Consider the following 56747-nt stretch of genomic DNA (forward strand, 5'->3'; position numbering starts at 1 on the left):
CCGCCCTCCCCCTCGTCCCCCTTCTCCTCCGGCCCGGACGTCGCCGCCGCGGTCGACGAGGTCAAAAGCCTGCTCGACCAGGGCCGGATCACCCGCGCCGTGGACATCCTCGGCGGCATCCTCCCGGCCGCAGCCGCCCGCCACGGCCAGAACTCCCCCGTCGTCCGCACCCTGCGCAAGCAGTACGCCGCCACCCTCATGGACGACGGCCAGTACCGCCGTGCCCTGCCCGAACTCCGCCTGCTCGCCGAGGAGTTCGGCAAGGAAACGGGCCCGGCGGCCACCCGCCAGGCCCTCCAGTTCCACTACGAGGCCGCCCAGTGTCTGGAACAGCTCGGCGAGGTCACCCAGGCGCTCGACGAGTACCGCGCCCTCCTCCCGTACTTCGAGCGCTACCCCGACGACCCCGCCCGCCCCCTCGAAATCCGCCGCTCCATAGGCCACTTGCTGTTGGCCCAGGGCGACCGCGCCGCCGCCCAGGAATCCCTCTCCCGCCTCCTGTACGACGCCGAGCGCCTGCACGGCCCGCACCACGCCTTCCCGGCGGAGGTCCGGCGGATGCTGCACTGGCTGGGGCAGGTGCAGGGCTGAGCCGCCGGGCGAACGCCCGGAAGGGACCGGTCAGGGGGACAGGTTCCGGCCGAAGAGATCCAGCAGCCGGTCCCAGTGCCGTTCGCTTGCGGACGGGCTGAAGGCCGCGGTGTCGGACATCGTGAAGCCGTGCACCGTGTCCGGGTAGACCTCGTCGGTGTAGCGGATGCCGGCGGCGTCCAGGGACCGGTCCAGCTCGCCGAGGATCTCGGGGCGTGCGGAGTCGTCGTGCGCGGCGTGGCCGACGTGGAGCTCGGCGGTGATCCGGGGAGCGAGCCGGTGCGGGCTGTCGGGTCCGTCGGTGACCAGCGGGCCGGGGTGGAAGGCGGCGGCCGCCGCGACCTGTCCCGGGCGGGCCGCCGCCGTCCGTACGGCCAGCACGCCGCCCATGCAGTAGCCGGTGACCCCGACCGGGCCGGGCCGGACCTCGGGCCGAGCGGTGAGAAAGTCCAGGTAGGCAGCGGCATCGCGGACGGCGCGCTCCGGGGTGTGCGCGTTCACCAGCGGCATGACGCGGCCGACGAATGCCTCCCGGGCCTCGGCCGAGCTCAGATCGGGCACCTCCAGGACGGGCGCCGGGCCGTGGCGGTAGAAGACGTTGGGGACGAGGACGTAGTAGCCGTGTCCGGCCAGCCGCTCGGCCATCTCGTGGAGCACGGGCCGCAGCCCGATGGCATCCATATAGAAGAGGACGCCCGGGTGGCTGCCGCCCCCCTCGGGACAGGCGACGAAGGCGTCGGCCGTGCCGTCGGGCGTGGGTACCTCAACTGTCTTGCCGGTCATGGGGGTCGTACCTTCCTCGGTGCCGTGCCGTGGGGGCTTGCTACGGAGCCTGCTGCGAGCCCTTGCGGCGGGGAGGGGTGCACGGAAAAGCTATAGGTGATCAGGCAGGCACGAAGCCGAATAACGAGGGGACGGGCCTTCTGACCGAGCGCGCAGAAACCGACCCCGGCGTAGATCGTTGCCCGAAGGAGTGGCCTGCGTCACGGCGACTCCTTAGCATCGATCACCGAAGGTCGAGACTCCGTCGCACGATCTGCCGGGAGGCCAAGTGTTCCGCCGTAGGACAGCGCTCTCCGTATCCGCCACCGCGGCCCTGCTCGCCGCGGCCCCGCTACTGGCCGCCTGCGGCAGCGATGCGCACCCCGGCGCCGCGGCCGTGGTCGACGGGAAGCGGATCACCGTCGCGCAGCTGCAGGCCAGGGTGAAGGACGTGCGCGAGGCGCAGGGCAAGTCCCCGCAGGGCGCCCAGCTGATCATGAACACCGGCCGGCTGAGTCTGGCCACCCTCAACGGCATGATCTTCGACGAGGTGCTGGCACGCGCCGCCGAGGACGCCGGGGTGACGGTCACCCGGAACGACATCCAGAAGTGGCGGGAGACGGCCGAGGAGCGGGCGGGCAGCGCCGAGCGGCTGAAGGCGATGTGGCTCCAGCAGGGCATTGCGCCGGACGAGATCGATGCCATGGTCCGTAATCAGCTGTTGCTGGACGGGCTCGCCAAGCACCTGGGCGCCGACCGGGGCCGGCCGCAGGGTCAGCAGCAGCTTGCGCAGGCCCTGGCCAAGACGTCGCGGTCCATGGGCATCGACGTCAATCCGCGCTTCGGGAAGTGGGACGACCAGCAGGTCATCCTGGGGGAGACCAAGGAGCCGTGGATCACCACCGAGCGCGCGGCCGGGCGGCAGCGGGTCTGACCGGGCCCGCAGGGCTTCCGGCGACCGGCGCCGGTCGTTGTCGGTGGCGTGGGTTACGTTCGATGCGTGAACGCTGACGCCTCTGACGCCTCCGCCGCCGACACCGGCGCCGACGCCCGCCCCGAGGGCCCCGGCACCGGCCGCCTGGTCCTGCTCACCACCAGCCACCGGGTCGCCCCCGGCCTGCTGTCCTGGCCCGCGTGGCAGGTCCTGCGCGCGGCGGACCGGGTGCTGTGCGCCGCTCCGGACCACCCGCAGCTGCCGTATCTGAGCGAGGCCGGCATCCGGGTGGAGGTGGCGTCCCCCACCGCCCGCGAGCTGGTCGACTACTGCGTCCCCGAGGCCCGTACCGCCGTCGTCCTCACCTCCGCCGACGGCGAGAGCGCGCTGACCGACGGCCTGGCCCGGCTGGCCGGCTCCGGCCGGGAGACCATGCCGGACTTGGAGCTGCTGCCCGGTTCGTACGACCTCCCCGGCGCCCGGCTGCTCGATCTCGTCCAGGTGATGGACCAGATCCGCGCCGAGTGCCCCTGGAGCAGCATCCGTACGCATGAGGACCTCGCCAAGTACGGCCTGGAGGAGGCGTACGAGCTGGTCGAGGCGATCGAGGCGGGCGACCGGGAGGAGCTCCGGGAGGAACTGGGCGACGTGCTGCTCCAGGTCGTCTTCCACGCCCGGATCGCGCAGGACGCTCCGGAGGACCCGTTCTCGATCGACGATGTGGCGGGGACGATCGTCGAGAAGCTCGTCCATCGCCATCCGCATGTTTTCGGGGAGGAGGACGCCGAGACCCCCGAGGACGTCAAGGCGCACTGGCTGCGGACCAAGGCGGAGGAGAAGCAGCGGGAGTCGGTGACGGAGGGCGTGCCGCTGGGCCAGCCCGGTCTGGCCCTGGCGGCGAAGCTGGCGTCGCGGGTGCGGACGGCGGGGCTGGAGGTGGCGCTGCCGGCGGGGGAGGGCGTCGGTTACGAGCTGCTGGCGATGGCCGTACGGGCGGAGCGGGACGGCGTCGACCCGGAGGCGGCGTTGCGGGCTGCGGCGCGGGCCTATCGGGATGCGGTGATAGCGGCGGAGGGCGGGGCGGCCGGTTAGCTCCTTTTCGGCAGATCGGCTGACCTCAACTGCGCTTGAGGACTCAAGATCACCGGCATGGACAGCCAGACACTGCACACCGAAATCCGGGCCCTGACCGACCGCGCCGAGATCACCGACCTGTTCGACCGCTACCTACGCTCCCTCGACGACCGGAAGTTCGACCGGTCGTGGGCCGCGTCGTTCTTCACCGAGGAAGCGAGCACCGCGACACCTGCGGGGCACGTGCAGGGACGTCACGCCATTCTCGGGAACGTGCGCACCGCGATGCGTCTCTTCGACCGCACCGTGCACTTCGGGTCCAACTACGTCATCGAGGTGGACGGTGACCGCGCGACCCTGCACGGCAACCAGCTCAGCACCCATGTGCTCGCCGGTGAGGGAGACCTGTTCCTCTCCGGCGGCCGCACGGAGAACGAACTGGTGCGGACCGCGGACGGCTGGCGGCTGCACCGCACGGACCTGCGTATCACCTGGACGCAGGGCGATCCGCCGGTGCTGCCGCCCGAGCTCACCGGTGCCTGAGAACGTGGGTGGCGGCCCCGCCCGGCGGAGCAGAGTGGTGCGCCGGGCGGGACCTGTTTCCCTCACCGCGCCGAGGCGGCGCGGCATCCTTGAAGGGAGCGCCTAGGACGCTCCCCGCGGGACGGACCGGGGCGAGAGTGAGCCCGTCGGCTCGGCCGGGACACGTCCTGTCCCTCTCTTGGCCTGTCCGGTCGGGGGAGTTGAGGGGTGGGCGCCCCGGCTCATCCGAACGCCGCCGCCGGAAGCCGGGGCCCACCATCGGCATCGTCGTCGTCGATGTCGGGACGGTCGTGGTCGGGTGCGGGCAGGCGAGCGCCCCGGCTCTCCGCCACCCTGTGCACATCGGTGAGGCATTCCGTCAACTCGACGGCCAGCAGGTGGATTTCGCCGGACGTCCAGCTCCGTCCGTCGAGGATGTGGCGGGCTTCCTTGATAAGAACGGCGGCCAAGTCGAGCTGTGCCGCCTCCACGGTGTCGGCCCTACGGGAGACGTATCCGGTCCCGTCGCCCGCCAGGTAGCACGGCTTCCCGTCCGGACTGCACCAGGGCAGCAGCCGCGCGGTGTCCATGGCGCTCATCGCGTAGCTACCTCCACGCCGTGAATCCAGCGCGGCCCTGCGTCGATTCCGTGCACGGCCAGCCACAGCGTCCGGCGCCGCCCGCACTGTGCGCGGTGTCGCCCCGACGCGGGAAGCAGCCATCGCAACAGCAGTTCGATGAGCCTTTGGATAGGCTCGGTCATGTCGTCAACCTCCAGGGGGTTGGTGGCCACGCCCTCGGGCCGGTGCACGCCGGTCGCGAGGGTCTTGCGTTTCTTCACGCTGTGTGGCTGTTCCCTCACAGAGTGGGGGTTGTTCTGGCTACGCTTCCAGTAGGGCGAGCCTGACAACGCACCCATCAGCACAGGGAGTTAGCCCATGGAGATCGACCGAAGGCCACGCACCCCCAGGGAGAAGTACGGGGAGGAGCTGAAGCTCCGCCGCCTGGCCGCTGAGATGACGCAGGAAGCGTTGAGTGAGCGTGTGGTGTGCTCGCCGACGTTGATCAGCCATTGGGAGGCGGGGCGGCGGTTGCCCAAGCCGGATGATGCGCAGCGGATCGACAGGGCACTGGGTACGGATGGGTTCTTCGCGCGGTGGCTGGAGGATCTGGAGTCGAAGTACAACCACTACTTCGCGGCAGTGGCGGAACTGGAACAACAGGCAACACTGATCCAGCAGTTCGCACTGTCGCTGATTCCAGGGATGCTCCAGACTGCCGACTACGCGAGCGCCCTCTTCCGCGCCTACCGGCCGAACTACACGGCTGAGGAACTTGACGAGTTCGTCGTCTTCCGAACAAAACGCCGCCGCATCCTCGACGGACCGATGTACCCCGTCGTCTGGACGCTGCTCGACGAGGCTGCCATCCGACGCCGCGTCGGCGGCCCGCAGGTCATGGCGGAGCAGTTGCGCAGGGTCGCGGACATGGCTGAGGCGGGGCGGCTGCGCTTGCACGTCATTCCGTACGGCGCGGGGGCACATGCGCTCATGCAGAGCCTGCTCACGCTCATGAGCTTCGAGGACTCCGCCCCAGTTGCCTATGCCGAAGGTTTCCGGACCGGGAACCTGATGGATGATCCGGCTCTGGTGAGTGCCAGCCAGACGGCCTACGCTCTCGCCCTGAGCGGCGCGTTGTCGCAGGAGGAGTCACTGGCCCTGGTCAGGACGGCAGCAGAGGAACACGCACATGGTCAGCAATGAGCACACCGTCTCCGACGCGTCCACCCTCACCGGGTGGTACAAGTCCAGCTACAGCAGCGGCACCCAGGATGAATGCCTTGAAGTCGCCCGTGGCCACATCAGTGTGCCCGTGCGCGACAGCAAGCGCCCGACCGGCCCGGCGCTGGTCTTTCCTTACGAGAGCTGGTCCGCGTTCATCTCGACCGTGAAGCGCGGGGAGTTCGGCGCCTGAGACGCGCGATGCCGGTGGCACAGCTGCTCGGCGACCCATACACCTACGACCATCGCCGCCAGCCCCGCCCCGACTCCGCACACGCCGCCCCACCCCGCCGCGCCCCACACGGCCGAGGTGAGGGCCGAGCCGACCGCGCCGCCCGCGAAGTAGCTGGTCATATAGGCGGAGTTGAGGCGGTTGCGGGCCTCGGGGCGGACCGCGTAGACCACGTTCTGGTTGCTGACGTGGATGGCCTGGGAGGCCAGGTCCAGCACGATCACCCCGGCCAGCAGTGCCGCCAGTGACCACACCCCACCGGCCCCGCCCAGGGCCAGCAGCCCCCACGAACCCAGCAGCAGGAACGCCGCGACGCCGGTGACCCGGTGCACCAGCCCGCGGTCCGCCAGCCGTCCGCCCACCGACGCGGACAGCGCACCGGCCGCGCCCACGAGCCCCAGCAGCCCGATCGCCGATTCCTGCCAGCCGTACGCCGGGCCGGACATCAAGAACGCCACCGAGGTCCACAGCACGCTGAACCCTGCGAAGGCCAGGGCGCCCAGCGCGGCCCGCCACCGCAGCACCGGTTCCGACACGAAGAGCCCAAGGGTCGAGCGCAGCAGCGCGGGGTAGCCCAGCCCCGCCGTCGTACGGAGAACGGGCAGGCGGAACCGGAGCAGGACGGCCATCAGGAGCATCAGCCCGGCGTTGGCCCAGTAGACCGTGCGCCAGCCGCCCAGCTCCGCGAGCAGTCCGGCGGCCGTGCGGGCCAGCAGGATGCCCAGGAGGATGCCGGTCATGACGGTGCCGACCGTGCGGCCGCGTGCGGCGGGGGCGGCCAGGGTCGCGGCGAACGGGGCGATCACCTGGGCGGCGACCGAGGTCAGGCCGGTCAGCGCGGTGCCGAGCAGCAGCAGGGCGCCGTTCGGGGCGCCCGCCGTGAGGGTGAGGAAGACGGCGGTCAGGGCGCACAGGGTGACCGCCAGCCGGCGGCGTTCCACGAGGTCGCCCAGCGGCACGAGCAGGAGCAGGCCGAGTCCGTAGCCGGTCTGGGCGACGGTGACCACCAGGGCGGTGGTGGACGCGGACAGCTGGAGATCGCGGCCGATGAGGTCCAGCAGCGGCTGGGCGAAGTAGTTGCCGGCGACGGACAGGCCGGCGGCGATGGACATGAGGAGGAGGGTGCCGCGGCCCAACTGCCCGGAGGCGGGCTTTTCGGGTGTCATGGCCCCAGCCTGGGTGCGCCCCCATCGATGAGTCCAACGCATAGTTTTCATTGCATCGATCGTGGATTGCGATGAATGGGGCCTACCATCGTTCGGCATGGAGCTTCAGCAGATGCGGTACGTGGTCGCGGTCGCCGAGACCGGCGGCTTCACCCGGGCCGCCGAGCGCTGCCATGTCGTGCAGTCCGCGCTCAGCCATCAGATCGCCCGCCTGGAGAAGGAGCTCGGTGCGCGGCTCTTCGACCGGACGAGCCGGAGCGTGCGGCTGACCGCCGCGGGCGAGGCGTTCGTGCCGGTCGCCCGGCAGGCGCTGCAGGCGGCCGAGCGGGCCCGCGCGGAGGTGGAGGCGGCGACCGGCCAGGTGCGCGGGCGGCTCGCGGTGGGGGCGATCTCGACCGTGGCGGCCGTCGATCTCGCCCATGAGCTGGGCGCCTTCCGCGCGCGCTACCCCCAGGTGCGGATCAGCCTGCAGACGGAGATGAGCGATCAGCTCCTGGAGAAGGTGCGGGAGGGGGCGCTGGATGTGGCCTTCGTGGGGCTGGTGCCCAGTGCCCGTACCGTCGGCGTACGGGAGAAGGAGCTGGCGCGCGGGGAGCTGGTCGCCGTGGTGCCGCCGGGGCATCCGCTGGCGGGGCGGGAGTGGACCACCCTGTCGCGGCTGGCGCGCGAGCCGTTCGTCGACTTCACGGCGGGATCGGCGGCCCGCCGCCAGCGCGACGAGGCGTTCCGGGCGGCGGGGCTGGCCTCGGAGGCGGAGTTCGAGGTGACCACCGTCGAATTTCTGGCGAAGCTGGTGCGGGCGGGGCTGGGGGTCGGCATGGTTCCGGAGGCGTTCGCCTCGGAGCTGGTGGGGCTGGCCATGGTGCGCGTACGGCCGGCGCCGGAGCGTACCGAGCGGGTGGTGTGGAGCGGACTGGGCCCGTCACCGGCGGCCGCGGCATTTCTGGAGGGGCTGGGCGTGGACCTGGGGCGCTTGGGGTGAGTGCAGGGCATCGGGTGGGCCGTGGGGCAGGCGTTACGGTCGGGACGTGCACGACAAGCCAGACGCCACCCCCGACGCCACCGCCCCCGTCACCCCGGCCGCGGGCTGCCCCGCCGGCCGGCCCGAGCTGTTCACCTGGGAGTTCGCCGCCGACCCCTACCCCGCGTACGCCTGGTTGCGCGAGCATGCGCCGGTGCACCGGACCGCGCTCCCCAGCGGTGTGGAGGCCTGGCTGGTGACCCGCTACGGCGACGCGCGCCAGGCGCTCGCCGACGCCCGGCTCTCCAAGAACCCGGTGCACCACAGCGAGTCGGCACACGGCAAGGGCAAGGTCGGCATTCCGGGCGAGCGCAGCGCCAACCTGATGACGCATCTGCTCAATATCGACCCCCCGGACCACACCCGGCTCCGTCGCCTCGTCTCGAAGGCGTTCACGCCGCGCCGGGTCGCGGCCTTCGCCCCGCGCGTACAGGAGCTGACCGACCGCCTCATCGACTCCTTCTCGGCCCGGGGCGAGGCCGATCTCATCCATGAGTTCGCCTTCCCCCTCCCCATCTACGCGATCTGCGACCTGCTGGGCGTACCGCGCGAGGACCAGGACGACTTCCGCGACTGGGCGGGCATGATGATCCGGCACGGCGGCGGGCCGCGGGGCGGAGTCGCCCGTTCCGTGAAGAAGATGCGGGGGTATCTGGCCGAGCTGATCCACCGTAAACGCGAAACCCTGGGGGCCGCGCCCGGCCCGGACGAGGACCTGATCTCCGGGCTGATCCGGGCCTCCGACCACGGCGAGCACCTCACCGAGAACGAGGTCGCGGCGATGGCGTTCATCCTGCTCTTCGCCGGTTTCGAGACCACCGTCAATCTCATCGGCAACGGCATCTACCAGCTGCTCCGGCACCCCGCCCAGCGCGAGCTGCTGCAGAAGTCGATCGCGGCGGGCGACACGGACCTGCTCGCCACCGGCATCGAGGAACTGCTGCGGTACGACGGCCCCGTGGAGCTGGCCACCTGGCGGTTCGCGACCCAGGAGCTGACGCTGGGCGGGCAGCGGATCGCCGAGGGCGACCCCGTCCTGGTGGTGCTGGCCGCCGCCGACCGCGACCCCGCGCGCTTCCCCGACCCGGATGTCCTCGACCTCACCCGGCGTGACAATCAGCATCTCGGTTACGGGCACGGCATCCACTACTGCCTGGGGGCACCGCTCGCCCGGCTGGAGGGGCAGTCCGCCCTCGCGACCCTGCTGACCCGGCTTCCGGACATCCGGCTTGCCGTGGAACCTGGCGATTTGCGCTGGCGAGGCGGGCTCATCATGCGCGGACTGCGGTCGCTGCCGGTGGAGTTCACGCCGGAGCGCCTCTGACCAGCAACGACCCGCATGGTGACGGAGTGTCAGGTACGTGATCTCCGCGTGATCTCCGCTACACCGACTTGTGACTACCCGTGACCCCGGCTACCTTTCGACCCACCGAATCGGCCACAGGTTCGACGACCCGTACGGGTTCGCCGCCACCGCGCCGATCCGGCAGACAACTCCAGCACGTCTCCGCCGCTCGAAAGGCAACCGCATGCGCTCCGGGAACGGCCGACACCGTCGACCCCGTCAGGCCCCGGCCATCTTCGTCACGGTGGGAGTCACCGGCGCCGGTATGGCGCTTCCGCTGTTCGCCGCGAGCGGCGCACAGGCCGCCGACACCGGGACCTGGGACAAGGTCGCGCAGTGCGAGAGCGGCGGGATGTGGAGCGCGGCCACCGGCAACGGCTTCTACGGCGGACTCCAGCTGACCCAGGACATGTGGGAGCAGTACGGCGGCACTGCCTACGCCTCGCGCCCGGACCTCGCCAGCCGCTCCCAGCAGATAGCCGTCGCCGAGTCCATCCTCGACGACCGCGGCCCGGACGCCTGGCCCAGCTGTGCGGTGAACGCCGGGCTGACCCGGGACGGCCGCGCCCCGGAGGTCGACCCGGGCGGCACGAGCACGCCGCGGCCCGATCCGAAGGGGGACCCGGGGCACCGCGACGACTGGGGTGACGAGACGGACTCGGGTGTCTCGACGGACCCGGCCGATCCGTCCGCCGATCCGTCCGCCGACCCCTCCGGGCCGTCGTCGGACCCGTCCGATGACTCCTCCGACGACTCCTCCGGCGACCCGTCCGACCATTCGTCCGGTGACCCGTCGGCCGACCCCTCCGGCGACGCGTCCGGTGACCCGTCGGGCGACCCGTCCGGCGACGCCACGCCCACGCCGTCCCCGTCGGCCCCCGACGCGTCGGACTCCACGGATCCGTCCGACCCGGCGTCCACGCCCGCCCCCGGCACGGGCAAGCACCGCGGCGACGCCGACGAGGACAAGGACGGCAGTCACCGCGAGAGCGGCGAGGACGGCGAGGACGGCGAGGACGGGAAGGGCGACGGCGCCGACGGCCGCCCCTCCGGCCGCCACGCCTCCCGGGGCGGCGACGCACACCGCACGGAGCCCGGTACGGACCCGGGCGGCGACTACACCGTCCGCTCCGGTGACACCCTGTCAGGCATCGCCGAGGCCCACGATCTGCCCGGCGGCTGGACCGCGCTCTACGACCGCAACGAGAAGGTCATCGGGTCCGACGCGGACCTGATCCACCCAGGTCAGCGGCTCGATCTCGGGCACACGGAAGGGTAGTTACCAGCAGTTCGCCCCTTTTGGCGAAAGTGAGACAAGGGTCTCGTTCCGGGTGCGGTGTCCGGCTCGTCCGCCGGATGCCGCATCCCTTTCGCACCGCCGCCGACCTGCGGAAACAAGGGACCTCGATGATCAAAAACGGTCAACTTGGTTCAGATAGTGGGGTTTGAACATTAAGGGGCTTACTGCATACGGTCTGGACCGCTCGCCAAAGCGAGCCCTTCGATCACTCGCCGAGTCCTGCCGGTGGTCGGAGGCACTCGACGCGCAAGCGCCGAAGGCAGGAGCGGGGGACCCAAGGTAAGTGCCGGCCCCACCCGTGAAAGCGGGTCAACCGGCTTGGGGTGAAGCCGGGTGCGCCATGCGCCCCCCGGCCGGGCCACTCACAGCCCGAACCCGACAGCTCACCTCGTAGGCGTCGGTGAGGAAACGAACCATGCTGAACAAGGGCAAGCACCGCCGTCCGTCCAAGGCCGTCCGCATCGCCACCCTCGCCGGTGTCGCAGGTGCCGCCGTCGCCGTCCCGATGATGGGCGCCACCTCCGCCTCCGCCGCCTCCGTCGCCACCTGGGACAAGGTCGCCCAGTGCGAGTCCGGCGGCAACTGGTCGATCAACACCGGCAACGGCTACTACGGCGGCCTGCAGTTCTCGAACTCCAGCTGGGCCGCCGCCGGCGGCACCCAGTACGCGGCCCGCGCCGACCTGGCCACCAAGGCCCAGCAGATCGCCGCCGCCGAGAAGCTCCTCGCCATCCAGGGCCCGGGCGCCTGGTCCTGCGCCGGCGCCGGCAACCTGACCGCCGGTGGCCCGTCCCCCGACCTCGACACCTCCACCAAGGCCGAGGTCAAGAAGGCCCCCGCCCCGAAGAAGACCCAGCCCGCCGCCCCGAAGCAGGAGAAGGCCCAGCCGGCTCCGAAGAAGGCGCACGGCTCGGGCAACTACACCGTCAAGTCCGGTGACACCCTCGCCAAGATCGCCAAGGCGCACGGCACCAACTGGAAGACGGTCTACGCGAACAACAAGTCCGTCATCGGCGGCAACCCGAACCTGATCTTCCCGGGCCAGCAGCTCAGCATCTGAGCCGTCCCCCCACCGGGACTCCCGCGGGCCCCGGCGACGGGCCCGCATCCCCCGGGACAGCCCCGCCCGGCGCGCACTCCCCCCCAGCGCGCCGCGGCGGGGCTTCTCGTATGCGTGGGGAGCGCCAGGCCGTGTGCCACGGCGCCCACCGGTCGCCAACCAGCGGCTTCCCGCGGTTTTCCCGTATGGCGAACAAGCTCCCAAACGTCCCGTGAACTGCGCCTTTGGGAAGCTTTCCGGGTCTTTCCGTCCCACAGAGCGGGCCAAGGGCAAGCGGAGGTGCCTGGGGCCGTTAGGCTCGTGCTGCAGAACTCCAGACACCCATGAAGGAGACAACGTGCCGTCCATCGACGTCGTCGTAGCCCGCGAAATTCTCGACTCGCGAGGTAATCCCACGGTCGAGGTCGAGGTCGGCCTCGACGACGGCAGCACGGGCCGTGCCGCCGTGCCGTCCGGCGCCTCGACCGGCGCCTTCGAGGCCATCGAGCTCCGCGACGGTGACCCCGACCGCTACCTGGGCAAGGGCGTGGAGAAGGCCGTCCTGGCCGTCATCGAGCAGATCGGCCCGGAGCTCGTCGGCTACGACGCGACCGAGCAGCGGCTGATCGACCAGGCGATGTTCGACCTGGACGCCACCGACAACAAGGGCTCGCTCGGCGCCAACGCCATCCTCGGCGTCTCCCTCGCCGTCGCGCACGCCGCCTCCGAGGCCAGCGACCTGCCGCTGTTCCGCTACCTCGGCGGCCCGAACGCGCACGTCCTGCCCGTCCCGATGATGAACATCCTCAACGGTGGGTCGCACGCCGACTCCAACGTGGACATCCAGGAGTTCATGATCGCCCCGATCGGCGCGGAGTCCTTCTCCGAGGCGCTGCGCTGGGGCGCCGAGGTCTACCACACCCTCAAGAAGGTCCTGAAGGCCAAGGGCCTGGCCACCGGCCTCGGCGACGAGGGCGGCTTCGCCCCGAACCTGGGCTCCAACCGCGAGGCCCTCGACCTCATCCTCGAGGCCATCAAGGAGGCCGGTTACGCCCCCGGCCAGGACATCGCGCTGGCGCTGGACGTCGCCGCCTCCGAGTTCTACAAGGACGGCACCTACCAGTTCGAGGGCAAGAGCCGCTCGGCCGCCGAGATGACCGAGTACTACGCGGAGCTGGTCGAGGCCTACCCGCTGGTCTCCATCGAGGACCCGCTGTTCGAGGACGACTGGGCCGGCTGGAACGTCATCACCGAGAAGCTCGGCACCAAGGTGCAGCTCGTCGGCGACGACCTCTTCGTCACCAACCCCGAGCGCCTCGCCCGCGGCATCGAGGAGAACTCCGCCAACGCCCTGCTGGTCAAGGTCAACCAGATCGGCTCGCTGACCGAGACCCTGGACGCCGTCGAGCTCGCCCAGCGCAACGGCTTCAAGTGCATGATGTCGCACCGCTCCGGTGAGACCGAGGACGTCACCATCGCCGACCTCGCCGTCGCCACCAACTGCGGCCAGATCAAGACCGGCGCCCCGGCCCGCTCCGAGCGCGTCGCCAAGTACAACCAGCTGCTGCGCATCGAGGAGATCCTCGACGACGCGGCGGTGTACGCAGGCCGCTCGGCCTTCCCCCGTTTCAAGGGCTGAGCCCGGCCGCTGCCGCATTCCTGCGTCCCCGGCAACGGTCCCGTACCGTTGCCGGGGACGTACGTGGTTTCAGACGCCGGAGCCGGAGGGTTCCGGACGTCAGAACGGAAGGGGAGGCGACGTGCCCGCGGACCGGTTCTCGACCGCGACCCGGCTCAAGGCGCTCGGCACCGCGCTTGTCGAGTCCGGGGCAGCCGCCCGCGTCTACCGCGCCCGCCCGCCCCGACGCAACCGCCTCACCGGCCGCGCCGCGCTGCTGGCCCTGGTGATGTGCTCGCTGGTCGTCGCGCTCGCGTACCCGATAAGGCAGTACATCTCCCAGCGCTCGGACATCGCCGAACAGCGCCGCAAGGCCGACAACGCCGCCAGGACGCTGGACGGCCTGCGCGACCAGAAGGCCCGCTGGCAGGACCCGGCCTACGTCGAGCAGCAGGCCCGCCGCCATCTGCACTTCGTCAAACCGGGCGAGACCGGCTACATCGTCCAGGACGGCTCCGGCACCGCCACGGCAAAGCGGCCGCCCAAGCCGGCCCAGCGCCCCTGGTACGACAACCTGTGGGCCGGCGTCGACGCGGCGGACAAGCCGTAGGCGATACGGTCACCACGCCGTATCCGGTACGGCCCGGGGGCCGCAGCCCGTACTGTCATAAGAGGGGCAGCCGGGCCCCGTGACCCGCGCCGCCCACCCACCGACCCACCCGCCCGCTTCCCCGTCTCCCATCGAAAGCGCACATGGACACCGCCCCGCCCCAGACCGAGCCCACCGAGCCCACCGCCGCGGACATCGCCGCCTTCAAGGAGCAGCTGGGCCGCCCGCCGCGCGGTCTGCGCACCATCGCGCACCGCTGCCCCTGCGGCCAGCCGGACGTCGTCGAGACGGCACCGCGCCTGGAGGACGGCACGCCCTTCCCCACGCTCTACTACCTCACCTGCCCGCGCGCGGCCTCCGCGATCGGCACGCTGGAGGCCAACGGCGTGATGAAGGAGATGTCCGGGCGGCTGAAGACCGACCCGGAGCTGGCCGCCGCCTACCGCGCGGCCCATGAGGACTACATCCGGCGCCGGGACGCCATCGAGGTGCTGCAGGGCTTCCCCAGCGCGGGCGGTATGCCCGACCGGGTCAAGTGCCTGCATGTCCTCGTCGGCCACTCGCTCGCGGCCGGCCCCGGCGTCAACCCGCTGGGCGACGAGGCCATCGCCATGCTCCCGGAGTGGTGGAAGAAGGGCCCGTGCGTGAGCCCCTGCCAGGATCAGGATGCCTGCGAAGCCCCCGACGGACCTGAAGGAGACGCCAAGTGAAGCGGGTCGCCGCCATCGACTGCGGTACGAACTCCATCCGGCTGCTGGTAGCGGACCTGGACCCGGCGACGGGTGAGCTGAAGGACCTGGACCGCCGGATGCAGATCGTCCGGCTCGGCCAGGGCGTGGACCGGACCGGCCGCCTGGCCCCCGAGGCCCTGGAACGCACCTTCGCCGCCTGCCGCGAGTACGCCGCGGTGATCAAGGAGCTGGGCGCCGGCCCCCTCCGTTTCGTGGCCACCTCTGCCTCCCGCGACGCCGAGAACCGCGACGACTTCGTCCGCGGCGTGGTCGACATCCTGGGCGTCGAGCCCGAGGTCATCACCGGTGACCAGGAGGCCGAGTTCTCCTTCAACGGCGCCACGAAGGAACTGGCCGGCCGCGCCGACGTCCAGCCGCCCTATCTGGTCGTGGACATCGGCGGCGGCTCCACCGAGTTCGTCCTGGGCGACGGCTCCGTACGGGCCGCCCGCTCGGTCGACATCGGCTGCGTGCGGATGACCGAACGCCATCTCCTCCACGACGGCGAGATCACCGACCCGCCCACCCCGGCCCAGATCACCGCGATCAAGGCCGATATCGCCGCCGCCCTGGACCACGCCGAGGAGACCGTCCCCCTCACCCAGGCGCACACCCTCGTCGGCCTGGCCGGCTCCGTCACCACCGTTGCCGCCATCGCCCTCGGTCTGGACCACTACGACTGGGAGGCGATCCACCACGCCCGGATCCCCCTCGCCAAGGTCCGCGAGATCACCGACCACCTGCTCACCTCCACCCATGCCGAGCGTGCGGCGATCCCCGTCATGCACCCGGGCCGGGTCGATGTGATCGCCGCGGGCGCGCTCGTCCTGCTGTCGATCATGGAACGGGTGGGCGCCGAGGAGGTCGTGGTCAGCGAGCACGACATCCTGGACGGCATCGCCTGGCACGCGGCACTCGACGACGAGTGACGCTCCAGGCGTGAAGCGCCGGGGCCTTCGGGCTCCGGCGGCGTGGTCGCCGCGCGCGGTCAGCGCGGCCGGGACCCGCAGGGCGGCAGGCCGCTCGACCACGTCACGGTCGGGCCGCCCTCAGCCAGGACCGCCTCCGCCTCCCGGGCAAGCACCACATCGGCAGCCTCTTCCAGCGCGTCGAAAGTCCGCGATCGGCACCACGGCCGCCACCGGCACGCCATTGCGGGTGATCACCGGCGGCCCGGGAGCGCAACCCCCTCTCACTCCGCGGCTTTTGAGCGGGCTGAACGCCGCCTGAGCGTCTTTCAGGGCCTTTGGGCGGGGGTGCCGGGCGGGTCCGAAAAAAAGGTTCGTGAAATCCTTCACATGAAAAAGCCGCCTGATGGCTGAAGATTCTGGCCCCGAAGCCCTCATTCGAAGGTCCTAGGACCCCTCGACCCGGGGGATGCGCGGTTTCGGTCGTGTTGCGGGCGCGCTTCTGCGGGGTGCGGTTCGCCCGGCCCGGGGCCCGCAATCCCTGATCAGCGGGGTGCTCAACGCTTCGCCGTACACGGTGGTTCCCCCTCGGCGCTATGGCGTCGGTCACGAAGCCGGCGGAGTGTAGCAGATGCCCCCCGAGTGCTTGTGAAGGGGCTCACGAGCGACCCCCCATGTGGGGGTGGATACTCGATTGCATGAGCACCACGGAGCGTCCCAGGATCCTCGTAGTAGGCGGTGGGTACGTAGGCCTGTACGCAGCTCGGCGCATCCTCAAGAAGATGCGCTACGGCGAGGCGACCGTCACGGTCGTCGACCCGCGGTCGTACATGACCTATCAGCCCTTCCTGCCCGAAGCCGCCGCCGGCAGCATCTCCCCCCGGCATGTCGTCGTCCCGCTGCGACGCGTGCTCCCGAAGGCGGAGGTCCTCACCGGCCGGGTCACCACCATCGATCAGGACCGCAAGGTCGCCACGATCGCCCCGCTGGTCGGCGAGGCGTACGAGCTGCCCTTCGACTACCTGGTCATCGCGATGGGTGCGGTCTCCCGTACCTTCCCGATTCCCGGTCTGGCCGAGAACGGCATCGGCATGAAGGGCGTGGAAGAGGCCATCGGCCTGCGCAACCACGTCCTGGAGCAGCTGGACAAGGCCGACTCGACGACCGATGAGGAGGTCCGCCGCAAGGCGCTGACCTTCGTCTTCATCGGCGGTGGCTTCGCGGGTGCGGAGTCCATCGGCGAGGTCGAGGACATGGCCCGCGATGCCGCCAAGTACTACAAGAACGTCAAGCGCGAAGACATGCGCTTCCTGCTGGTCGACGTCGCCGACAAGATCCTCCCCGAGGTGGGCCCCAAGCTCGGTGCCTACGGCAAGGAGCACCTCGAGGGCCGCGGTGTCGAGGTCTACCTCAAGACCGGCATGGACTCCTGCGTCGACGGCCACGTCGTGCTGAACAACGGGCTCGAGGTCGACTCCAACACCATCGTGTGGACCGCGGGCGTCAAGCCCAACCCGGCGCTGGCCCGCTTCGGTCTGCCGCTGGGCCCGCGCGGCCACGTCGACACCCAGGCGACCCTCCAGGTGCAGGGCACCGACTACATCTGGGCCGCGGGCGACAACGCCCAGGTTCCGGACATGGTCGGCCGCCGGGCCGGCAACGAGAACGCCTGGTGCCCGCCGAACGCGCAGCACGCGCTGCGGCAGGCCAAGGTCCTCGGCGACAACGTGGTCTCCGGTATGCGGGGCTTCCCGCAGAAGGAGTACAGCCACGCCAACAAGGGTGCGGTCGCCGGTCTGGGCCTGCACAAGGGCGTCGCGATGATCGTCATGGGCAAGATGAAGATCAAGCTCAAGGGCCGTCTCGCCTGGTACATGCACCGCGCGTACCACGGCATGGCGATGCCGACGTTCAACCGCAAGATCCGGGTCTTCGCCGACTGGACGCTGGCGATGTTCCTCAAGCGTGAGGTCGTGTCGCTCGGCGCCATGGAGAACCCCCGCGAGGAGTTCTACGAGGCGGCCAAGCCGGCCCCCGCCCCGGCGGCGGCCGGATCCGGCGACAAGCCGAAGGCCAAGGCCTCCTAGCACCTCGGTCGGTACTCCGACCAGCCCGAAGGGCGTCCGCCATCCGTGGGGCGGGCGCCCTTTGGCGTGTCCGCAGGCGTGTCCGCACTGGCGGAAAGCAGGCGGTTTGCGGTTCTCTTACGTGCGAACGGGACTAACTGGGCGCCCACTTGGCGTTTACGTGGCGGGTGAAACTTCTTCGCCCGGCCGGCCGAACGGCCGACCGCCCGACTCGTCGACACGGAGGTGCGACATGGCCGACGCCGCTGCACGGCTCACCAAGCTCGCCGAGGAGGTGCTGGGGGCCGGTCTCCCGGTCCGTATCCGCGCCTGGGACCGCAGCGAGTCCGGCCCGCCGGGGGCACCCACGCTCGTCATCCGCAACCGCCGTGCGCTGCGCCGTCTGCTGTTCAAACCGGGGGAGCTGGGTCTGGCCCGCGCCTGGGTGGCGGGGGACATCGACATCGACGGCGATCTCTACGAGGCGCTGGACCTGCTGGCCGGCCTGATCTGGGAGCGGCCCGCCGCCCCCGGCAGACCGCAGCCGGCCGCTGTCCTGCGTTCCCTGGCCCGCCCGGAGATCCGGGCCGCGGCCAAGGAGCTGCTGTTCCTGGCCGGCGCTCCCGTCCCGCCCGCGCCGCCCGCCGAGGAGGCCAGGAAGCGGCGCGGTCCGCTGCACACCCTGCTGCGCGACAAGGACGCCATCAGCCACCACTACGACGTGGGCAACGACTTCTACGAGCTGGTGCTGGGCCCCTCGATGGTCTACTCGTGCGCGTACTGGGGGACCGACGAGGGCGGGGCCGCCACCCTGGAGGACGCCCAGCGCGACAAGCTCGACCTGATCTGCCGCAAGCTCGGCCTGGAGGAGGGCCGGCGGCTGCTGGACGTGGGCTGCGGCTGGGGCTCGATGGTGCTGCACGCCGCCCGCGAGTACGGCGTGCGGGCGGTCGGCATCACCCTCTCCGAGGAGCAGGCCGCCTACGCCCGTAAGCGGATCGCCGACGCCGGACTGGCCGACCGGGTCGAGATCCGGGTGCAGGACTACCGCGAGATCAAGGACGAGCCGTTCGACGCGATCTCGTCGATCGGCATGGCGGAGCATGTCGGCCAGGCCCAGTACGCGGAGTACGCGAGCGCCCTGTACGCCCTGCTGCGGCCCGGCGGGCGGCTGCTGAACCACCAGATCGCGCGGCGGCCGCTGCCCGACGAGGAGGCCTACCGCGTCGATGAGTTCATCGACCGGTACGTCTTCCCGGACGGTGAGCTGGCGCCCGTCGGGCGGACCACCGGCGCCCTGGAGGACGCGGGTTTCGAGGTGCGGGACGTGGAGGTGATCCGCGAGCACTATGCGCTGACGCTGCGCCGGTGGGTCGCCAATCTGGAGAAGCACTGGGACCGGGCGGTGCGGCTCACCTCACCGGGGCGGGCGCGGGTCTGGCGGCTGTACATGGCCGCGTCGGCGCTGTCGTTCGAACGGAACCGCATAGGGGTCAACCAGGTGCTGGCCGTACGGACACCGGATTCCGGTGCTTCCGGAATGCCGCTGCGGGCGCGGGCCTGGCAGGGCTGAGGCGCGCCGTACGCATACGGGCCCGGGGACCATGAGCGGTCCCCGGGCCCTGGACGGGTGCGGCCGTGGCGCCGGCTACTCCGACTTGATCGCCGCCAGCATGTTCAGCTTCGCCGCCCGCCGCGCCGGCCACAGCGCGGCCAGGACGCCGACCACCGCGGCCAGGCCGAGGAAGAGGCCCAACCGGCCCCAGGGCAGGACCAGTTCGTACGTCGGCAGGGAGCCGCCGATCAGCTCGCCGGCCGCCCAGCCGAAGAACACGCCCAGGCCGACACCGAGCACCCCGCCGAACAGGGAGATCACCAGCGACTCCAGGCGCACCATGCGCTTGATGCCGCGGCGGTCCAGCCCGATGGCGCGCAGCATGCCGATCTCCTGCTGCCGCTCGAAGACCGACATCGCCAGGGTGTTGATCACGCCGAGCACGGCGACGATCACGGCCATGGCCAGCAGGCCGTAGAGCATGTTCAGCATCAGGCTGAACATCTGGGCTATGCCGTCGGAGACGTCCTTCTTGTCGGAGACCGAGATCGCCGGGTTCTTGCCGAGCGCCTTGACCAGCGAGTCCTTGGCGGCGTCGGTGGCGCCGCCCTTCGTCTTGACCATCACCTGCATATCGGTGATCTGGCGCTGGTGCGGGGCGAGAGTGCCGTTGTCCAGGATGATGCCGTGGATCATCTCGTTGCCCTGGTAGACGCCCGAGACGGTCAGCGTGCCCTTCTTGCCGTCCGCGTACGTCACCGGGACGTGTGCGCCGGCGCTCCAGCCGTGCCGCTTGGCGGTGGCGTCGTCCACCACCGCACGGCCGCCGCGCAGATCGCCGAGCGAGCCCTGGGTGAAGTCGAGCCGGGTGAGCTTGCCGAAGTCCTTGCCGTTGACGCCGGTCAGGTACTCGGGGGTGGCGTCCGGGCCGGTGCCGATCCGGGACGGGGAGTTGCGCAGCGGGCTGACGGCGGTGACCTCGTCCAGGCCGCTCAGCTTCTTCGCCACGTCGGGGGAGAGGGGCGACCGGCTGGCCATGGAGACGACATAGTCGGCCTTGAGCGCGTCGGTGGCCATCTTGTCGATGCCCTTCTGCACGCTGCCCGCGATCACCGTCATGCCCGTGATCAGGGTGAGCCCGACCATCAGGGCGGAGGCGGTGGCGGCCGTACGGCGGGGATTGCGGACGGCGTTCTGCCGGGCGAGCTTGCCGGAGATGCCGAACGCGCGCAGTACGGGCGCGGCCAGTGCGATCAGCGGGCGGGACAGCAGCGGCGTCAGGATGAACACGCCGATCAGCAGCACCGCGGCGCCGCCGGACATCAGGGCCTCGGCGTCGTTCATGCCGGTGGCGACCACCACGGCGGCCGTACCGGCGCCCGCGACCAGCGCACCGATGGTGTTGCGGACCACCAGCGACTTGGTGGTGGCGGTGGCATGCACGCTGTTCATCGCGGCGACCGGCGGGATCTTCGCGGCGCGGCGGCCGGGCAGCCAGGCGGCCAGCACGGTGACGACGATGCCGACGGCCAGTGAGACCGCGATCGTGGACGGGGCGATCACCAGGGGGCCGTCGGGGACGGTCGCGCCGATGGTGCCCATCAGCGCCCGCAGTCCGGCGCCGATGCCGATACCGGCCGCCAGGCCCGTGACCGCGGCGACCGCGCCCACCAGGAACGCCTCGCTCAGCACCGACCGGGTCACCTGACGGCGGCTCGCGCCGACCGCGCGCAGCAGCGCCAGCTCCTTGGTGCGCTGGGCGACCAGCATGGTGAAGGTGTTGGTGATGATGAAGATGCCGACGAAGAGCGCGATCCCGGCGAACGCCAGCAGGCCGGTCTTCATCCCGTCCATGCTCTCGGCGATGGCCTTTGCCTGCTCGTCGGCGAGCTCCTTGCCGGTGGTGGCCGCTGCGCCGTCCTTGGGCAGCACCTTGTCGACGGCGGCCTTCAGGGCGCTCTGGGACGCGCCCGGCGCGGCCTTGACGTCGATCTCGCTGAATGCGCCGGGGGTGGCGAACAGCTTCTGCGCGGTCGCGGTGTCGAACAGCGCGAGGCTGCCGCCGGCCGCGACCGTACCGTCGTCGGTCGTGAAGACGCCGGTCAGCTTCTGCTCGCGCACCGGTCCGTCGACCGATATCCGTACGGTGTCGCCGGCCTTGTAGCCGGCCTTGTCGGCGGTGTGCGCATCCAGCGCGAACTCCTGCGGGCCCTTGGGGGCAACACCGTCGCGCAGCGGATAGCGGGCGTCCTTGCCGTCGCTGCCGGGGAAGTAGTTGGCGCCGCGGGTCGAGAAGCCGTTGCCGATCAGCTTGCCGTTCTTGTCGGCGATGGCGGTGAAGCCGGAGACGGTGCCGGTGGCGGAGGCGGCTCCGGGGACGCGGGCGGCCGCGTCCAGCAGCTTCTGGTCGAGCATGGTGGCCGCGCCCGGCGCGCCGCTGTCCGAGGACTTCGGCTGGATGGCGACGTCGACGTTGTCGAAGCCCTTTTGGGAGCTGCGCTGGAAGGCGTCGGAGATGGTCGAGGTGAAGACCAGGGTGCCGGAGACGAAGGCCACGCCGAGCATCACGGCGAGGACGGTCATCAGCAGCCGGGCCTTGTGCGCGAGCACATTGCGCAAGGCGGTGCGGAACATGGGTGGGTCAGTCCTGGAGGTCGGTGGGGGGGGAGTACGGGCGGCGGCTGCCGGGGCAGGCCGGTCAGCTCGTACGGCCCTTGGCGTCGAAACCGGGGGTCCGGGGGGCACCCCCGGAAAAACGCAGCATCCGTTCCAGCACCATGTCGGCGGTCGGGTCGGGCATGTCGTCGACGATCCGGCCGTCGGCGAGGAATATGACCCGGTCCGCATACGACGCCGCGACCGGATCGTGGGTCACCATCACCACGGTCTGGCCCAGCTCCCGCACGGAGTTGCGCAGAAAGCCCAGGACCTCGGCGCCGGAGCGCGAGTCGAGGTTTCCGGTCGGCTCGTCCGCGAAGATGATCTCGGGCCGGGAGGCCAGCGCACGGGCGACGGCCACCCGCTGCTGCTGGCCGCCGGAGAGCTGGCTGGGCCGGTGCTTGAGCCGGCCGCCCAGGCCGACGGTCTCCACGACGCGGTCCAGCCAGGCGCGGTCCGGCTTGCGGCCCGCGATGTCCATCGGAAGGGTGATGTTCTCCAGGGCGGTCAGCGTGGGCAGCAGGTTGAACGCCTGGAACACGAAGCCGATCTTGTCGCGCCGCAGCTGGGTGAGCTTCTTGTCCTTCAGCCCGGTCAGCTCGATGTCGCCGATCCGGGCCGAGCCGCCGCTGATCGAGTCCAGTCCGGCCATGCAGTGCATCAGCGTCGACTTGCCGGACCCGGAGGGGCCCATGATCGCGGTGAACCGGGCCTGCCGGAAGTCGACGGAGACGGCGTCCAGGGCGACCACCTGGGTCTCGCCCTGTCCGTAGACCTTGGTGAGATCCGTGGCGCGGGCGGCCACCGCGGTGGCGCGGGTGGCGGTGGAGACGCCGGAGTGGGTGGTGGTCACGGGGTGGAGCTCCTGTCGGGACGAGGGACCATCTGCTCCGCGGCGGCCGGGTGGCCGGGTGGCGCGGACCTTTCCATCGTGGGACAGGGAAGGCGGTGCGGACGTCAACCCCTGTGACCGTCCTGGGGGAGTCCGTAGACGTACAGGCCCACCCCTTCGGTCATCCCTGGGGAGGAGACGGCCCCTGATGCCGCCGCCTGACCAGGACCGCATCAAGACCGCGTCAAGGGCGTGCGGCGGCCGGCGGCGCGGGCGCGGCGGGGGCCGCGGGCAGACGTCGAGTTTCCGTCAATTCGGGCGCGAATTCCGTTGCGCCGGTACACCGGCAAAGCTGGGCTTCAGACATGTGCCGGAGGCTCGTACCGGGCACTGATGCACCCTCAGTTGCCAATAAAATAAGACAACCTCGGGGTGAGTGGCCGAACTGCGTGGTGCGCTGCGGGCTACGCTCGTGCTGCCCTCTTTGAGGCGGCATGGGGGACCCCAGGCCCGGGTGGTGGAATGCAGACACGGCGAGCTTAAACCTCGCTGGCCTACGGGCCGTGCCGGTTCAAGTCCGGCTCCGGGCACAAGACATTTTCAATTTTGCCTGAAATTTCAACGTAAGCGCAAATTCCGCCGGGATCCGCTGCCTTCGGACGGGCGATCCACCCCTCGCCCGACGTGCTCACCCGGCAGCCGACCCTCATGCGCGCGCCCCAGCGTACCGTGCAACCTTCAACCAATGGCCAGGACTTCGGCCTGGTCCCGCCCAGGTTGTGGGTGCCGGCCGCCGACGAGCTGATGGAGTGTCCGGTCGCGTCGAGCGGGTGCCCCCCTCCGCATCATCCGCGGGTGCTCCTCGGAGAGGTGACGAGGGGAGCCGGAAATACACATGACGTCCCGAGCGCATCCTGGACGAGATGACGCAAGGGCCGAGGGGAATGCGAATCCGGTGTTCCTGGTTTCGCTTGGCGTAATTCTGCGAGGGTATTCGTCAGGCCGGCGGGCCGCCGGGCGAAACCCGGCGGCCCTCTCCCTGTCCACGCCGCCCGTTCACCGCTCCACGAGCGCGAACAGACTCTCCCAGCGGCCGACGATCTCCTCGGTGGAGAAGCGCTGGATGTTCTCGCGGGCCGCCTCTCCCATCGTGTCCCGGAGCTCCTTGTCGGAGATGAGGGTGTCGAGATGGCGGGCGAATTCGGTGATATTGCCGGGCGGTGCGAGGAGCCCGTCCTCGCCGTCGGTGATGATCTCGTGGACGCCCGGGGCCACATCGAATGCCACGCAGGGGACGGCGGTGGCCATTGCTTCCATGGGGGCCAGTGGGAAGCCCTCGCCGCGTGAGCTCAGTGCGAATACCGCGCTTTCGCGCAGCGCGCCGGGGACGTCGCCGGTCCGGCCCATCCACCTGACGGACGTGGCCACGCCCAATTCCGCGGCCAGTTTGCGGAGTTCTTCCTCCTCCTCGCCGGAGCCGTAAATGCGCAGCGTCCAGTCGGGGTGCTGGGGGGCGACCCGGGCCCAGGCCTCCAGCAGCAGGTCGACGCCCTTTTCCTCGTGCAGCCGGCCGATGCTGACGACGCACTTGGCGGAGCGGTCGGAGGGGACGTCGGGGAAGAAGGGAAGAGGGTTGGGCATGAAGCCGACGTTGTCCATGCGCTGGCGGATCCAGCGGTCGGCGTCCTCACGCGTGAGGGTCAGCATCCGGTCGACGTCCTTGTAGAACCGCTTCACCCGGCCGAAGCGGGACGACTTGCGGCAGGTGTCGAACGATTCATGGCTCATACCGATCATGGTCAGACCGGCGGTGTCGGCCAGTGCCACCCACTCCATCGCCCACACCTGGGTGACGATCACCACGCCGCCCGGCCGCGCCTGCCGGAACAGTGCGCTCATCTTGGCCGCCTGCTCGTGCATCCCGGCCTCCCGGGCGGCCCGGCGGCGCCGTTCGGCGACGTTGAGCTTGTCCTTGAGGCCGCGCACGGGGCGGACGGAAGGCGGGTGCTCGCTGTAAAGAGTGGTGGTGGCGAAGGGGAGATCGGCCGCGAGTTCGTGGACCCTCCCCTCGGGAGGCGGCACGATGCCGATGATGTGCACCCGGTGGCCCTGCTCGCTGAACAGACGCGCCATCTGGTGCGACCAGCTCGTGATGCCGCCCATCTCGTTGACGCTGTTGGAGACGAAGAAGATGTCCCGCGGTCCGGCCGGCCCGGCCGGCTGCGGCCTGTTCGCGTACGGCTTGTTCATCGACGCCTCCATCAACGCCTCCACTGCGCGAAGAACTGATCGACGATGCTCTGCGCCGCGTCACCGCGGTCGTATTCGCCGAACTTGGCGACGAATTCCTTACGGGCCGTCGCGTATTCCAGGGACTGGGTCTCGAACGACTTGAGGGTCTCGTAGAAGTCGTCCTCGGTACGGACCACGGGACCCGGTGCATGCTCCAGCAGATCGAAGTAGGTGCCGCGGCCCTCGTGCACATATTCGTCGTAGTCGTAGGTGAAGAACACCAACGGCCGGTCCAGCAGCGCATAGTCGAACATCACCGAGGAATAGTCGGTGATCAGCCCGTCGGCCAGTTCCAGGATCGGCGTCACGTCATGGCGCGGCGAGACGTCGATGACCCTCCCCTCCACGGTCGGCGGCAGCACCACATGGTTGAGATAGTGCGAGCGCACGAGGAGGACGTAGCGGTCACCGAACTGCTCCGCGAAACGCTCCACGTCGAAGGGCAGGGTGAAGCGGCCGTGCCGGCCCCCCGCCTTGCGGAACGTCGGCGCGTACAGCAGCACGGTCCGGTCATCGGGAATTCCCAACTCGGCGGCCAGTGCACCGCGTTCGCGTCGGCCGAGTTCCGCCTCCCGCTGCCGGGCCTGGACCAGCGCGTCGTTACGGGGGTAACCCACCCGCAGCAGCGTCTTCTCCTTGAGCCGGAACGCCTTGGCCAGGGTGTGCACATCGTGCTCGGAGCGGATCAGAAAACGGTCGAAGCGGTCCAGGGAACGCTGCTGCTCCGCCTGTTGCTGCCGGGTCTGGGCCTTCAGCGACGGCTGGTCGAAGCCCATGTTCTTGAGCGCCGAGCCGTGCCAGGTCTGAAGGTAGGTGGTCTCGGGGCGCTTGGTGAGCTTGAGGGGATAGCTCTGGTTGTCCACCCAGAACTCGGCCTGCGCCAGCGCCTTGAGATAGGGGAGCGACCAGCGCCGTACCAGGGTCACGTCCTGCGGGAATTCCTTCGGGGAACCGGCGTACGACCAGATCGCCTCGAAGTCCAGGCCCTGCCGGCGCATTTCCTCGTAGATGGCGCGCGGGCTGTCGCTGTACTGCTTGCCCAGGTGGCTTTCGAAGACCACCGTGCGCTTCTTGACCGGCAGCCGGCTGAACACCTCGTGGTAGGCGCGGAGCTTGTTGTCGCCGGAAGTGACCTTCTTGCGCAGCGCCTTCGCCTTGCGGTAGCCGGTTTTGGCCAGCGTCCCGGGCTTTCCGTGCACCCCGCGCGCGATGAGTTCCTGCACCCGTTCGCTGTTACGGCTCTCACTGACGAGGCGGAACGCCAGATGCCCACGGGCCGAGACATGCGGCTCGAGATGATCGGCGACCATGCGCGTCAGCCGCGGACGTACCGGGAGCGGATCCCCGGACAGCTCGGTGTCGGCGACGGTGAGCCGGGTCGTGGTGCGCACCCCGTCCACGTCCAGGCTCAGCCGTACGTCCCAGATGGTGTCGACGATGCCCAGCGGGCGCAGCTTCGCGGTGAGGTCGGCGGCGGCCTCCCAGTGGACGGCGTCGCCCTCGTGGCGCAGCACCCGCACCGGGAAGCGGAAGGACTGCAGGCTGCGCCGCCGGGCGCTGAACTCCAGCACACCGCTCAGCCGTGCGCCCGGCGGAATGACGCCGAGCGGATTGGTGATCCGGCCCGCCAGCGCCACTCCCCGGCCGGACTGGTGGAACCGGGTGAGCTGATTGCGCAGAAAGAGCTTGTTGACCGGCTTCTCGTGGTAGCCGGCGTCGGTGACATCCAGTACCTCGCGGCCGAATGCGTCGTCGAAATGCCCGTCGCACCAGTAGATCCGCCCGTCGCGCTCGGCCAGCGGCGAGGAGACCTTGTCGCGGTTGGTGAGGGTGTCGACCGCCGGGATCAGGTTGTCCCAGTCGCCCTGCTGGAGCAGATAGGCGCAGATGGCCTGTATCGGCTGCACCCGCTCATATGCCTCGGGGGCGATACCGGCCAGATATTCCCGGGACAGCTCGGCGAATTCCCGGCGGTAGGCCTCGTCCCGGAAGGGCAGATCCCGCAGATGCAGTACGAGATCGTGCTTGAGGAATTTCACGTCCTTGGCGAGCCGCATCTCGGTCAGCCCGCGCTCGGCCAGCAATGCGTCGATACGCCGGTGGATCTCCAGCCGGTGCTCGTAGTTGGTCATTTCGTGCCGGCGGTTCGTCACGGACTTCACCGCGGCCTGCTCGTGGACGTGCCAGAAGTAGACCTGATTGGGGATCAAAGTGATGCGGCGCGCCGCGAGATAGGCGTCCGCGATGAACATCAGGTCCTCGTAGAACATCCCCTTCGGGAACCGGAGATCATGCTCGATGAGGAAGTCGCGGCGATAGCACTTGTTGGTGGAAAGGGTGTCCCAGACGAAAAGGTCGGGCAGCTCGGTGACCGACTCCAGGGTGCGCGTGGTGGCGTACAGCCAGGCGTACCACTCGTCGCGCTTCTGGTTGCGGGTGTCCTTGTGCAGTCGTACGCACAGCCCGGAAACAATGTCCGAACCGGTTTCCTCGGCAGCCTCCAGCATATTCCGGCAGGCATTCGGCTCGAGTACGTCATCGCTGTCCAGGAACATGACGTACTTGCCGGTGGTGTGCTGGATTCCGGCATTACGCGGTTCGCCGCCCGCACCGCTGTTCTCCGGCAGTTGAAAGGCTCTTACCCGCTCGGGGTGGGTGGCCGCGAGATGTTGTGCCACATCGAAAGAACGGTCGGTGCTGCAATCGTCGACGATCACCACCTCGACGTCCCGGAGCGTTTGATCCAGTACGGACTGGACAGCGGTCGGCAACCGGTCGGCGTCGTTGTAGACAATGACGACTACTGAGACGTCAGGCACAGGCACCTCAACCCTCTTTCGCTACTGTTTTCCGCCAGAATAGACCCAACTGCACCCTTGTTCGCAGACCATCCGCGCCCGGGCCGATACGGACAGTGATCGCTTCGGCGCGCGAAGGATCCACCTGTCGGGGCAGGTTCCGGCTGCCAGGGAAGACGGCCGCGTCTGCGAATCGGTTGCCTCGCAAGGCGTAACGCTCGTCTCATCGAGTCGTCACATGTCGCCGTTCACATGCCGTTCACGGACCGTTCCGATCGCACGTTTATCGGATTCGGGGATTCCGCGATTCCGTGATCCGGTGAATGGGTGACGGGGACGGCCGGACGGAATTTATCCCGGGCATATGTGGCCCGTTGCGGCCCCGTTCGGCATACCCGCGCCGCACAGGTGGTGGCGGGCCCGCCGGATCGGAGCCGTGCGGGCGTCCGATATCTGAACGGTGGTACCGAGTTGGTCACACCCCGGCAGTCGTCCCCCGATCCGGGCACCTCCGTGTGCTCCCGTGCGTCCTTCATGGGGAGGACATCCCCTACGACGTCGGAGAGGATGTGTCGTACCGAGTTCCGGGCAAGATCCTGCTCAAGAACTAGCGACGCGCCTTTGCCAGACCATTACGCTTGCCGTCAAGGCCGCGCAGGGCGGCCGTGGAGGAGTGAGATGGAGAGCAGGAACCCGGTCTTCACGCGACGGGGCTTCAGCCGCGACACCGGCTACGCGGGCTTCAACGCACCGCCGCAGGCCGGGGCCGCCGCCAACCCGTACGCCGGAACCAACCCGTACGCCGGAAACAACCCCTACGCCACGCAGGCGCCACCGCAGTACGTCCCGCAGACCCGCCCGATGACGATGGACGACGTCGTCGTCCGCACCAGCCTGACGCTCGGCACGGTCATCGCCGGCGCCACGGTCGGCTGGCTCTTCCTGACCGCGCACCTCGGCTTCGCCGTCGGCGCCGGTCTGATCGCCATGCTGCTCGGCTTCGGCCAATCGTTCCTGCGCAAGCCGGTGCCCGCGCTGATCCTGGCGTACGCGGCCCTCGAGGGCGTCTTCCTCGGCGCGCTCAGCGGCTTCCTCAACAGCGTGCCGCAGCTGCACGGCGCCCCCATGCAGGCGGTGCTGGGCACGATGGCCGTGTTCGTCACCATGCTGATCGCCTACAAGACGCGGATCGTGCGGGTCACCGCCCGCTTCACCCGCTTCGTGATCATCGCGGCCATCGGCTTCGTCCTGCTGTCGCTGGTCAACACCCTGTTCGCGGTGTTCGCCGGCGGTGACGGCCTCGGCTTCCGCAGCGGCGGCCTGGGCATCGCCTTCGGCGTCGTCGGCGTGGTCCTCGGTGCGCTGTTCCTCGCCCTGGACTTCAAGCAGGTCGAGGACGGCATCGCCTACGGCGCGCCGCGCGAGGAGTCCTGGCTGGCGGCGTTCGGCCTGACCCTGACCCTGGTGTGGATCTACATGGAGATGCTGCGGCTGATCTCCATCCTCCGAGGGGACTGACGCTCCGGGCGCCGCACCCGACCCGGGCGCGGCGCACAGGACATCCGAAGGGCCCGCAGGCAGTCGCCTGCGGGCCCTTCGGCGTCGCCGGTCTCAAGGGGGATGTGCGGTAAGCCCGTCATCACGGCCCGGCATCTACAGCTTCCGCGCGGCGCGCCTGAGGTCGTGTTCATGGACGATCGCTTTGGCGTGCCCGTAGGCGAGATTGTGTTCGCCGCGGAGCCAGCTGACTTTTTCGTCGAAGCGGAAGAGGGACGGGCCCTCGTCAACGGTGCGGAGCCAGTCGGAGACCTCCCGGCCTGTGCAGTGCGGGATACGGGAGAGCAGATTCCGGTGGGTTTCTTCGGAGAAGAGCTGAGACATCGGCGCCTCCGGACGCGGTCGATGCTGGTTCTTCAGCACACCGTGCCTGAGCGTTCCGGCGTTGGCAACCACCCGGGAGTGGCGCATAGGCTCACCGGGTGCTTGACGTGATGCCTTTGCAGACTGCCGTGGACACCTTCGCCGACCGCCTCAGGTCGCTGCCGCAGAGCACCCTCGGCCGCGGCGCCGCGGCCGAAGGGCTGGCGCTGGCCCGGGAGTTGGCGCTGCGTGCGCAGCGGATCGAGGCCCCCGGACGGGAGCCGCACACGATGCCGGACGCCGGGATGTTCGCGGCCGGCGACCAGCTGGCGGTGGCCGGTCACGATCTGGTCGAAGCGCTGCTGGCCGCGGCGGCCGACCCCGCCCCTGACGCGAAACCGGCCCCCGCCGGAGAACTGGCGGAGGCCGTGCGGCTGGTCGAGGAGGCGGCGGCGCGCTGTTAGTGCCTGTCCAAGGCGGCGGCGTCCGCTCGAGCGGTCAGAGCGAGGCGATGACCCGGTCCGCCAGGATGTAGACACTCTCCTGAGGGTGCTCGCCCCAGGAGAAGGTCAGGGCGTATGCGCCGGAGATCCCCGAGCCGCCCATCAGTACCGGGGTGTGGCCCGCGCGCAGCGCACCGGCGATGCGCCCGGAGGTGTCGCGGTCACCCGGGGTCAGGCAGAGGGTGGTGCCGTCGGTGAAGACATAGACGTCCAGGGTCCCCAGCGGGCCGGGGCGGACGTCCGCGAGCGGAACGGCCTGCTGCGCCAGCATCTCCAGGCGCTTGACGGTGCGCTCGTGGTCGCTGATCACCGGGGACGGCGAGAAGTCCGGGTGCGAGGGGTGGCGCCGGCGGGCGGCGGCCAGCTCGGCCGATTCGGCGGCCTCCTCGGCATGCTCCAGCTCGGGCGCGTCCAGCGCCTCCACCGACTCCAGCGCATCGAACGGTTCCAGGACGTCCGGGCCGAGCCACGGCTCCAGCCCGGCGAGGTCGGCCTGACGCGGCAGGAAGGGCAGGGGGTCGAGCCGGTCGGCATCGATCCGGTCCTCGGTCTGCTCGGCGGGCAGCTCCAGCCGCTCGGCACGGGCGTCGGCCGGGCCCTCCTCGCCGAGGCCGGCCAGCCCGCCCAGCAGCGACGGGGCGTCGGCGGCGTCCCGCGCCTCCTGGGCGGCCCAGAACGCGCGGGCCTCGGCCAGCTCCCGCTCCCGCTCCTCGGCCAGCGCGTCCGCGACCGCGGCACGTATGTCCGCGAGCGGCGTCTCGGCGGCCGGGACGGCGCGGGCGGCCGGGATGGCCGCGAGCCCCGCCGCACCGGCCGCCGCGCCGCCCGTACGGGCGGCCACGAGCTCGGCGTGCAGAGTGGTGACCTGGCGGCGCAGCGCGCGGGTGGTGTGCAGGGCGGCGGCGCCCAGCACCACGGCCACGGCCGCGGCCAGCAGCAGGATGAGGGTGATCATGCCGAAACCTCGCTTCGCTCGGCCCCGCATTCGCGAGGCGCGCACCACGTGATGATTCGCTCGCTGCGCCCGCTCATGCGTACTCCCGATAGCAGAATGTCCCCCGACTTCCTACATCAGGGTGCCGGGGGACGGCGACCGTTCCCAGTGCACTACGTCCCGAAACGCACCGGCCCTTGGGCCTTATACATGCGGGTACACCCGTGCTGACCTGGGAGAACCTCGTCGTGGCGGGGCGTTGGTCACAATCCTGGCGGCTATTGGGTCGCGATCTTGTTAACGGGTGACACAGGCCACCCGCGTCGCCATAGGTGCCCGTACGACAGCGAAGGGTGCGCGCGGAACGGGAGTTGACCCGTATCTCCGCGCACACCCTTCACCTGCCGCCTCTCTGCGAGGCGCCGTGGCTCAGCTCAGCCGCTCGTGCTTGTGATCGCGCTGAGCTTCGCCTCCGCTGCGGGCAGGTGCCGGGCACTCGTTCCTCGCACCCGGCCCCTACCCTCCGCTGCGGCTCAGCTCAGCCGCTCGATGACCATCGCCATGCCCTGACCGCCGCCCACGCACATCGTCTCCAGGCCGAACTGCTTGTCGTGCCACTGGAGGGAGTTGATGAGCGTGGTGGTGATCCGGGCGCCCGTCATGCCGAAGGGGTGGCCGACGGCGATCGCGCCGCCGTTGACGTTCAGCCGGTCGAGGTCGATGCCCAGGTCGCGGTACGAGGGGATCACCTGGGCGGCGAACGCCTCGTTGATCTCGACCAGGTCGATGTCGGAGACGGACAGCCCGGCCCGCTGCAGGGCCTGCTTGCTGGCCTCCACCGGGCCGTAGCCCATGATCTCGGGGGAGAGGCCGGAGACACCGGTCGAAACGATCCGGGCCAGCGGCGTCAGCCCCAGCTCGCGCGCCTTGGTGTCGGACATGATGATCAGCGCCGCGGCGCCGTCGTTCAGCGGGCAGCAGTTGCCGGCGGTCACCAGGCCGTCGGGGCGGAAGACCGGCTTGAGGCCGGAGACGCCCTCGACCGTCACGCCGGCGCGCGGGCCGTCGTCCTTGGAGACGACCGTGCCGTCGGGCAGCTCGACGGGGGTGATCTCCCGCTCCCAGAAGCCGTTTTTGATCGCCTGCTCGGCGAGGTTCTGGGACCGTACGCCGAACTCGTCCATCTCCTGGCGGGTGATGCCCTTGAGGCGGGCGAGGTTCTCGGCGGTCTGGCCCATCGCGATGTACGCGTCCGGGACCAGGCCGTCCTCGCGGGGGTCGTGCCAGTCGGCGCCCTCCTGCTCGGCGCGCGCCGCGGTGCGGGCCTCGGCCTCGGCGAAGAGCGGGTTGTGGGTGTCGGGCAGACCGTCGGAGGAGCCCTTCACGCTGCGCGAGACGGTCTCGACGCCCGCCGAGATGAAGACGTCGCCCTCGCCGGCCTTGATGGCGTGCAGCGCCATCCGGGACGTCTGCAGCGAGGAGGAACAGTAACGGGTGACGGTGCAGCCGGGGAGGTGGTCCATCCCCATCTGGACGGCCACGATGCGGCCGAGGTTGTGGCCCTGCTCGCCACCGGGGAGGCCGCAGCCGAGCATCAGGTCGTCGATGTCCTTGGGGTCCAGCTCGGGGACCTTGGCGAGGGCGGCCTCGATGATCTTCGCGGTCAGGTCGTCGGGGCGCAGGTCCTTGAGCGAGCCCTTGAAGGCGCGGCCGATCGGGGAGCGGGCGGCTGAGACGATCACGGCTTCGGGCATCACACGGCTCCAAGCAAGCAGAAATGGGCGGACTGTGTGGGAAGTTACCTGCACGTAGTGCCAAGGTCACGGGGTGCGTGCTGTGATGCGGGCCTCTTTTCTAAGCGGGCGCTTATGAAACGGTGCGGGGCCGCCGGGTATTCCCGTACGGCCCCTCCGGCACGGCACCCGGTTCTCCGGCGCGGCCCGCGGCCGCACGGCTCACCACCCCAGCGGCGGGACCTCCGCCGACTCCGGGGCCGGCAGCTGCCGCCGCCTGCGGTGCTTGAGCAGGGCCCAGGGCGCGCGCCGGCCGCTGACCTCCGTACCGCCCTCGGCCGCCGCCTCGGCCGCCGCCTGCTCGACCGGCAGAATGCCCTCGCCGCGGCCCGGCTCCGGCCGCTCCTCCTCCGGCCACAGCCCCAGCGAGGCGCACAGCGTCGGCAGGACGGCCATGGCGGCGGTGGCGTACCCCTCCGCCGACGGGTGGTAGTTGTCCGGCCCGAACAGCTCCCGCGGATGCGCCTCGAACTCCGGGCCCAGCAGATCGCCGAGCGAGACCGTACGGCCGCCGTTCTCGACCACCCCGATGGTCTGGGCCGCGGCGAGCTGCCGGGAGAGCCGCCGGGCCACCCAGCGCAGCGGCTGGTAGACCGGCTCGATGGTGCCCAGATCGGGGCAGGTGCCGACGACCACCTCGCAGCCCGCCTCGCACAGCCGGCGCACCGCCTCGGACAGATGCCGCACGGATTCGGCCAGTGGCATCCGGTGGGTGACATCGTTGGCGCCGATCATGATGACGCAGACGTCCGGGGGCGCGCCGCCGTCCTCCAGGATCAGCTCCACCTGGCGCTCCAGATCGTTGGACTGGGCGCCGGGCAGGGCCACATTGCGGAAGTCGACGGGGAGTTCGGAGAGCGCGGCGAGCCCGGAGGCGAGCAGCGCGCCCGGGGTCTGGCGGGCGCGGTGCACGCCCTGCCCGGCGGCGGTGGAGTCGCCCAGGAAGGCGAGCCGCAGCGCCGGCCGGGCGTCGTCGGCGTGGTGGAACGGGGCGCCGTAGCGGCCGTCGGCGCACGGCGGGGTGGCGCTGGAACCGCCGACCGTACGGCGGGCCAGCCGGACCTCGGTCAGCAGCACGCCGACGGCGGCGACCCCGAGCAGGCCGATCCCGCCCCCGCCCACCGCCGCGGCGGTCGCGATCCGGCGCGCCACTCGCGCCCTGGACATCGTCATCGGCATAGCCGGGCACCTCCCCGTGCAGTGCGTGCGCGCCGCGGCCCCGGGGACCGGACGCGCTTCTGTAAGCAACAACAAACTCCTGTGCCAGGTTGTTGCCCGTTCCCGCCCGGAACACAACGCACGCACCGCAGCTGCCCTCTAACGGAACGCAGTCGGCCGGGCCTCTGCCGCGCTCGGCTAATAGGCTGACGGCACGGGCGCAGGAGAGCGTGCCCCCGACCGCGGAGACCACCGTGCAGTTTTACGATTCGATGATTGAGCTCGTCGGCAACACCCCGCTGGTACGGCTCAACAGCGTGACCAAAGGAATCCAGGCCACCGTCCTGGCGAAGGTCGAGTACTTCAACCCGGGCGGTTCGGTCAAGGACCGGATCGCGCTGCGGATGATCGAGGCCGCCGAGGAGTCGGGCGAGCTGCAGCCGGGCGGCACCATCGTGGAGCCGACCTCCGGCAACACCGGGGTGGGCCTGGCGATCGTGGCCCAGCAAAAGGGCTACAAGTGCATCTTCGTCTGCCCCGACAAGGTGTCGACCGACAAGATCAATGTGCTGCGGGCCTACGGTGCCGAGGTGGTGGTCTGCCCGACGGCGGTGGACCCCGAGCACCCGGACTCGTACTACAACGTCTCCGACCGGCTGGTCCGGGAGACGCCGGGCGCCTGGAAGCCCGACCAGTACAGCAACCCCAACAACCCGCGGTCGCACTACGAGACGACCGGTCCGGAGCTGTGGGCGCAGACCGACGGCCGGATCACCCACTTCGTGGCGGGCGTCGGCACCGGCGGCACGATCAGCGGCACCGGCCGCTATCTGAAGGACGCCAGCGAGGGCCGGGTCAAGGTCATCGGGGCGGACCCGGAGGGCTCGGTCTACAGCGGCGGCTCCGGGCGCCCGTATCTGATCGAGGGGGTCGGCGAGGACTTCTGGCCGACCGCGTACGACCGTACGGTGGCCGACGGGATCGTGGCGGTCTCCGACAAGGACGCCTTCCAGATGACCCGCCGCCTCGCCAAGGAGGAGGGCCTGCTGGTCGGCGGCTCCTGCGGCATGGCGGTGGTGGCCGCCCTCGAGGTCGCCTCGGACCTGGGGCCGGACGACGTGGTGGTCGTTCTCCTCCCGGACAGCGGCCGCGGCTATCTCTCCAAGATCTTCAACGACGAGTGGATGGCCGACTACGGCTTCCTGGAGGAGAGCGGCACCGCGGCGCGGGTCGGCGAGGTGCTCGAGCACAAGGAGGGCGCGCTGCCCTCGCTGGTGCACATGCACCCGGAGGAGACCGTCGGTGAGGCGATCGAGGTCCTGCGCGAGTACGGCGTCTCGCAGATGCCGATCGTCAAGCCGGGCGCCGGGCACCCGGACGTGATGGCCGCCGAGGTCATCGGTTCGGTGGTGGAGCGGGAGCTGCTGGACGCGCTGTTCACCCAGCGGGCCTCGCTCACCGACCCGCTGGAGAAGCACATGTGCCCGCCGCTGCCGCAGGTCGGCTCGGGTGAGGCGGTCGCCGACCTGATGGCGGTCCTGGAGAACGCGGACGCCGCGATCGTCCTCGTCGAGGGCAAGCCGAAGGGTGTGGTGAGCCGGCAGGACCTGCTGGCCTTCCTGGCGCGCGGGGTCGCCAAGTAAGCCGGCCGCCGTCGTGTTGCCGTACGGGTGTTAAGTGGCCGTCAGGAAACGGGCCTGCACCGCAAGGTGTACGTATGCGTCACGTGTTCGCAGCACGGACTTAACACTCGTCAGGCACATTGATGACTACGGCGATACGGACCTCCGGAGCGGCTCCCGGACCTCCACGATCGCCAGGACGCGACACCCGGCCCTGACCCGGTCCGCGTCCCTTGCGGGGACCGCCGTCGTCCCGCCCCCGGCTCGGCCGGGGTGCGGCGGTCCCCGCAACAGTCTTTTGTGCGGGCGGTGGTGCGGGTTGCCGGGCGGGGGCTCGTTCCGGGCGCCGCAGCGCAGCGGCTCGCTGGGCTCTGCCCCGCGCCCGTCGGTCATCTGCACCTTCAGGGAAGGGTCGGACGGATCCTCCGCGGGATGCGGGTGCCCCTGGCAGGCCGCAACGCGGCGGGTCCGGACGGTATGCCGGTGGTGTGCCGGATGATCGGCGAGATGCCGGCTAGCCCTTCGGTCCGGCTGCGGCCTCTTCCTCGTCGAGCGGCCCCGCGCCCGGGATGCGGGCGGTGTCGCGGTGGCCGACGGCCCAGTACAGGGCGGCAGGCACGGCGAGGCCCACCAGCCAGGAGATGTCGGCGCCGCCGAGGGGCGCGACCAGGGGGCCGGTGTAGAAGTGCGTGGCCAGGAAGGGGAGTTGGGTCAGCACGCCGAGGGTGTACACCGTCAGCGCCCGGGCGTTCCAGGCGCCGTAGCGGCCGCCGGGGTCGCTGAGTGCCGGGATGTCGTAGCGCTCTTTGGAGATCAGGTAGTAGTCGACCAGGTTGATCGCCGACCACGGCGTGAAGAAGGTCAGCAGGAAGAGCAGGAAGTCCTTGAAGGAGGTGAGGAAGGAGTCCTTGCCCAGGAGGGCGACCGCGGTGCCGGCGACCATGATCCCGGCGATATAGGCGGCGCGGCCGCGAGGGGAGAGCGTCCGCTGCCCGCGGAACCCGCTGACACTGGTCACCAGCGACATGAAGCCGCCGTAGGTGTTGAGGATGTTGATCGTGAGCTTGCCGAGGGCGATGACGAAGTAGAGGAACGAGGCGATCAGCCCGGCGCCGCCCAGGCCCACGATGTAGGTGACCTCATGTCCCACGAAGGCGCCGGGGGCCGCGGCCGCCGCCAGCGCCCCGAAGGTCATCGACCACTGGGACCCGAGGACGGAGCCCGACAGCGTCCACCAGAACGTGGCGCGCGCCGAGGTGTGCCGCGGCAGATAGCGCGAGTAGTCCGCGACATACGGCCCGAACGCCAGCTGCCAGGAGGCCGAGAGGGAGACGGCGAGCAGGAAGACGGGCAGCCCGAAGCGGTGGTCGTGCAGGAGCGTGCCGAGGTCGGCGCGCTGGAGGAGCCGTACGCCCAGATAGACGAAGGCCAGCGCGCAGACCAGGCCGGCGATCCGCCCGAGGGTGTGGATCAGCCGGTAGCCGACGGCCGCGGCGACGGCGGTGATCGCGGCGAAGACGACGATCCCGGTCGTGTCGCCGAGGTGTGTCAGCTCGCCGACCGCCTGCCCCGCCAGCACACTTCCGCTCGCGAAGAACCCGATGTACATCACGATCACCAGCGCCAGCGGCACCACCGCCCCGCGCACCCCGAACTGCGCCCGCGACGTGATCATCTGCGGCAGCCCCAGCCGCGGCCCCTGCGCGGAGTGCAGCGCCATCACCGCCCCGCCCAGCAGATTGCCGAGCAGCAGCCCGATCAGCGACCAGAAGGCGTTCGCCCCGAAGACGACGGCCAGGGCACCGGTGATGACGGCGGTGATCTGGAGATTGGCGCCCAGCCAGAGGGTGAACTGGCTGACCGCGCTGCCGTGCCGTTCGTCGTCGGGGACGACGTCGATCGAGCGCTGTTCCACCACGCCTGCCATGCCGCCGCCTGCCATGCATCCGCCTCGGGTCGCGCCTGTATGGGTCCATGCAGAATCGACGTCGATGAATGGCGGGTCAAGGGGCGGGACGGGAACGGTGGTTGATTCGTGTTGACGGGGCGGGTGCGTGGCTCGAGGCCCGCGGGTCGAGGCCCGCGGCTCAAGGCCCACGGATCAAGGCCCGCGGCTCAGGCGGCGGGCGCCTCGCCGATCGGCCGGAGCTCGTCCGCGTACGACACCGAGATCCGCCGCATCAGCCCGTCGGCGGTGATGTCGTACTGGCCGAGGCGCCACAGCGGCGGCGAGTACGCGTGCACCGACACCGCATCGTCCGTCGCCCCCGCGAGACGGTGGATATGGTCCGGGCCGAAGCAGAAGGAGGTGCCCGCGACGACGGCGGCGGTCAGATGCTCCCCGCCGATCCGGGGGTTGGACTCGGTCAGCACGCCCTGCACGACGCGCACCGCCCCCGAGGAGATGTCGTGGTCGTGCCAGCCGGTGTCGTTCCGCCGGGTCCAGCACAGCAGCCAGACGTCGACGAACTCGTCGCGGTACAGGGACGCGTAGTGGCGCTCGCCGTCGGAGAAGGCGACCTGCTCGTGCCACAGGTCCGGGCGGGCGGCGAGCCCGTCGACCAGCTCCCGCAGTTCGCGCTTGTCGAGGTTGCGCTCCGGCAGCGCGGCGAACGGCCCCTCGCCGCCGGGGACTTCACGGGCGGCGTCGGCCTGGGTGGCGGCGGACGTCATGGGCGGTCTCCTTTCGCCGGGCCCAGCAGGCGGGCCGGGTTGACGGTGCGCAGGGCGTGGACGGCGGCCGCAGCGCCGAGGTCCGGGACCACGGGCTCGGCATAGGGGCGGTCGCTGCCGCTGACCAGCGCGTCGATGCCGACCGCCCGTACGAGTGCGTCCACCGCGCGCGTTCCGTACGAGGACGTTTCATAGAAGAGGTTGCGGTCCACCCGGCCGCGGTCGCGGCCGCCGCCGCGGGCGACCAGCCGCTCGCCGTGCAGCGGCGCCAGGCCGGCCAGCGCGGCGAAGCAGACCCGCAGGTCCGGGTGGCGCGGCCGGCCGAAGGCGCGGAAGGCGAACCAGGAGGCGTGCAGCTGCTGGAGGTACGGGACGAGCGCGGGCCACCAGGAGGGCGAGTCCTCGGCGGCAGGGGGCGCCGCGCCGGGGTGGACGAACAGCGGTTTCCCGAGCTCTTGCGTGACGTCCAGGAGCGGCGCGCAGCGGGCCCAGCCGTCGGCGTCGAGCAGGGCGGTGGCGGGGAGCTGCAACCCGACGCAGCCGCGCGCAAGCTCCCGCCGCAGCGCCTCGGGGTCCGGCTCCGGTGCGGACAGGCACACGGAGGCCCAGACGCCGAACGGGGCGGGCAGCTCCAGCGCGCCCTCATGGAAGGCGCCGAGCAGCGGGCCGGCCTCCCCGGGCGGCAGATACTCGATGCCGAGCGGGCTGGAGAGCGACACCAGCGCCCGGTCGAGGCCGTCCGCGCGGGCGAGCCGGACCCGGGCCGCGACGTCGTGGTCGGCCGGGTCGACGGCGTACGGCGGTTCGCCCGGCAGTCGCAGGGTCCAGCCGTCCAGCAGCGGCGGCGCCGTACGCGCCCGCAGCAGCGCGAGGAACTCCCGCGGCCAGATGTGCTGGTGCACGTCGGTGGGCATGCGCTGCCTCCGGTCCCGGCAAGGTGCTCGGCTCGGCCTGTGTGCTGCTGCTCAACCGTTTCACTTAAGCGCTTAACTGATGCGTTTAAGTGAAACGGTTAACTCGTCCGGCTGTCAAGGGTGGAGCGCGCCGCCTCCCAGGGCGTAAAGGGACGCCGCCCAGGGCGTAAAGAGGGGAGCGGGGGGACGGGGGAGCGGCCCGGACGGCGCTGTACGGCAAGGGTCGGTGCCTCCTTGGGTAGGCTTCCGGACATGGCCAGGCCCAATAAGCGCACCACCCTCCGCGAGGTGGCCGAGGCCACCGGACTCTCCACCGCCGCCGTCTCCTACGCGCTGCGCGGCAAGCACGTCTCCAAGGAGACCGAGGAGCGGGTGCGCAAGGCGGCCGCCGACCTGGGCTACGAGGCCGACCCCATCGCCCGCGCCCTCGCCAGCGGCCGCACGAGCACGGTCGGCGTGCTGGCCGGCGACCTCCAGGACCTGTGGCAGCAGCAGCTGATGGCGGCCATAGGACGCGAGCTTCTGGCCGGCGACCGCTACGCCCTGATCCTCGACGCCGGGGGCGACCCGGCCCGCGAGCTGGCCCTCGCCAAACAGCTCCGCGACCAGCGCGTCGACGGCCTTCTCGTCTCGCCCGTCGACCCCTCCGCGGAGGGCTGGGCGAAGATCGCCGAGGCGGTTCCCGTCGTGTCCATCGGCGATGCCCTGAGCCGGGCCCGTGCGGCCGGCGAGGTCCTCTTCGACAACCGTGCCGGCATCGACGCCGTCCTCGACTACCTGCGCGGCCTGGGCCACCGCCGGGTCACGGTCCTCACCCCCACCGGCCGCTCCACCCCCGACCGCCCCGCCGACGTCTACGTCCGCGAGGCCGCCGACCGCCTCGGCATCGAGGCCGAAGTCCTGCCCTGTGCCCAGGAGTTGAACGAGGCCACGGCCGTCGCCCGGCGCGTCCTGACCAACGCCCCGGACGGCCGCCCCCGCACCGCCCCCGCCGGCCTCGCCCCGCCCACCGCCGTCTTCTGCTTCTCCGACTCCATCGCCTACGGCGTCTACGCGGCCGCCGCCGAGGCCTCCCTCACCGTGGGCCGCGACCTGTCCGTCGTCGGCTTCGACGACCACCCCGTCTCCCGCGTCCTCACCCCACCCCTGACCACCGTCGACTGGGGCCTCACCGACATCGCCAAGGAAGCCGCCCGTCTGGCGGTCGCCGCCATCGAGGGCCGCCGGGTCCGCCGTAAACGCATCTTGTGTGCGCCCCGGCTGTCCGAGCGGGGCTCGGCGGTGGCGGTGCGCCGATGAGACGGCTCCCGCGGTCACCGGCCCCATCGGTCTGAAGGCGGCGACCGTGCCTGCGGCAGGCGTGCCGGTCCCGGGCACCTCGCGCTGCGCCCCCCTCGCCCGGGGAGCAGACTGGGGCACGGTGCTCCGGTACCGTCGTCGCACGCGTGCCGGTGGTCGGCCGACGGGTGGATGGCGGTCCTCGATGAGCGAAATCGCGGTGGACGTGGCAGGGGACGGCGGGGCCCGGCAGGGTGGTGCGCCGGGCGAGTTGGCGGACCGGCTGGAGGCGCACCGCGCCGAGCTGACCGGGTACTGCTACCGCATGCTGGGGTCCGCGTTCGAGGCCGAGGACGCCGTGCAGGAGACCATGGTGCGGGCCTGGCGGAGTTATGCGCGGTTCGAGGGGCGGTCCTCCCTGCGGTCCTGGCTCTACCGGATCGCGACGAATGTGTGCCTGGATCTGCTCAAGGGGAGCCGGCGGCGGGCGCGGCCGATGGATCTCGCGTCGCCGTCGAGCGTGGACACCCCGGTGGGGAACGGGCTGCCCGAGGCCACCTGGATCGGGCCGGTGCCGGACGGGCGGGTGCTGGCCGAGGCCGCGGATCCGGCGGAGGCCGCCGTCGCACGGGAATCGATCCGGCTCGCCTTCGTCTCCGCACTGCAGCGGCTGGCGCCCCGGCAGCGGGCGGTACTGATTCTGCGGGAGGTGCTGAGCTGGTCGGCGAGCGAGGTCGCGGAGCTGCTCGGCAGTTCGGTGGCCGCGGTCAACAGCGCGCTGCAGCGGGCGCGGGCGACGCTCGCCGTGGACGAGGCCCCGGCCGCCCCGCCGTTGGACGACGCGCAGCAGGCGCTGCTCAAGCGCTACGTCGACGCGTTCGAGCGCTTCGACATGGAGGCGCTGACGGCCCTGCTGCACGAGGACTCGACGCTGTCGATGCCGCCGTACGCGCTCTGGCTGCGCGGCCGCGAGGACATCGTGCGCTGGATGCGGGGGCCCGGGCGCGGCTGCGAGGGGTCGCATCTGGTGCCGCTGACGGCCAACGGGCGGCCGGCGTTCGGACAGTACCGGGCGGGCGGTGAGCCCTGGGCGATCCAGGTGATCGAGACGGCCGGCGGGCGGATCACCGCGCTGCAGTCGTTCCTGGACACGGAGCGGCTGTTTCCGCTGTTCGGGCTGCCCATGCGGTGGCCGGACCCGTCCGGGGGCGGCTCCGGCGAGCCGGTTCCCGGCAGCTGAGGGCGTGGCTCCGGGGCTGCCGCTTGCCCGACCTGCATAGTGTCATGCAGAGTCTTAGCGTGTGAATAGGGGGGCAAGGGGCGGACGCGCGGACGTACCTCGCCCGTGGCTCCACAGCGCGTCACAAGAGGGAGTTGAGCCCGTTGATTTCCCGCACACCGGACAACGGCCGACGGGCCGTCCGGCGCATCACCCTCGACGGCACCCAGCTGCGCCCCGCCGATATCGCCGCCCTCGCGGAACGCACCGCACGCACCGCGGCCCCCGGCCCCAAGGCCCTCGCGCCGGCCGAGGAATCCTGGGAGACCGCCCGCCGCCTCGCCGCCACCGGCCGGGTCTACGGGCGCAGCACCGGCGTCGGCGCCAACCGCACGCAGGACGTCGGGACCGACGCCGAACACGGGCTGCGCCTGCTGCGCAGCCACGCCGGTGCGATCGGCGACCCGCTGCCCGCCCGCGAGGTCCGCGCCATGCTCGCCGTACGGGCCAACCAGCTGCTGGCGGGCGGCGCCGGCCTCAACCCCGCCGTCATCACCTCCCTGCTCGCCGCGCTGGAATCCGGCGCCCACCCCGTCGTCCACGAACACGGCGCCGTCGGCACCGGCGACCTCGCCGCCCTCGCCCAGACCGGCCTCGCGCTGGCCGGCGAACACCCCTGGCACTGCGCCCCCGGCGCCCGGGCCCCCGCCCCCATCCCCCTCGACAACAGCGACGCCCTCGCCCTGATCAGCAGCAACGCCCTCACCCTCGGCCAGTCCGCGCTCGCCCTCGACGAACTCCGCCGGCTGCTCGCCGCCTCCCTCCCCGTCGCCGCGCTCTCCCTCCTCGCGGTCGGCGGCTCGTACGAACCCTTCGCCGAACCGGTCATGCGCGCCCGCCCGCACCCCGGTTCCGCGGCCGCCGCCGCCCGGATGCGCACCGTCTCCGGTGTTCCGGACCGCCCCGCCGCACCCCTGGGCCGCATCCAGGACCCGTACGGCTTCCGCTGCATCCCCCAGATCCACGGCCCGGCACTCGACGCCGCCGACACCCTGGACGGCATCCTGACGGTCGAGGTGAACGCCGCCTCCGAGAACCCCTTCATCAGCGTCGAGGACCAGGCCGCCTACCACCACGGCAACTTCTACGCCGCCCACGTCGTACTCGCCCTCGACGCCTTCCGGCTCGCCGTGCTCCAGACGGCCCGGCTCTCCACCGCCCGCCTGGCCGCGCTCTCCGAGCCGGACTACACCCGGCTCCGCCCCTTCCTGGGCGATGCCGCACCCGCCAGCTCCGGCGTCATGATCCTCGAATACGCCGCGGGCGCGGCCCTCGGCGAGATGCGCGCCGTCTCCCACCCGGCCTCCCTCGGCCACGCCGTCCTCTCCCGCGGCGTCGAGGAACAGGCCAGCTTCGCCTCCCTCGGCGCCCGCCAGACGCTGCGCGCCTGCACGTACTACCGTCAGGTCCTGACCTGCGAACTGGTCACCGCCGTACGGGCGTTGCGCATGCGCTCCCTGGAACCGGAACCCGGACTGCCGCTCGCCGGCGCCTACACGCTCGCCGCCGAGGCGCTGGACCCCCGGATGGAGGACCGGCCGCTGACCGATGATGTCGCGGTGGCGGCCGGGCTGCTGGATCGGCTGGCGGCGGTGTGAACGGTGAGGCGTACCGCCGCCCGGGACGGGCCAGTGATTACGTACCGTCGGTCGGTCCGTACAGTCGGTCGGCACCGGTTCACACCACACGCGACACCGCACACGGAGCACGGCACAAGGGCCCTCCCGGGCCGGGAACAGGCCCCTGGGGGCGGGAACAGGCCCCTTCGGGCCGGGAAGAAGAGGCAATGAGCGGGGACGGGGTCAACGGCGGCACGGGCGAGGGCACCCGCACGGACACAGGTGCGGGCGTGGGTACGGGCGAGGCCGAGACGGGCACCGCCGCCCGCCTGCAGAAGCTCTTCGAGGGGCACCGGCTGACGCCCACCCAGCGGCGGATCGCGCACTGCATGGTCCGCCGGGCCGCCGACGCCCCGTTCCTCTCCAGCGTCGAGCTGGCCGAACTGGCCGGCGTCAGCCAGCCCTCCGTCACCCGCTTCGCCGTCGCGCTCGGCTTCGACGGCTACCCGGCGCTCCGCCGCCACCTCCGCGAGGTCGCGCCCGCCGGCAAGCCCGGTGACACCGGCTCGTACAACGAGTACCAGCAGGCCGTCCATGCGGAGATCGACAACCTCCGCCACCTGGCCGCCGCTTTTGCCGACCCGTCCCCGGTGATCGAGGCCGGCCGCCTCCTGGCCGCCTCCCGGCCGCTGCCCGTGCTCGGGCTGCGCGCCGCCACCGCCCAGGCCGCCGGCTTCACCTACTTCGCCCGCAAGGTCCATCCCGACGTCCGCCTCCTGGACGAGGGCGGCACCATGCTCACCGACCGCATCGACGCCGCCGTACACGCCGGCGCCACCGCCCTCCTCTGCTTCGCCCTGCCCCGCCACCCCCGCGAGGTCGTCGACGCCCTCGCCTACGCCCGCGAGGCCGGCCTGACCACCGCAACTGTCGCCGACAGCGCCTTCGCCCCCGTCGCCCACCACACCGACCTCCTCCTCCCCGCCCCCGTCGGCACCGGCCTCGCCTTCGACACGGCCTGCGCCCCGATGCTGCTGGGCCGCGTCCTCCTGGAGGCCATGTGCGACGCCCTCCCGGACGCGCAGGCGCGGCTGGAGGAGTTCGATGCGCAGGCGGTGGCGCGGGGGTTGTTCGTGGAGTGAGGTCGGGGTCGGTCACCCGTGCGGATGATGGTGGGGCCGCCCGGCGCTCCGGCCGCGGTCTCAGGGAATCCTCATCCGCGCTGGCTACGATCCGCCGCCGGTACACGTATGACGGGCATGAGGAGGTCTGTCGTGGGGCGTGGGGCGTATGCGCTGGCGCGGGTGGCGGTCATTGTGCGGGCGCCGGCCGGGTGGCTGTGGTGGTCCGGGCTGCTGGCCGCGGGTATCGGTGCGCTGGTGCCGGCGCCGGCCGGGCGGGAGATCGGGCTGCCGGCGGGGGCGGCGATGTTCGTGATCGCGGCGTTCGTGGTGTTCGGGGTGCGGCGACGGCGGTACGCGACCCTGGCCGACGGCGCCTCGCGCGCCGTGAAGGGGGCCATCCTTCAGGACCGCGCGGTCACCCTCCGCATCTGGCGGCGGGCGCACCGCTGGTGGCTGCTGCTCGCCTTCCTCGCCGCCGTCGGCTCGTCCTTCGCACTGCCCGCGGCCGGTGGCCTGCTGATGGCCGGTGCCGCGCTGGGCCTCTGGGGCAAAGCGCAGTGGCTGGGCCGCTGGGAGCGCGAGCAGGACGCGCTGCTGTGGGTGCGTACGGAGTCGGCGGCGCGGGGCGGGGCAGCGGGCAAGGGCGTGCGGGGGTATCTGACGACGGGGGCGGCGGCGGGCGACGCGGCACCGGGTGGGGCGCGCCGCTAAGGGTGCTCCTGGCCGTAAGGGCGTTCCCGGTCGCGAGGCTGCTCCTGGAGAAGTCCGCGGAGGGCGTCGGCGTGGGCCCCGCCGCTTTCCTCCGTGAGTTCGGCCAAGGTCTGCGGGGTGCGTACGGTCGCGAAGCGCACACTGCCGTCGGGGGCGGCCGTGTAGCCGTAAATGCCGGGCCGGGGGAGGGAGTTGTAGGCGAAGTGGTTCGAGAAGTAGTAGGCGCCGGTGTCGAGAAGGGCGGCGTGGTCGCCGGACCGCAGGAGCGGGAGCGGGCGGTTCTCGGCGACCAGGTCGCCCGCGAAGCAGCACGGGCCCGCGATGTCCTGGGCGACCGGCGCGCCGGTCTTGGGGAGGCCGTGCGCGTCGTAGGCGGCGACCCGGATCGGCCAGGCATCGGGCACGAAGACCGTACGGGTGGCGACCTGGGCGCCGGCATGGGTGACAGCGATGGGGCGGCCGCCCGCCGACTTCGCGTACTCGACGCGGGCGACGACCGTGCCGTGTTTGGCCAGCAGCGAGCGCCCGAACTCGGTGACGAGGCCATAGCGTCCGGACATCAGACCCGGGACGGCCGAGCGGAGCAGCGCGGCGTACTCGCGGAAGGTCGGGGCCGTGGCGTCCGAGGCGAAGTTGACCGGCAGACCGCCCCCGATGTCGAGGGTGTCGATCTGTCGCCGTCCGGCCCTCTCGTTGATCTCCTCCGCCAGATGGAACAGGGCCGACACCCCCGCGGCCATCAGCTCCAGCGGCATGCCCTGGGAGCCGACATGGGCATGCAGCCGGGTCAGCCACGGGCGGTCGAGGCAGCACCGTACGACCCACTCCCGGGCACCCTCGTCGCGTAGCCCCACACCGAATTTGGAGGTGTCGGTGGCGGTGCTCATCGCGCCGATGCTGCCGCCGCCGATCTGCGGATTGACCCGGAGGCCGATGGGGGCCTTGCTCGGCGCGGAGGCCATCAGTCCGTCGATACGGGAGAGTTCCTCGGGGTTGTCGGCGTTGACCGCGATGCCGAGCGCCAGGGCCTCGCGCAGTTCGGCGAGGGTCTTGGCCGGGGAGTCCAGGACCGTGTGCGCGGCCGGCACCCGCGCGGCGCGGGCCAGCGCCAGCTCCCCGGGGCTGGCCACCTCGCAGCCGAGCCCCTCCTGCGCGAGCAGCCGCAGCACGGGCACGAGCGAGGCGGCCTTCACCGCGAAGGCATGCAGGACCGGTGTCCCCGGCGCGGTGAACTCCTCGAACGCGGCGCGAAGTTCGGCCGCCGACCGCCGGATCCCGTCGACATCGAGCAACCCGGCGACGGGCTCGGCGGGCCCGACCAGCCCCTGCGCGACGGCCGCCCGTACGGCACGATCCCGGGCGGGGGCTCGCTGGGCATCAGTGGCAGCGGTGGCAGCAGTGGCGGCCATGGCGTGCGGGCCGCCGGTGGCGGGCGCGCTGCCCGCGGCGGGCGCACTGTCCGTGAGGTGAGCGCTGCCGGTGAGGTGCGCAGTGCCGGTGGTGTGAGTGTTGTCCGTGAAGGCTGTGCCGCCGGTGGCGTGGGTGCTGCCGCGGGCGGCCGCACCGGCCGCCACATGTGTGGGGCCGGGGAGGGGGCCTGTCACGGGCTCGTCCTTGGGGCCGGTCATGAGGCAACTCCATCACTGGGCGGGGCGTCGCGCCATCGGATGAGGGCACGACGCCACCGGACCGTTACACCGCCGCCCCGCTCAGCGCCGCCTTGCGGTGGCGCTCGCTCAGCCGGGAGCCGGACTCGCGACGGGCGGCGCGGCGCAGCAGGGGTATCGCGAGCAGGAAGCCGAGGACGGCCCAGGCGGTCAGCACCAGGGCGACCGTCGGCAGCTCCCAGGAGCCGGCCGGTTCCGCGACGCGTGCGGCGTCCGGCAACAGGGCCGCGCGCAGACCCTGCGCCATCCACTTGAGCGGGAAGACGGAGGCGATCTTCTGGACCACCTCGGGCAGGGAGCTCAGCGGGAACATCGCTCCCGAGGTGAGCAGCAGTCCCATCACCGGCAGCATGAGCAAAGCCAGCGCCTCGCGCGGATTGGGCAGTACGGCTCCGATCGCCGCGCCCAGCGGCACCACGGCCAGCAGCCCCAGCGCGGCCACCCACAGCAGCGTCAGCCAGCTGCCGGCGTCTCGCGGCAGCGGCCCGTCCACCAGCAGCGCACCGGCCCCCAGCAGGACGACGAGGGTGCCGAGCGCCATGGTGACCACCAGCAGCGACTTGGCCACCAGATAGGCCGGTATGCCGCCCGGCGTGGCGCGCAGGCGCAGCAGGGCGCCCTCCTCCCGTTCGGTCACCAGGATCTGGGGGAGAGTGACCAGGCCGATCTGGAACAGCAGATACGCGGCGAAACCCGCCAGGGACAGCTGGGCCATCGGGATGCGGGTGCCGGGCACGCTCTTGCTGAGGTTGGCCGCCAGCAGCAGGGCGACGACCACATTCACCAGGTGGCCGGTCATCTCCTTCCGGCTGCGGACCAGGTGCCGCAGCTCGATGCCGCCCCGGAGAAAGCCGGCGCGCCAGTAGCGGCGGGTGAGAGGGCGAGCGGGGACGGGGCGGACGCCGGGGCTGCTGTGCGGCGGCCGGGCGCCGGCCCGAGTCGTGGTCTGCGTGGTGGTCATGCGGCTTGCTTCTTCCCCCTGGTGAGCCCGTCGCCGGACCCGTCGCCGGACCCGTTGTCGGTCCCGTTCCCGTTGTCGTTCTCTGTGCCGGCCGTGGGGTCCGCCCCCTCGCCCCCGCCGTGCACCATGTGCAGATAGGTGTCCTCCAGCGTCGGCCGGCGGACCTCCAGGTCGGCGATCGGCCCGTCGGCGTCCCGGTGAAGGTCCCAGACCAGCCGGGAGGGGTCCTCGGTGCGCCGGCGGTGGGCCGTGCCGTCGTCGGCCGTCCAGCGGACCTCGGCCCGGGCGGCGGCGCTGCGGGCCAGTTCCGCGGGTGTGCCGTAGGCCCGGATACGGCCGCCGACCAGCACGGCTATCCGGTCGGCCAGCCGCTCGGCCTCCGCCAGGTCGTGGGTGGTGAGGAGGACCGTGACGCCCTCCTCGTGGGCCAGCCGTTCGACCAGGACGTGGAAGTCGTGCCGTGCCTCGGGGTCGAAGCCGGTGGTCGGCTCGTCCAGAAAGAGGAGCTCGGGGCGGCCGATGACGGCGAGCGCCACATCCAGGCGGCGGCGCTGGCCGCCGGACAGCTGCTCGATCCCCCGCCCGGCCTGCTCGCCGAGGCCCACCAGGGCCAGCGTCTCGGCCGGGTCGCGCGGATCGGGGTAGTACATGGCGAAGTGGGCCAGGAGCTCGCCGACCCGCCAGCGTTTGTGGTCCCGCCAGGACTGGAGGACCAGGCCGATCCGGGCGCGCCAGGCGTCGCCGCCGCGCTCCGGGTCCGTACCGAGCACCTGGACCTCACCGGCGGAGCGCTGCCGGAAGCCTTCCAGGATCTCGACGGTGGTGGTCTTCCCGGCGCCGTTGGGTCCGAGCAGGGCGAGGATCTCGCCGCGGTGGATGTCCAGGTCGATACCGTGCAGGACGCCGACGCTGCCGTACGCCATCCTCAGGTCGCGTACGCGGATGACGGGCTCGCCGGAGGCGGTGGGCCGGCCGGATGTGGTGGTGGGGTCGGTGCGGTCCGTCGGGCGCGCGGTCGCGCGCTCGGTCATCGTCATCGTTCTGCCTTTGCGTGTTCTTGCTGCCGGTCGCGCGCCGCCGCGGCGGGGCCCGCGCCCTCGACAATCGCCTGTAGTGCCGCCACGTGCCCCTCGAAGGCGGTGCGGCCCCGGGCGGTCAGCCGTACCTTCGTGCGGCGTTTGCGGCCGCCGCCCTCCTTGCGGATCTCCAGATAGCCGGCCTCCTCCAGGGTGTGCAGCTGTTTGGAGAGCGCGGAGTCGCTGAGCGAGAGGCTGTCCCGTATGAACGGGAAGTCGGCCCATTCCGTGGCGGCGAGCAGGGCGACCACCGACAGCCGGGTGGCGGGATGGATCAGTTCGTCGAATCCGGTGGGTGTGCTCATCGGTCCGCCCTTTCGTCGAGGGTTCTCGCACCGCGCCTGCGCAGGGGGCTGACCGCCCAGCGGTTCGCCGGGCCCACGAAGAGAAGGAAGCTCGCCGCCCAGAGGGTCGCCTGGATCACGCTGCCGTACGGCAGTGCCAGCGCATCGACCAGACGGCCGGACAGCACGACCGTCCCGCCGGAGATCACGCCCCCGGCAACGAACGTGGCACCGGAGCGCCAGCTGTAGCGCGAGCGGTGCAGCTGCACCCGGGTCCGGCGGCTGTAGGCCACGACGAGCGCGCCCATCGCGGCGAAGTATCCGACGAGCAGCAGCCACAGGCCCCATTTGGGGATGTCGAGCCCCATGGCGACCAGAAAGACCCACACGGTGGCCGTCATGGCGTATGTCGCCCGGGGATCGCCGGACGCGCGCTTCTCGACCTCGTCGTACACCCGCTCCTGCGGGACCCGGATGCGCTGAAGATCCTGCCAGGCCTGCTCGGCACTCACCGGTGCGCTCATGGTCATCGCCTCCCCAAGGCGGTTCCGGGCGCGGAGCCGTGGGCGGCGGCCGGCGCTCGGAGCGTTCTCGTCCCCGTTTACTTGCCCAGTAGGAAAGTTAGCGCAGACTTTCCTACCGGGCAAGTAAAAGATTCCGGACGCGGTGCGGTGCGCCGTGGCCGGTTCGGCGCGCCTCGCGCGGTGCCCGCTCCACCCCCTGTTGACTAGTGCTATTCAGTAACCCCAATATGTGAATAGCTCAATCCATTCGACGTCAGGGAGGCACGGCCCATGTCGGGACCGCGACCCGTGCGGGCACCGCGCGGTACGGAGCTCAGTGCTCGGGGATGGCAGCAGGAAGCCGCGCTGCGCATGCTGCAGAACAACCTCGATCCGGAGGTGGCCGAGCACCCGGACCAGCTCGTCGTCTACGGCGGCACCGGCAAGGCCGCCCGCGACTGGCGCTCCTTCGACGCCATGGTGCGCACCCTCACCACGCTCAAGCAGGACGAGACGATGCTCGTCCAGTCCGGCAAGCCGGTCGGCGTGATGCAGACCCACGAGTGGGCGCCGCGCGTGCTCATCGCCAACTCCAACCTCGTCGGCGACTGGGCCAACTGGGAGGAGTTCCGCCGCCTGGAGGCCCTCGGCCTGACCATGTACGGCCAGATGACCGCCGGTTCGTGGATCTACATCGGCACCCAGGGCATCCTCCAGGGCACGTACGAGACGTTCGCGGCGGTCGCGGCGAAGAAGTTCAACGGCACGCTCGCCGGGACGATCACCCTCACCGCCGGACTGGGCGGCATGGGCGGCGCCCAGCCGCTCGCCGTCACGATGAACGACGGCGTGGCGATCTGCATCGACTGCGACCCGCGCGCCATCGAGCGCCGCATCGAGCACCGCTATCTGGACGTGCGGGCCGACAGCCTCCAGCACGCCCTGCAGCTCGCCGTCGAGGCCCGTGACCAGCGGAAACCGCTCTCCATCGGGCTGCTCGGCAACGCCGCGGAACTGCTGCCGCAGATGCTCGCCGAGGGCGCCCCGATCGACATCGTGACGGACCAGACCTCCGCCCACGACCCGCTGGCCTACCTGCCCGTCGGCATCGACTTCGCCGATATGGCCGCCTACGCCGCGGAGAAGCCCGCCGACTTCACCCAGCGGGCGCGCGAGTCGATGGCTCGGCACGTCGAAGCCATGGTCGGCTTCATGGACGCCGGTGCCGAGGTCTTCGACTACGGCAACTCGATCCGCGGCGAGGCCCAGCTCGCGGGCTACGAGCGGGCGTTCGCCTTCCCCGGCTTCGTCCCCGCCTACATCCGGCCGCTGTTCGCCGAGGGCAAGGGCCCCTTCCGCTGGGCCGCCCTCTCCGGCGACGCCCGGGACATCGCCGCCACCGACAAGGCCATCCTGGACCTCTTCCCGGAGAACGAGTCGCTGGCCCGCTGGATCAAGATGGCCGGTGAGCGGGTCCACTTCCAGGGGCTGCCCGCCCGGATCTGCTGGCTCGGCTACGGTGAGCGGGACAAGGCCGGCGAGCGGTTCAACGAGATGGTCGCCGACGGGACGCTGCAGGCGCCGCTGGCCATCGGGCGGGACCACCTCGACTGCGGCTCGGTCGCCTCGCCGTACCGCGAGACCGAGGCCATGAAGGACGGCTCGGACGCGATCGCCGACTGGCCGCTGCTCAACGCCATGGTCAACGTCGCCTCCGGCGCTTCCTGGGTCTCGCTGCACCACGGCGGCGGCGTCGGCATGGGCCGTTCGATCCACGCCGGACAGGTCACGGTCGCCGACGGCACCCCGCTGGCCGGCGAGAAGATCCGCCGGGTGCTGACCAACGACCCGGGCATGGGCGTCATCCGGCACGTCGACGCCGGCTACGAGCGCGCCGACGAGGTGGCCGCCGAACGCGGCGTCCGTATCCCGATGCGCGAGGGCGAGGACGCGTGACCGCCTCGTTCCACGAGATGTGGGAGGAGTTGCGGCCGATCGGGCGCAACTCCTCCTCCGGGGGCTACCGCCGCCACGCCTGGACCGGCGCCGACGCCGACTGCCGCGCATGGTTCAAGGCGCAGGCCGAGACCCGCGGGCTCGCCTACGAGCTGGACCGCAACGGCAACCAGTGGGCCTGGCTCGGTGCGGCGACGTACGAGGACGTGGCCCCCGGCGACGCCGTCGTCACCGGATCGCACCTGGACTCCGTACCGGACGGCGGCGCCTTCGACGGGCCGCTGGGTGTGGTCTCCTCCTTCGCGGCGCTCGACGAACTCCGGCGGAGGGGAGCGGAGTTCGGCAAGCCCCTCGCCATCGTCAACTTCGGCGACGAGGAAGGCGCCCGCTTCGGGCTGGCCTGCGTCGGCTCACGGCTGGCCGCCGGCGCCCTGGGCACCGAGGCGGCGCACCAGCTCCGCGACGGGGACGGCCTCACCCTGCCGCAGGCCATGGAGCGCGCCGGATACGACCCCGAGGCGATCGGCCCGGACCCCGAACGGCTCGCCAGGATCGGCGCGTTCGTCGAACTCCACGTCGAGCAGGGCCGCGCGCTGGACCTTTCCGGTGACCCGGTCGGCATCGCCTCCGCGATCTGGCCGCACGGACGCTGGCGGTTCGACTTCCGCGGCGAGGCCAACCACGCCGGTACGACGCGCCTCGAGGACCGCCGCGACCCGATGCTCACCTACGCCGCGACCGTGCTCGCCGCCCGAGAGCAGGCCCGGCTGGCCGGGGCCCTGGCCACGTTCGGGAAGATCAGCGTGCAGCCGAACGGCGTCAACGCCATTCCCTCGCTGGTCAGCGGCTGGCTGGACGCCCGCGCCGCCGGCCAGGACACCCTGGACACCGTGATCGACGGGATCGAGCGTGCGGCCGCCGAGCGCGCCGCCCGCGACGGCGTGGACCTGACCGTCGTCCGGGAATCCTTCACCCCTGTCGTGGAATTCCAGCACGCCCTGCGGGACGAGCTGGGGGCGATCCTCGGCAAGACGGGGGAGCGGCCGGTACCCGTCCTGGGCACCGGCGCGGGACACGACGCCGGTATTTTGTCCGGGACCGTCCCCACGGCCATGCTGTTCGTACGCAATCCCACCGGCGTCTCGCACTCGCCCGCCGAAACGGCCACCGAGGACGACTGCGTCGCCGGAGTCACCGCACTCGCCGACGTACTGGAGGGGCTGGCGTGCCGCTGACCACGCAGGCGACACCGACGCAGACAGCACCGACGACGTACTGGCTCGAACATGCCTGGCTGGGCACCCATGTCGAGCCCGGCGTCGCCGTGGAGGTCGCGGACGGGCGGATCACGGCCGTACGGACCGGGACGGCGGCCCCGCCGCCCGGCGCCGTGGCGCTGCGCGGCCTGACCCTCCCGGGCCTCGCCAACGCCCACTCCCACGCCTTCCACCGCGCCCTGCGCGGCACCGTCCAGGTGGGCTCCGGCACCTTCTGGACCTGGCGCGAGGTCATGTACAGCGTCGCCGACCGGCTCACCCCCGACACCTATTACGCCCTCGCCCGCGCCGTCTACGCCGAAATGGCGATGGCCGGCATCACCTGCGTCGGCGAATTCCACTACCTCCACCACGCACCCGGCGGTACCCGCTACGACGACCCCAACGCCATGGGCGAGGCCCTGATCGCGGCCGCCGCCGACGCCGGTATCCGCATCACCCTCCTCGACACCGCCTATCTGTCGTCCGGATTCGGCGCCGCGCCCGACCGGCACCAGCTGCGCTTCTCCGACGGCACCGCCGACGCCTGGGCCCAGCGCGCCGACGCCCTCGAGGACGGCCGCCCGCACGCCCGGATCGGCGCCGCCATCCACTCCGTACGAGCGGTCCCGGCCGGCCAGCTGGGCACCGTCGCCGACTGGGCCCGCGCGCGGCGGGCCCCGCTGCACATCCACCTCTCCGAGCAGACCGCCGAGAACGACGCCTGCCGCGACGCCCACGGCCGCACCCCCACCCAGCTGCTGTCCGACCACGGCGCGCTGGGCCCGCGCACCACCGCCGTGCATGCCACCCACCTCACGGATGAGGACATCGCGCTGCTCGGCGGCTCCACCACCGGCGTGTGCATGTGTCCCACCACCGAACGCGACCTCGCCGACGGCATCGGCCCGGCCGCCCGGCTCCAGGCCCACGGCAGCCCGCTGTCCCTCGGCAGCGACAGCCACGCCGTCATCGACCTGCTCGAAGAGGCCCGCGCCATGGAACTCGACGAACGGCTGCGCACCCGCACCCGCGGGCACTGGGCGGCCGCCGCCCTGCTGCGCGCCGCGACCGCCGACGGTCACGCCGCCCTGGGCTGGGACGACGCGGGCGCCATCGAGACCGGCGCGCTCGCCGACCTCACCACGATCGCGCTGGATTCCGTACGCACCGCAGGACCGCTGCCCCGGCTGGGCGCCGAGACGGCCGTATTCGCCGCCTCCGCAGCGGATGTGCGGCACACGGTCGTGGGCGGCCGCCAGATCGTCCGGGACGGTGCGCACACCCTGGTGCCCGATGTGCCCGGCGCGCTCGCCGCATCCATCGCCGCCGTACGCGGCTGACGCCCACCGCCCGACGCCTTCCCCCCACGCGCCGTAAGCGGCCGAAGGAGAACACCCCCGCGATGACGACCGACACGACGACCTCCCCCAAGCTCTCGACTTCGCTCGAGCAGGGCGGTACTCGCCTCACGGCCTCCGCGCCCACCACCGCCATCACCCACATCGGCCAGCTCGTCACCAACGACCCCTCCCTCGGCGAAGGCCCCCTCGGTCTGATCCAGGACGCGGCCGTCGTCTTCGACGGCGACCGCATCGCCTGGGTCGGTGCATCAAGCAAAGCACCCGCCACTGACAACGCCGTCGACGCGGGCGGCCGGGCCGGCCTCCCCGGCTTCGTCGACTCCCACTCCCACCTCGTCTTCGCCGGCGACCGCACCGCCGAGTTCAACGCCCGGATGTCCGGCCGCCCTTACTCCGCCGGCGGCATCCGCACCACCGTCGCCGCCACCCGCGCCGCGACCGACGAGGCCCTGCACGCCAACGTCGCCCGCTACCTCGCCGAGGCGCTCCGCCAGGGCACCACCACCCAGGAGACCAAGTCCGGCTACGGCCTCACCGTCGAGGACGAGGCCCGTGCGCTGCGCATCGCCGCCGCCCACACCGACGAGGTCACCTTCCTCGGCGCGCACATCGTCTCCCCCGACTACGCCGACGACCCGGCCGGCTACGTCGACCTCGTCACCGGCCCGATGCTCGACGCCTGCGCCCCGCACGCCCGCTGGGTCGACGTCTTCTGCGAGAAGGGCGCCTTCGACGGCGACCAGGCCCGCGCCATCCTCACCGCCGGCCAGGCCAAGGGACTGGTGCCCCGGGTGCACGCCAACCAGCTCGGCCACGGCCCCGGCGTCCAGCTCGCCGTCGAACTCGGCGCCGCGTCCGCCGACCACTGCACCCACCTCACCTCCGCCGACATCGACGCCCTCGCCCACTCCGACACCGTCGCCACCCTCCTCCCGGGCGCCGAGTTCTCCACCCGCGCCGAGTGGCCCGACGCCCGCCCGCTGATCGACGCCGGCGCCACCGTCGCCCTGTCCACCGACTGCAACCCCGGCTCGTCCTTCACCAGTTCCATGCCGTTCTGCATCGCGCTGGCCGTCCGGGACATGGGCATGACCCCCGACGAGGCCGTATGGTCCGCCACCGAGGGCGGCGCCCGCGCCCTGCGCCGCACCGACGTCGGCCGGATCACCCCCGGCGCCCGCGCCGACCTCGCCCTCCTCGACGCGCCCTCGCACGTCCACCTCGCCTACCGGCCGGGCGTGCCGCTGGTATCGGCGGTGTGGCACAAGGGAGTTCTGGTCTGAGGGCCGCTGTCACCTGTGTGACCTCCGCCGGTCCGGCCCGCGCCGGGCATTGTCAGACCCTGCTGTCACCATGAATTCATGAGCACGGGGACTGCTGATCTGCTGGACGATCCGGCGCGGCTGCTGGGCACGGACCGGGCGGTGGTGCGGGCGCACATCGAGGGCCTAAGCGCTGCACCGCACGTCGGCCGTGAGGTCTTCCAGCAGGCCGAGGCGATATTCGGCGGCGCGGAGGTGCCGCGTGCGGAGTTCGCGTCGTGGTTGCAGTTCGCGGCGAAGGTGCTGGGGCACGAGGGGTACGCCGACCGGATCGCGGCAGCCGAGCCGGGGATGCCGTGGCGGACGGTGTGGGCGTGGTGGCGGCCGGTGGGGAAGTATGTGGCGCATCCGAACCTGACAAGCCGGGACACCCTTACCCTCGGGCGTCAGATGCACAATGGCCGCGAGCTCCTCCATGTGCACGCTGCCTGGGAGGACACCTGGCTCGATCTGGAGACCGGCGTGCAGGTACCGGCTCCTCCCGAGGAGGCCCGGGTTCCCCTGCCGCTCTACGGCGCACAGGGCGTGCCACGTCTGGACGAATGCGAACTGTCCGCGCCCGAGAGCTGGGACTCAGCCAGTCCGCTGGGCGGCGCGGACGGTCGGACACGGTATCTGGTGGACGACATCTGCGGCCTTGCGCTGCTGGAGACCGATGCGGCGGTGCTCCGTGACTGGCCGCGTGGCTGGATCGATGCCGAGTCGTCGGAGGAGGGCACACCCGGACGGATGCCGTTCTTCGCCGCTCCCCACGGCCCGCTCACCGCCGGGCGGGTGGATGATGCCTTCGCCCCCGTCAAGGTCGTCCGCATACCTGGCCACGAGCTGCCGGCCGCCCTCGAACACACCGCGAGCCGGGCCCATTTGCGGGATATCGGGCTTCCATCGTGGTGGGCATGTGGCATGACGACCTTCGAGCCGTGCCCGGCTCAGGAGATGACACCGCTCGCCGACGACGCACTGGGCCGCGTCGAGGTGCCGGTCGGCTTCGAAGCCTCCGACCTGCTGCCCCTCGGCTCCGGCAACCGGTGCGGCGTGCGCGACACGGTGTATCTGCACCGCCGTGCGGGCAGCGTCCATGTCAAAGAAAGTCTCGAACTCGTCCAACTCTCCCC

49 protein-coding genes, 1 tRNA gene, 1 pseudogene and 1 riboswitch (1 of these 52 running past the window's edge) are annotated in these 56747 nt (G+C 71.4%); of the genes and pseudogenes, 30 read left to right on the plus strand and 21 right to left on the minus strand.

Annotated features, from left to right (window positions below):
* Positions 1-591, plus strand: a 591-nt coding sequence (locus tag ADL29_RS14825) for a tetratricopeptide repeat protein (RefSeq protein ID WP_425424242.1), incomplete at its 5' end; no start/stop codon positions are given.
* A 30-nt stretch (positions 592-621) separates the two neighbouring features.
* On the opposite strand, the gene ADL29_RS14830 is transcribed toward ADL29_RS14825, so the two are convergent.
* Complete coding sequence (locus ADL29_RS14830; protein WP_053924136.1) at positions 622-1374, minus strand: dienelactone hydrolase family protein; 753 nt, start codon at positions 1372-1374, stop codon at positions 622-624.
* 268 nt (positions 1375-1642) lie between these two features.
* Between ADL29_RS14830 and ADL29_RS14835 the strand changes: the two genes are divergently transcribed.
* From ADL29_RS14835 to ADL29_RS14845, 3 genes are all read left to right on the plus strand, one after another.
* Positions 1643-2287 carry a SurA N-terminal domain-containing protein gene (locus ADL29_RS14835; protein ID WP_053924137.1) on the plus strand — a complete coding sequence of 215 codons (645 nt, stop codon included), beginning with the start codon at positions 1643-1645 and terminating at the stop codon, positions 2285-2287.
* 66 nt (positions 2288-2353) lie between these two features.
* Positions 2354-3379: a nucleoside triphosphate pyrophosphohydrolase gene (locus ADL29_RS14840; RefSeq protein WP_053924138.1), complete on the plus strand. Its 1026-nt coding sequence runs from the start codon at positions 2354-2356 to the stop codon at positions 3377-3379.
* Positions 3380-3436: 57 nt separating this feature from the next.
* Positions 3437-3904: a nuclear transport factor 2 family protein gene (locus ADL29_RS14845; protein WP_053924139.1), complete on the plus strand. Its 468-nt coding sequence runs from the start codon at positions 3437-3439 to the stop codon at positions 3902-3904.
* Positions 3905-4125: 221 nt separating this feature from the next.
* Here ADL29_RS14845 and ADL29_RS14850 read toward each other — a convergent pair whose 3' ends face one another.
* Positions 4126-4482 carry a hypothetical protein gene (locus tag ADL29_RS14850; RefSeq protein ID WP_053924140.1) on the minus strand — a complete coding sequence of 119 codons (357 nt, stop codon included), beginning with the start codon at positions 4480-4482 and terminating at the stop codon, positions 4126-4128.
* Positions 4479-4724 carry a hypothetical protein gene (locus ADL29_RS14855; RefSeq protein ID WP_053924141.1) on the minus strand — a complete coding sequence of 82 codons (246 nt, stop codon included), beginning with the start codon at positions 4722-4724 and terminating at the stop codon, positions 4479-4481. The genes ADL29_RS14850 and ADL29_RS14855 overlap by 4 nt, the downstream gene beginning before the upstream one ends.
* 97 nt (positions 4725-4821) lie before the next feature.
* Between ADL29_RS14855 and ADL29_RS14860 the strand changes: the two genes are divergently transcribed.
* Positions 4822-5646, plus strand: a complete 825-nt coding sequence (locus tag ADL29_RS14860) for a helix-turn-helix domain-containing protein (protein WP_053924142.1) — start codon at positions 4822-4824, stop codon at positions 5644-5646.
* Complete coding sequence (locus ADL29_RS14865; protein ID WP_053924143.1) at positions 5633-5857, plus strand: DUF397 domain-containing protein; 225 nt, start codon at positions 5633-5635, stop codon at positions 5855-5857. Before ADL29_RS14860 ends, ADL29_RS14865 begins: the two co-directional genes overlap by 14 nt.
* Here the strand turns inward: ADL29_RS14865 and ADL29_RS14870 are convergent.
* The gene (locus ADL29_RS14870; RefSeq protein ID WP_053924144.1) at positions 5800-7062 is read right to left on the minus strand and encodes an MFS transporter; all 1263 of its coding nucleotides are present in this window, start codon (positions 7060-7062) and stop codon (positions 5800-5802) included. The genes ADL29_RS14865 and ADL29_RS14870 overlap by 58 nt on opposite strands.
* 97 nt (positions 7063-7159) lie before the next feature.
* Between ADL29_RS14870 and ADL29_RS14875 the strand changes: the two genes are divergently transcribed.
* The 8 genes from ADL29_RS14875 (at position 7160) to ADL29_RS14910 (ending at position 15655) form a co-directional block, all read left to right on the plus strand.
* Positions 7160-8044, plus strand: a complete 885-nt coding sequence (locus ADL29_RS14875) for a LysR family transcriptional regulator (protein ID WP_046927679.1) — start codon at positions 7160-7162, stop codon at positions 8042-8044.
* 46 nt (positions 8045-8090) lie between these two features.
* Positions 8091-9407, plus strand: a complete 1317-nt coding sequence (locus ADL29_RS14880; RefSeq protein ID WP_053924145.1) for a cytochrome P450 family protein — start codon at positions 8091-8093, stop codon at positions 9405-9407.
* Between the two features lie 265 nt (positions 9408-9672).
* Entirely contained in the window at positions 9673-10707 is a 1035-nt protein-coding gene (locus ADL29_RS14885; RefSeq protein ID WP_342671162.1) for a transglycosylase family protein, read from the plus strand.
* A gap of 262 nt (positions 10708-10969) precedes the next feature.
* Positions 10970-11140, plus strand: a riboswitch (cyclic di-AMP (ydaO/yuaA leader).
* Between the two features lie 3 nt (positions 11141-11143).
* The gene (locus ADL29_RS14890; protein WP_053924147.1) at positions 11144-11788 is read left to right on the plus strand and encodes a transglycosylase family protein; all 645 of its coding nucleotides are present in this window, start codon (positions 11144-11146) and stop codon (positions 11786-11788) included.
* 337 nt (positions 11789-12125) lie between these two features.
* Entirely contained in the window at positions 12126-13406 is a 1281-nt protein-coding gene (gene eno, locus ADL29_RS14895; RefSeq protein WP_053924148.1) for a phosphopyruvate hydratase, read from the plus strand.
* A 121-nt stretch (positions 13407-13527) separates the two neighbouring features.
* Entirely contained in the window at positions 13528-13995 is a 468-nt protein-coding gene (locus ADL29_RS14900) for an FtsB family cell division protein (protein ID WP_053924149.1), read from the plus strand.
* A 143-nt stretch (positions 13996-14138) separates the two neighbouring features.
* A complete protein-coding gene (locus tag ADL29_RS14905; protein ID WP_053924150.1) occupies positions 14139-14705 on the plus strand; it encodes a DUF501 domain-containing protein in 567 nt (188 codons plus the stop codon).
* Positions 14702-15655 (plus strand): Ppx/GppA phosphatase family protein, encoded by a 954-nt coding sequence (locus ADL29_RS14910; RefSeq protein ID WP_053924151.1) that lies wholly within the window; start codon positions 14702-14704, stop codon positions 15653-15655. Before ADL29_RS14905 ends, ADL29_RS14910 begins: the two co-directional genes overlap by 4 nt.
* Before the next feature lie 59 nt (positions 15656-15714).
* Here the strand turns inward: ADL29_RS14910 and ADL29_RS45230 are convergent.
* Positions 15715-15898, minus strand: a pseudogene (locus ADL29_RS45230) (type II toxin-antitoxin system prevent-host-death family antitoxin); the annotation flags it as partial.
* A gap of 434 nt (positions 15899-16332) precedes the next feature.
* Between ADL29_RS45230 and ADL29_RS14915 the strand changes: the two are divergent.
* Together ADL29_RS14915 and ADL29_RS14920 are read left to right on the plus strand one after the other, a co-directional pair.
* A complete protein-coding gene (locus ADL29_RS14915) occupies positions 16333-17721 on the plus strand; it encodes an NAD(P)/FAD-dependent oxidoreductase (protein ID WP_053924152.1) in 1389 nt (462 codons plus the stop codon).
* A 232-nt stretch (positions 17722-17953) separates the two neighbouring features.
* Positions 17954-19273 carry an SAM-dependent methyltransferase gene (locus tag ADL29_RS14920; protein ID WP_053924153.1) on the plus strand — a complete coding sequence of 440 codons (1320 nt, stop codon included), beginning with the start codon at positions 17954-17956 and terminating at the stop codon, positions 19271-19273.
* A 75-nt stretch (positions 19274-19348) separates the two neighbouring features.
* On the opposite strand, the gene ADL29_RS14925 is transcribed toward ADL29_RS14920, so the two are convergent.
* Positions 19349-21889 carry an ABC transporter permease gene (locus tag ADL29_RS14925; RefSeq protein WP_053924154.1) on the minus strand — a complete coding sequence of 847 codons (2541 nt, stop codon included), beginning with the start codon at positions 21887-21889 and terminating at the stop codon, positions 19349-19351.
* 64 nt (positions 21890-21953) lie between these two features.
* Entirely contained in the window at positions 21954-22766 is an 813-nt protein-coding gene (locus ADL29_RS14930; RefSeq protein ID WP_053924155.1) for an ABC transporter ATP-binding protein, read from the minus strand.
* Between the two features lie 487 nt (positions 22767-23253).
* Here ADL29_RS14930 and ADL29_RS14935 point away from each other — a divergent pair.
* A tRNA-Leu gene (locus ADL29_RS14935) sits at positions 23254-23335 on the plus strand.
* A gap of 466 nt (positions 23336-23801) precedes the next feature.
* On the opposite strand, the gene ADL29_RS14940 is transcribed toward ADL29_RS14935, so the two are convergent.
* Together ADL29_RS14940 and ADL29_RS14945 are read right to left on the minus strand one after the other, a co-directional pair.
* Positions 23802-24995 (minus strand): glycosyltransferase, encoded by a 1194-nt coding sequence (locus ADL29_RS14940; protein WP_053924207.1) that lies wholly within the window; start codon positions 24993-24995, stop codon positions 23802-23804.
* Between the two features lie 11 nt (positions 24996-25006).
* A complete protein-coding gene (locus tag ADL29_RS14945) occupies positions 25007-27856 on the minus strand; it encodes a bifunctional glycosyltransferase/CDP-glycerol:glycerophosphate glycerophosphotransferase (RefSeq protein ID WP_245689420.1) in 2850 nt (949 codons plus the stop codon).
* A gap of 657 nt (positions 27857-28513) precedes the next feature.
* Between ADL29_RS14945 and ADL29_RS14950 the strand changes: the two genes are divergently transcribed.
* Entirely contained in the window at positions 28514-29353 is an 840-nt protein-coding gene (locus tag ADL29_RS14950) for a Bax inhibitor-1/YccA family protein (RefSeq protein ID WP_053924157.1), read from the plus strand.
* A 135-nt stretch (positions 29354-29488) separates the two neighbouring features.
* On the opposite strand, the gene ADL29_RS14955 is transcribed toward ADL29_RS14950, so the two are convergent.
* Positions 29489-29716 (minus strand): DUF4287 domain-containing protein, encoded by a 228-nt coding sequence (locus tag ADL29_RS14955; RefSeq protein WP_046927695.1) that lies wholly within the window; start codon positions 29714-29716, stop codon positions 29489-29491.
* Between the two features lie 98 nt (positions 29717-29814).
* On the opposite strand from ADL29_RS14955, the gene ADL29_RS14960 reads away from it, so the two are divergent.
* Positions 29815-30159 carry a hypothetical protein gene (locus ADL29_RS14960; protein ID WP_078971012.1) on the plus strand — a complete coding sequence of 115 codons (345 nt, stop codon included), beginning with the start codon at positions 29815-29817 and terminating at the stop codon, positions 30157-30159.
* Positions 30160-30193: 34 nt separating this feature from the next.
* Here the strand turns inward: ADL29_RS14960 and ADL29_RS14965 are convergent, their stop codons facing one another.
* The 3 genes from ADL29_RS14965 to ADL29_RS14975 form a co-directional block, all read right to left on the minus strand.
* Positions 30194-31153: a hypothetical protein gene (locus ADL29_RS14965; RefSeq protein WP_053924158.1), complete on the minus strand. Its 960-nt coding sequence runs from the start codon at positions 31151-31153 to the stop codon at positions 30194-30196.
* Between the two features lie 512 nt (positions 31154-31665).
* Complete coding sequence (locus ADL29_RS14970; RefSeq protein ID WP_053924159.1) at positions 31666-32886, minus strand: acetyl-CoA C-acetyltransferase; 1221 nt, start codon at positions 32884-32886, stop codon at positions 31666-31668.
* A 201-nt stretch (positions 32887-33087) separates the two neighbouring features.
* Entirely contained in the window at positions 33088-34104 is a 1017-nt protein-coding gene (locus tag ADL29_RS14975) for an SGNH/GDSL hydrolase family protein (protein ID WP_078971013.1), read from the minus strand.
* 233 nt (positions 34105-34337) lie between these two features.
* On the opposite strand from ADL29_RS14975, the gene ADL29_RS14980 reads away from it, so the two are divergent.
* Positions 34338-35726: a cystathionine beta-synthase gene (locus ADL29_RS14980; protein ID WP_053924208.1), complete on the plus strand. Its 1389-nt coding sequence runs from the start codon at positions 34338-34340 to the stop codon at positions 35724-35726.
* A 493-nt stretch (positions 35727-36219) separates the two neighbouring features.
* Here the strand turns inward: ADL29_RS14980 and ADL29_RS14985 are convergent, their stop codons facing one another.
* The 3 genes from ADL29_RS14985 to ADL29_RS14995 form a co-directional block, all read right to left on the minus strand.
* Positions 36220-37632 (minus strand): purine-cytosine permease family protein, encoded by a 1413-nt coding sequence (locus ADL29_RS14985; protein WP_053924209.1) that lies wholly within the window; start codon positions 37630-37632, stop codon positions 36220-36222.
* Between the two features lie 188 nt (positions 37633-37820).
* On the minus strand, positions 37821-38378 hold the full coding sequence (locus ADL29_RS14990) for a cysteine dioxygenase (protein WP_053924161.1): 558 nt from the start codon (positions 38376-38378) through the stop codon (positions 37821-37823).
* Positions 38375-39292, minus strand: a complete 918-nt coding sequence (locus ADL29_RS14995; protein WP_053924162.1) for an amidohydrolase family protein — start codon at positions 39290-39292, stop codon at positions 38375-38377. Before ADL29_RS14995 ends, ADL29_RS14990 begins: the two co-directional genes overlap by 4 nt.
* 252 nt (positions 39293-39544) lie before the next feature.
* On the opposite strand from ADL29_RS14995, the gene ADL29_RS15000 reads away from it, so the two are divergent.
* From ADL29_RS15000 to ADL29_RS15020, 5 genes are all read left to right on the plus strand, one after another.
* A complete protein-coding gene (locus tag ADL29_RS15000; RefSeq protein WP_053924163.1) occupies positions 39545-40591 on the plus strand; it encodes a LacI family DNA-binding transcriptional regulator in 1047 nt (348 codons plus the stop codon).
* A 184-nt stretch (positions 40592-40775) separates the two neighbouring features.
* Positions 40776-41810 carry a sigma-70 family RNA polymerase sigma factor gene (locus ADL29_RS15005; protein ID WP_053924164.1) on the plus strand — a complete coding sequence of 345 codons (1035 nt, stop codon included), beginning with the start codon at positions 40776-40778 and terminating at the stop codon, positions 41808-41810.
* A gap of 143 nt (positions 41811-41953) precedes the next feature.
* Positions 41954-43447 (plus strand): aromatic amino acid ammonia-lyase, encoded by a 1494-nt coding sequence (locus ADL29_RS15010; protein WP_053924165.1) that lies wholly within the window; start codon positions 41954-41956, stop codon positions 43445-43447.
* Between the two features lie 188 nt (positions 43448-43635).
* Complete coding sequence (locus ADL29_RS15015) at positions 43636-44550, plus strand: MurR/RpiR family transcriptional regulator (protein WP_053924166.1); 915 nt, start codon at positions 43636-43638, stop codon at positions 44548-44550.
* A 132-nt stretch (positions 44551-44682) separates the two neighbouring features.
* A complete protein-coding gene (locus ADL29_RS15020; RefSeq protein ID WP_107094980.1) occupies positions 44683-45243 on the plus strand; it encodes a hypothetical protein in 561 nt (186 codons plus the stop codon).
* On the opposite strand, the gene ADL29_RS15025 is transcribed toward ADL29_RS15020, so the two are convergent.
* The 5 genes from ADL29_RS15025 to ADL29_RS15045 all read right to left on the minus strand — a co-directional run bounded on the left by ADL29_RS15025 (position 45240) and on the right by ADL29_RS15045 (position 49755).
* A complete protein-coding gene (locus ADL29_RS15025) occupies positions 45240-46652 on the minus strand; it encodes a type III PLP-dependent enzyme domain-containing protein (protein WP_053924210.1) in 1413 nt (470 codons plus the stop codon). The two genes, ADL29_RS15020 and ADL29_RS15025, sit on opposite strands and share 4 nt — an antisense overlap.
* 283 nt (positions 46653-46935) lie before the next feature.
* A complete protein-coding gene (locus ADL29_RS15030) occupies positions 46936-47871 on the minus strand; it encodes an ABC transporter permease (protein ID WP_078971015.1) in 936 nt (311 codons plus the stop codon).
* Positions 47868-48794, minus strand: coding sequence for an ABC transporter ATP-binding protein (locus ADL29_RS15035; protein WP_245689422.1), 927 nt, complete (start codon positions 48792-48794; stop codon positions 47868-47870). The genes ADL29_RS15030 and ADL29_RS15035 overlap by 4 nt, the downstream gene beginning before the upstream one ends.
* Before the next feature lie 110 nt (positions 48795-48904).
* Positions 48905-49252 (minus strand): transcriptional regulator, encoded by a 348-nt coding sequence (locus tag ADL29_RS15040; protein ID WP_046927707.1) that lies wholly within the window; start codon positions 49250-49252, stop codon positions 48905-48907.
* The gene (locus tag ADL29_RS15045; RefSeq protein ID WP_179954573.1) at positions 49249-49755 is read right to left on the minus strand and encodes a hypothetical protein; all 507 of its coding nucleotides are present in this window, start codon (positions 49753-49755) and stop codon (positions 49249-49251) included. Before ADL29_RS15045 ends, ADL29_RS15040 begins: the two co-directional genes overlap by 4 nt.
* Before the next feature lie 270 nt (positions 49756-50025).
* Between ADL29_RS15045 and hutU the strand changes: the two genes are divergently transcribed.
* From hutU to ADL29_RS15070, 5 genes are all read left to right on the plus strand, one after another.
* Positions 50026-51690 carry a urocanate hydratase gene (hutU, locus tag ADL29_RS15050; RefSeq protein ID WP_046927708.1) on the plus strand — a complete coding sequence of 555 codons (1665 nt, stop codon included), beginning with the start codon at positions 50026-50028 and terminating at the stop codon, positions 51688-51690.
* A complete protein-coding gene (locus ADL29_RS15055; protein ID WP_053924169.1) occupies positions 51687-52925 on the plus strand; it encodes an allantoate amidohydrolase in 1239 nt (412 codons plus the stop codon). The genes hutU and ADL29_RS15055 overlap by 4 nt, the downstream gene beginning before the upstream one ends.
* Positions 52916-54289, plus strand: coding sequence for a formimidoylglutamate deiminase (locus ADL29_RS15060; protein ID WP_053924170.1), 1374 nt, complete (start codon positions 52916-52918; stop codon positions 54287-54289). Before ADL29_RS15055 ends, ADL29_RS15060 begins: the two co-directional genes overlap by 10 nt.
* Positions 54290-54351: 62 nt before the next feature.
* Positions 54352-55593, plus strand: coding sequence for an imidazolonepropionase (hutI, locus tag ADL29_RS15065; protein WP_245689416.1), 1242 nt, complete (start codon positions 54352-54354; stop codon positions 55591-55593).
* A gap of 78 nt (positions 55594-55671) precedes the next feature.
* Positions 55672-56747, plus strand: the 5' portion of a protein-coding gene (locus tag ADL29_RS15070; protein ID WP_053924171.1) for an SUKH-4 family immunity protein. It continues 211 nt past the right edge of the window; 1076 of the gene's 1287 nt are visible here — the first part of the coding sequence; its start codon is at positions 55672-55674; the stop codon falls past the right edge of the window.

Origin of the sequence: Streptomyces chattanoogensis, assembly GCF_001294335.1 — a bacterium.
GTDB lineage: Bacteria > Actinomycetota > Actinomycetes > Streptomycetales > Streptomycetaceae > Streptomyces > Streptomyces chattanoogensis.

Excerpts from the sequence above, each read along its gene's own strand:
- ADL29_RS14830 (WP_053924136.1), bottom strand. The coding sequence starts at position 1,374 with ATGACCGGCAAGACAGTTGAGGTACCCACGCCCGACGGCACGGCCGAC.
- ADL29_RS14845 (WP_053924139.1), top strand. The coding sequence starts at position 3,437 with ATGGACAGCCAGACACTGCACACCGAAATCCGGGCCCTGACCGACCGC.
- ADL29_RS14850 (WP_053924140.1), bottom strand. The coding sequence starts at position 4,482 with ATGAGCGCCATGGACACCGCGCGGCTGCTGCCCTGGTGCAGTCCGGAC.
- ADL29_RS14860 (WP_053924142.1), top strand. The coding sequence starts at position 4,822 with ATGGAGATCGACCGAAGGCCACGCACCCCCAGGGAGAAGTACGGGGAG.
- ADL29_RS14865 (WP_053924143.1), top strand. The coding sequence starts at position 5,633 with ATGGTCAGCAATGAGCACACCGTCTCCGACGCGTCCACCCTCACCGGG.
- ADL29_RS14870 (WP_053924144.1), bottom strand. The coding sequence starts at position 7,062 with ATGACACCCGAAAAGCCCGCCTCCGGGCAGTTGGGCCGCGGCACCCTC.
- ADL29_RS14875 (WP_046927679.1), top strand. The coding sequence starts at position 7,160 with ATGGAGCTTCAGCAGATGCGGTACGTGGTCGCGGTCGCCGAGACCGGC.
- ADL29_RS14890 (WP_053924147.1), top strand. The coding sequence starts at position 11,144 with ATGCTGAACAAGGGCAAGCACCGCCGTCCGTCCAAGGCCGTCCGCATC.
- ADL29_RS14905 (WP_053924150.1), top strand. The coding sequence starts at position 14,139 with ATGGACACCGCCCCGCCCCAGACCGAGCCCACCGAGCCCACCGCCGCG.
- ADL29_RS14915 (WP_053924152.1), top strand. The coding sequence starts at position 16,333 with ATGAGCACCACGGAGCGTCCCAGGATCCTCGTAGTAGGCGGTGGGTAC.
- ADL29_RS14920 (WP_053924153.1), top strand. The coding sequence starts at position 17,954 with ATGGCCGACGCCGCTGCACGGCTCACCAAGCTCGCCGAGGAGGTGCTG.
- ADL29_RS14925 (WP_053924154.1), bottom strand. The coding sequence starts at position 21,889 with ATGTTCCGCACCGCCTTGCGCAATGTGCTCGCGCACAAGGCCCGGCTG.
- ADL29_RS14940 (WP_053924207.1), bottom strand. The coding sequence starts at position 24,995 with ATGAACAAGCCGTACGCGAACAGGCCGCAGCCGGCCGGGCCGGCCGGA.
- ADL29_RS14950 (WP_053924157.1), top strand. The coding sequence starts at position 28,514 with ATGGAGAGCAGGAACCCGGTCTTCACGCGACGGGGCTTCAGCCGCGAC.
- ADL29_RS14955 (WP_046927695.1), bottom strand. The coding sequence starts at position 29,716 with ATGTCTCAGCTCTTCTCCGAAGAAACCCACCGGAATCTGCTCTCCCGT.
- ADL29_RS14965 (WP_053924158.1), bottom strand. The coding sequence starts at position 31,153 with ATGATCACCCTCATCCTGCTGCTGGCCGCGGCCGTGGCCGTGGTGCTG.
- ADL29_RS14970 (WP_053924159.1), bottom strand. The coding sequence starts at position 32,886 with ATGCCCGAAGCCGTGATCGTCTCAGCCGCCCGCTCCCCGATCGGCCGC.
- ADL29_RS14975 (WP_078971013.1), bottom strand. The coding sequence starts at position 34,104 with ATGCCGATGACGATGTCCAGGGCGCGAGTGGCGCGCCGGATCGCGACC.
- ADL29_RS14985 (WP_053924209.1), bottom strand. The coding sequence starts at position 37,632 with ATGGCAGGCGTGGTGGAACAGCGCTCGATCGACGTCGTCCCCGACGAC.
- ADL29_RS14990 (WP_053924161.1), bottom strand. The coding sequence starts at position 38,378 with ATGACGTCCGCCGCCACCCAGGCCGACGCCGCCCGTGAAGTCCCCGGC.
- ADL29_RS14995 (WP_053924162.1), bottom strand. The coding sequence starts at position 39,292 with ATGCCCACCGACGTGCACCAGCACATCTGGCCGCGGGAGTTCCTCGCG.
- ADL29_RS15000 (WP_053924163.1), top strand. The coding sequence starts at position 39,545 with ATGGCCAGGCCCAATAAGCGCACCACCCTCCGCGAGGTGGCCGAGGCC.
- ADL29_RS15005 (WP_053924164.1), top strand. The coding sequence starts at position 40,776 with ATGAGCGAAATCGCGGTGGACGTGGCAGGGGACGGCGGGGCCCGGCAG.
- ADL29_RS15015 (WP_053924166.1), top strand. The coding sequence starts at position 43,636 with ATGAGCGGGGACGGGGTCAACGGCGGCACGGGCGAGGGCACCCGCACG.
- ADL29_RS15025 (WP_053924210.1), bottom strand. The coding sequence starts at position 46,652 with ATGGCCGCCACTGCTGCCACCGCTGCCACTGATGCCCAGCGAGCCCCC.
- ADL29_RS15030 (WP_078971015.1), bottom strand. The coding sequence starts at position 47,871 with ATGACCACCACGCAGACCACGACTCGGGCCGGCGCCCGGCCGCCGCAC.
- ADL29_RS15035 (WP_245689422.1), bottom strand. The coding sequence starts at position 48,794 with ATGGCGTACGGCAGCGTCGGCGTCCTGCACGGTATCGACCTGGACATC.
- ADL29_RS15040 (WP_046927707.1), bottom strand. The coding sequence starts at position 49,252 with ATGAGCACACCCACCGGATTCGACGAACTGATCCATCCCGCCACCCGG.
- ADL29_RS15045 (WP_179954573.1), bottom strand. The coding sequence starts at position 49,755 with ATGAGCGCACCGGTGAGTGCCGAGCAGGCCTGGCAGGATCTTCAGCGC.
- hutU (WP_046927708.1), top strand. The coding sequence starts at position 50,026 with ATGTCGGGACCGCGACCCGTGCGGGCACCGCGCGGTACGGAGCTCAGT.
- hutI (WP_245689416.1), top strand. The coding sequence starts at position 54,352 with ATGACGACCGACACGACGACCTCCCCCAAGCTCTCGACTTCGCTCGAG.